The organism is Campylobacter showae, from assembly GCF_004803815.1.
GTDB classification, from domain to species: Bacteria; Campylobacterota; Campylobacteria; order Campylobacterales; family Campylobacteraceae; genus Campylobacter_A; species Campylobacter_A showae.
In genome coordinates this window covers 859,336-917,006 of record NZ_CP012544.1, presented here as the reverse complement: position 1 = coordinate 917,006, position 57,671 = coordinate 859,336, and the positions used below count along the sequence as shown (strand labels likewise).

Here is a 57,671-nt window from a genome sequence, read left to right as displayed (position 1 = left end):
CTCGAGCTTGAGGCGGTCGAGCCTGAGCTTGTAGTCGTGGTGTATTTGCCGTTGCTTAGCGTGGTTAGACCGGGATCAATCGAGCTAATACGGGCGTAAAATTTACGATTTGGCTCGGAGAGGATCGAGTATTCGACTTTCGAGCCGACCTTGATTTTAGTTATGTCGCCCTCGGCGATCTCCATTTTTAGCTGAACTTTGCTTAAATCGGCGATATTTACGATAGTTGGCGTAGTTTGGTTTGAGTTTACGGTTTGTCCCTCCTCTACCTGCACGGAGACCACGACGCCGCCTTTTGGAGCAGTGATTTTAGTGTAGCCAAGGTCGATTTGAGCGGTGTTTAGAGAGATTTTAGCCTGCACGATTTGCGCCTCGATCTCTTTTAGCGAAGCTTCGTTTGCTGCTAGGGTATTTTTAGCGTTTTCAAACTCCTCTTTTGAGGTTGCGTTTTTGGCAAAAAGCTCTTGCTCGCGCTTAAATTTGGTCTTTGATATCTCGAGTGCTACTTTGGCTGAATTTAACTTTGCTTCGTAAATTCCAAGCTGCGCTTTTTTGGTGTCTACGTTATTTTGCTGGGTCGCCGAGTCGATTTCAGCTATCATATCGCCGGCTTTTACGGCATCGCCGAGCTTTACGTAGAGTTTTTTGATCTGACCGCCTACCTGTGCGCCCACGTCGATTAGCTCGGTAGCGTAGATCTCGCCGTTACTTTCGATACTTTTAACCAGCTCGCCGCGAACGGCTTTTGAGGTGATAAACTGATCGCCCTGCGGGACGTTAAAATTTTTATCGTAAAAATAGTAACCTATCCCAGCCAGCACGACTAAAACCGCGATAAATTTGATAAATTTTTTCATTATTTCTCGCTTTTTTAAATTTAACGCGAGATTATATACAAAAACCCGTTAAGGCGATGTTAAGTAATTCAATTAAATTTTATTTTTCTTTAATGCGAGCCGCCGTATAATCGCGTTTTTAAAATTTATAACTCGGATTACGCAAATGTTTACGCAACTATTGTCTATTTTTATCATTATCGCTTCGGGCTACGGGGCGAAAAAATTTAAAGTCTTCGAGCAAAAAAACGCCTCCGTTTTCATAAACTACGCACTTTGCTTCGCTCTTCCGGCGCTGATTTTCGATAAAATTTACCACGTAAACATCGACACCACGCTTATAAACGTCATCACCACGGGTTTTGCTTGTTCGATGCTAGGCGCTGCGGCGATATTTTTGGCGTGCAAATTTTTAAAATTTAACAAAGCCACGACCGTGAGCGCCGTACTGCTAGGGATGTTTGGAAACACCGTATTTATGGGTATGCCTATCATAAAGGGCTTTTTTGGCGAGGACGCGATGAATGAAGTTATCTTTTACGATCAGCTAGCTACCTCGATCCCGATTAGCATTTTTGGCCCTTTTATCCTGGCTTTTGGCGCTCCGGCGAAGGTTTCACTCGTGCAAAACGTGATGAAAGTGATCAAATTTCCACCTTTCGTTGCGCTCATTTTAGGCTTTTTACTCCGTGGCGTTCCGCTTCCAAATGTGCTATTTGACGCGCTTACTCTTTTTGCGCAAAGCGTCGTTCCCGTCGCTCTTTTTGCGATCGGCATCGGGCTTGGATTTCGCAGTATCAAGAGCTGCTACAAATCAACCGCAGTGGTAATCGCGGGCAAGATGCTGCTAGCGCCTTTTATTTTTATATTAGTCACGATAGTTTTTGGCGTAAATTTCGGTCAAATTTGGATGATCGGTATCCTGCAGTGCGCCATGCCGCCGATGGTGCTAGCAAGCGCGATGATCATGAAAGCAGAGCTTGATAGCCAGCTAGCCGTCGCCGCAGTAGCCGTGGGAGTCGCATTTAGCTTCGTTAGCTTGCCGCTTTTATCATACGTCTTTAGCTTGATGGCTTAAATTTCACGCTCGTTTCACGTTTCTTGGCTAAACTTTCATCATAAATTTTCCTAAAGGAGACGCTATGAAAAAGTTAGCTTTAGTTGCGCTTAGCGCGTTGTTCGTTACGAGTTCTATCTTTGCCGCCGAGATGAAAGGCGATATGATGGAGAAAAAAGATACCATGATGGAAAAGAAGGACGCCATGATGGAGAAAAAAGACGATATGATGATAAAAAAGGACGAAATGAAGGGCGACATGAAAGAGATGAAAGACGATATGGGTAAAAAGAAAGACGACATGAAAGATATGAAAAAGGATAAGATGTAATGACGCAAATTTTGCTCGTAGAAGACGATGAGACGCTAGCTGAACTCATCAACGAGTACCTAAGCGAACATGGTTACGACGTGACCGTTCGCGCCGATGCTAAAGCGGCTCTAGATACCGCCTACGAGCGAAATTTCGACATCTTGATCCTCGACGTCAAGCTGCCTAAGGGCGACGGTTTCTCCCTTTTGCGCGAACTTAGGCGGTTTGGCGACGACACGCCCGCTATATTTACCACCTCGCTAAACACGCTACAAGATCTAGAAATCGGCTACAAAAGCGGCTGCGACGACTATCTAAAAAAGCCCTACGAGCTAAAAGAGCTTTTGCTTCGTATTCAAATTTTACTCAAGCGCAAATTTTCTCACGTAAACGACGAATTTATAGAGCTTAATGGCGGATATAAATTTTATCCAAGCTCCAAAACTCTCAGACAAAACGGGCAAATCGTAAACCTCTCAAACAAAGAAAGCGAACTTTTGGCGCTATTTTTGGAGAATAAAAACGCGCTGCTTAGCAAAGAGGCGATATTTGAGAAAATTTGGAACTACGGCGAGGAGCCCAGCGAGCTGAGTCTGCGGGTTTACGTCAAAAACTTACGCCGCATTTTAGGCAAGGACGCGATCATAAATAGGCGCGGCGACGGCTATATCTATGTCTGAGCGCTCCGCCGTTATAGCCAAAATCCTCTCGCTTTATCTCATCACTAGCGCCCTATTTTTGGGGTATTTTTTCACGAACGACTACAATATGAAAAAAGAAGCCCTCGTCTCAAATGAGGTCAAAAACCTAAAAGAGATCAAGATGGGTATCTATATGAAAGCGCGTATGGACGGGCTTGGCGCGGTAAAAAGCTTTACCGCCGAAAAAGACGTCAGAGCCTGCATCGTGGCTAAAAGCGGTCAAATTTTATACGGTGAGGTGGGCTGCGCTAAATTTGACGACGCACAGAGTAGCACGGTCGCAGCAGACGGCAAGGTAACTATATTTGAGGCGCTGCAAAACATGGACGAAGACGGCGCGGATGAGCTAGCGACGGCAAAGATCGCGCTAAGCGGCAAGGACGTCACGAGCGAGCTAAATTTGCTACGGCTACGGACGGTATTAAATTCGCTCATCGTTTTAGGCGTCATCATGATAATCGCCTTTTATCTAGCAAAGACCGCACTAGCACCGCTTCACGCCAAGATCGCCGGGCTAAATCGCTTTATCAAAGACTCCACGCACGAGTTAAACGCGCCGCTTAGCGTGATACTCATGAGCATCGAAACGGCGGATAAAAGCAGCCTAAGCGAGCGAAATCTAAAGCGTATAAACAACATCCAAACCGCGGCTAAAACGCTAAGCCGCACCTACGAGGATCTTACGTATTTATCGTTTGGCGCCGAGCGTTGCGCACCAAAAGAGGAGCTAAATTTGAAAGATATTTTAAACGAACGGCTCGAGTTTTTCGCTCCATTTTTTGCTAAACGAGGGCTTGATTTAAGGCTAAATTTAAAAGACGTTCTTATAAACGCAAACGTCTACGAGCTAAAAAGAGCGGTGGATAATCTACTAAGCAACGCCGCAAAATACGCAAACCAAGGTGGCTACGTCGCGATTAGTTTGCAAGACGGCGAGCTAAAAATCTCAAATACCGGCGAGGGGTTAAGCAAAGAGCAGCAAGATAAAATTTTCGAGCGATACACGCGGTTTAACGAAGACCAAGGCGGATTTGGTATCGGGCTAAATTTAGTCAAAAGAGCCTGCGAAAACAATGCTATCGTCGTAACCTGCGAAAGCGAACCGGGTAAAGAAACGACCTTTACGCTTAGGTGGAAGTCTTAAATTTAGATTTTGCGTCATAAAAGCGACGGTGCTTTTCTCCAAACTGGCAAATTTGGCTCAAATCACAAACACTCTCAGTCAAATTTTGATTAGGATAGTTGTAGAATCGTCAAATTTGGCGGTAAAATCAAGAAAGTGTAAATAAATTTTACTCGTCTCCGATAAGCGAAAGGTTCCTGCATCCTATCTCATCGCCCATCTCGCAGCCCATTTTGTAAAATTTTTTTGCGGTTTTAGAATCGGCGGTTTTGACGCCTAGCGAAAACTGATACATACCGCCGAGATTTGAACAGCTTTGAGCATGATTTAGTTTTAGGCACGATTTCTCATAAAGCCTGCGCGCTGCGGCAAAATCATGCTCCGTGCCGCGCCCGAGGCGGTAAAAGTTAGCCGCATTGTAGCAACCGTATTTGTTGCCGAGCGTGCAGGACTTTGCAAATATCGTCAAGATCTCGCTCTCCTCTTTGCTTTTTAGCTTTTGGTGCAGCGAACCTAGATTTGAACAGGCGATACCCTCGTTATCGTCGCAGGCTTTTTGATAGCAGAGTTTTGCACGCTCGTAGTCTTTACTGTTTTCAAATTTTACGCCCGTATCGTTGCACTCTTTTGGGGTTTTGCCGTCGCAGATGTTTTTTATTTCAGACTGCGTAACGGGCTTTGGCGGTGCGGGGGTTGCCTTTTTCGGCGCGGCGCAACCACTAGCAAACGCCGCAACCAGCGCAAAAACGGCAATGTGCGAGATAGCTTGAAAAAAAGCGCGTTTCAAAATTTAGCCTTAAGAAAATTTTGCCTTAATCTTACCTTACGCTCGCCAAAATAACGCTTAAAATAAACTTTAAAATCCTTGGCAGTAACCAAACGGAGCCAAATTTGTAACAAATTTATCGCTCGTTAAAAGGACATTTTTAGCGTATTAAGGCGAATTTACCCATAGTTTTATATCTAAATTCGGCGCCTATCATAACTCGTAAATTTATGGGTTTAATACCGACAAAAAGCGCCGAATTTATAATCTGGATAACCGCATTAGCAAACCAAGCTACGTGGCAAAAAATCTAAAGGGCTTAAAAACTATACGTAAAACCTAGATTAAACGTTCTCGGGTCGCCGTAAACCATCTTGTTATTGCCGATGCCTTCGAAGTATTTTTTGTTAAACACGTTGTCGATATTTAGCTGAATGTCGAAGTTTTTGCTTATCTTGTAGCCAAACATCAAATTTGCCAGTGTGTAGGCCTTTTGCGTGATTTCGTTTGCGCCGCTACCGACGTAAATCTTACTTTTATACTGCACTCCCGCACCTGCTCTAAAGTCCGCTATAGAGTATTTGGCAAACAGATTTGCCGTAGTGCGCGAGCTTTCGGTGTCAAATTTCTTACCGTCTGCGTCCTTAGCGTTAAAGTGCGTGAGACCAAGACCTAGGCTTAAATTTTGATTTATCTCTCCGTTTACGTCTACTTCAAAGCCCTTACTCGTTACACCTTTTTTAGCTTCGTAAGCATCGGTCGTAGTGCCTGGGATCTTTTGTCCGGTTTTTGCGCCTAGTTTATCTTGTACGACCTTAAATACGCCAAATGAGGCCGAAAGCGCGCCGTCAAAATAATCCCCCTTTATGCCGAGTTCATAGTCTTTGCCTTGGATCGGGTCTAAGTATTTGCCGTTGATATCCTTTACGGTTTGGGGTTTAAAGATGCTTGTATAGCTAGCGTAAAGCGTGTGGTTTTCGCCGATATCGTACGTGATGCCTAGATACGGCGTGATTTCTTGAGTGAAATTTCTATTTCCGTTACCGCCCGTGATGCGGTACTTATAGTAGCTCATTCTGGCTCCCAGCAAAAACTTAAGCTCGTCCGTGATTGAGAATTTATTAGCCAAATATACGGCCTTTTGCACCGTTTTATCGGCGTTGTTTTGATCGGCGTAAGGTAGCTTCGGGTCGTCTAGGTGCAGGTTGTTAAAATCTATCCTAGTGCGCGCCGCATAGGCTAGGCCTGCCGGAGTCGTGCGGCTATTCCAGTAGCTACTGACGTTGTCGGAGCTTTTTTTATAGTTGTTGTACATAGCGCCGAAAACCGCCTCGTGAGGCAAGCTAAACGCTTCGTACGGCAGGTTTACGTAGGCGTCTACGTTGTGGATATTTTCTTCGCGTTTGTTTGCATAGACGCTAAGTCCGCTAACATCGCCCGTACCGTCTAAATTTACCTTGCCGCCGTAGTAGAGTAGATTTGAGTCCGTATTTGCTCGGCGGAAGGAGTAGGAGAGATTTAGGCTGGCTTCGTTTTCAAAATAGTGCCTAAAATCGGCATAAACGTCAAAAGTCTTGATATCCCATCTAGTCCAAGGCTGCGAGAAAATTTCATTTTTACTAAACTCGCGCCTAACGTCGTTCTTGTAAAACGCAGGCATTCCTCCCCAGCGTATGCCATGGCGCTTTAGCTCCTGATAAAAAGCGCCTAGGCTTAGCCACGAGCTATCCATGATATCTGCATCAACAACGCCGTAGATAGCGGTGTTTTTACGGTTATAGTAGTCCATATACGAGCGAGACTTCTCGTGCATAAACGACGCTCTAGCTCGCACGTTACCATCGGCAGTTACGGGAGTCTGCACGTCGCCCGATACGCCGTATCTATCGTAAGAGCCCGCACTTAGTTTGAAATTTCCCGTCAATTCTTTTGAATTTGCTCTTTTTCGGATGAAATCTAAGCTAGCAGCCGGATTGCCTGCACCCGCTAGTAGGCCGTTTGCGCCCTTTACGACCTCGACGCGCTCATACGGCAACATGCTCATATCGTTTGCGCCTAGGCTAAATCCGCCAAAGCTAGGCATCGAATCAAGCAAATAATAATCTATCTTAAAGCCTCTTGCCGTAGGATATACGCGCTCGTCCCACTTGTTAAGCGTGACGCCCGGGATATTTCGCAAAAGCACCTGATAGTCGTTGATATTTTGATCCTTTAGCCTAGCCTCGGTGATGACGGTTAGCGACTGAGGCGTTTGGCGCGAGGTGAGGTCTAGTCTCGTGGTACTTTTTACAAGCTCTTTAGCATTGTATTTTACGTCGTCGCGCCTTTGTTCGCTAGTTACCTCGACGGCACGAAGCGTCTCTTTGCCTGCTGCGTTCTCGCCGTTTTGAGCGGCTAAAATTTGAACGGACGCGAGCAAATTTATAGCCGCAACCGAAAACAAAATCTTATTTCTCATCTTTTTCTCCTTTTAAAATTTGATCTTTTTATCCATAAATAAATCCCCGAAACGCTAAGCGCAAGAGGAGCTAAACCGCACAAAAACCAGATAAATTTGGTCGCTGCATTATAGTCGCCGTAGTGAGCGCGCCTAAACGTCGATAAAAATTTATCCGTTTTGCTTGCTAGCTCGATATCTTTTACATCGATTAAATTTGCGCTATTTTTATCGTAAGTAACGGTGCTTGAGTACTGGTTATGCAGGAAGCTTTGACTCGGTTTTTGCCCGTAAAGCGTGATATTTGCGCCTTCATAAAACGGAAAGCTAACGTAATGCGTCTCAAATCCGGGCACATCCGAAGCCGCTCTTTGCACGAGGGCGTCGATTGAGATATTTTTGTCGTAAATTTGCGGACCGATTACGAATTTAGAATTATCAAAAGGCGGCATAAACATAAACCTAAGCTCCCACCAAGCCCCGCTAAGCGCGACCGCAAAGATAACGGGCGTAGAAAAAACGCCGATAAATTTGTGCGAATCGCTCATAAAAACCGCCATTCTCGCAAACCGAAGGCGTAGCAAATTCGCCCAAAAATTTCGGTAAACGATAAAGCCGCTAATCGAAATAAGAAAAGCAAAAATCGCCGTTAGTCCAAGCAAAATTTGACCGCTTTTTTCAAGAAGCAAATTTTCGTGAAGCTCGGTAATAACCCCGATAAATCCGCTATCGTGCGGCACGAGGTCGCTTTTTATCTCTCCGCTAAATGCATCAAGATACACGCACGCCCACTCTTTTTCGCCCGCTCCGTGCTTTAACAGCCAAATTTTGTCCGTCTTTTGGGGATCTGTGTCGATATTCCAGCCTACTATCTCGTGATGCGGATACTCTTTTTCTATTTTTTCTCTTAGTTCGTCAAATTTTAGCCTCTTTTTATCGTTGCCGTCTGCTACATAGATGACGCCTGGCATTAAAATATTATTTATCTCGTCTTTATAAACTAAAACCGAACCGGTAAAGCAAACGATAACTAGCGGAATGCAAAATATGAGTGAAATATAAGTATGAATTTTATACATCGTCTTTTTGTCAAGTATATTCACGTTTAAAATTCGTCCTTTTAAAATTTACTCTAAATCGGCGCGGATTTTAGCATTTTAAAAATTAATAATTTCTAAAACTATTATCAAATAAATAAGGAATCTATATTTTGCGTTGAATATTTAAAAACAGGGTTTAGCAGAGGCAGACGAATGCAAAACGGCAAATTTGTTACGTTAAATTACCTAAATCAATTTAATGTGGTCTCAAAGCAAAATCGGCTTTTTAGTTTAATCAAAATCAGCGCCCAACGGTCGAGCAAACGCCGAGCGCAAATTTGACGCAGGCTCAGCTGAGAGAAAACTCAAATTTGAGCCCTAGATTTCCTCTCTTTTATAAATTTTACTCACAAATTTATCTATCTTATACACCGCGCCAAAGAGCGCAGGCACGACCAGCAGCGTTAGCAGCGTCGAGCTAATGAGCCCCGAGATCACCGAGATCGCCATAGGAGAGTTGCCCTCGTATCCCGCGCCTCTGCTAAGCGCAAGCGGTAGCATCGCAAATATCATCGCAAAAGTAGTCATCAGTATCGCTCGCAGTCTTTTGACGCCAGCTCGCACGATGGCTTCGTTTAGCTCCACGCCCTCGTTCGCGTAGCGGTTGGCAAAATCCACAACTAAAATCGCGTTTTTGCCCACCATGCCAAAAAGCAAGATCGCGCCGACCATCACAAATAGGCTAAAGGAGTTACCGCTAAGGTACAACCCGACCGCCACGCCGCCAAACGCCAGCGGCATCGAGATCATGATGATGAGCGGCAGCACGAAGCTCTCGTAAAGCGCGGCCAGGATCATATAGATGAGCACGACGCTAAGGCTGATCGTAAATACAAAGGCCGCGTTCGTGTCGTTCATCATCTCGATAAAGCCCGTCATCACGTAATCATAGCCCTCAGGCAAAATTTGACCGATATTTTCATCGATGCCCTTTTGCACGGCGCCTAGCGGGACGTTATCCACGTTTGCGACGATCCTGATCTGACGCTGTTTGTTAAAGCGGTTTATCACGGAAAAGGTCTTGCTCGTCTTAAACTCCGCCACCGCGCTTAGGCTTATACTCTCGCCGTGAGCGTTTTTGATCTTTAGTTTTTGCAGCGCCTGCGCGTCCTTGCGGTACTCGTCGTCAAACCTCAGTATCATATCGTACTGCGCGTCGCCGTTATCAAAGCTACCAAGCCTATTTTGCCCAAAGGACGCATATATCACCTGTGCCACCGCGCTAGGATCGACGCTTAGGCGTTTGGCCTTGTCTTTATTTACGCTGATTTGTAGCTCGTTTATCTTATCCTCGTTATCGCTGCCCACGTCCGTCGTGCCCTCTATCGCGCGCACCATGGCGATGGCTTTTGGCAGGATTTCGTCTAGCTTTTCCAGGCTATCGCCAGTGATCGTTAGCTGCACAGGCTCGCTGTCGCTACCGGTATCGACGTATGGTATCTGCAGGACTTTGACGCTGAGGTCATCAAATTTAAGCTTTTTTCTATACTCGTCCATTATCTGCGTTTGGCGCTCTTTTCGCGACTCAAAGCCCTTTAATCGGACGTAAATTTTAGCCTTGTACGCGTCCTTTGAGTCCGTGTAGCCAGCGATCATATACGAGTACTCGACGTGCGGATCGCTATCTACCTCGCGCACGACCTCGCTAGCTCTAGCGCTCATAGCTTCAACCGAGATGCCCGGGCTTGCTTTTAAAAATATCTCAAACTGCCCTTCGTCCTCGACGGGCAAAAAGTCCATGCCGACCTTGCCGGCTAGGCTCATACAAAGAGCCAGCACGCCTAAAGTGAGGATAACAAACGCGGTTTTAAACCTCAAAATAAGCTTCAAAAGCCGCTCGTAACCGCTCTCGAGCATCTCAAAAAATGGCTCCGTCACGCGGTAAAATTTACTCTTGCCCTCGTTCAAAAATCTCGCCGCCAGGCTAGGTATCAGCATAATGCAAACCAAAAACGACACCACGATACCGCCGCTCACGCTCATACCAAAGGAGTTAAAATATTGCCCTACGATGCCCTCCATAAAGGCAATCGGCACAAACACGCAAAGCAGCACCGCGCTAATGCTAAGCACGCTAAATGCGATCTCGCGCACGCCCTCAAAGCTTGCTTTTAGTGGGTTGCTCTCGCCTTCTTGCATCTTTTTTGAGATATTTTCCACGACCACGATCGCATCGTCGATAAATATACCTATACCAAGCGTGAGAGCCAGCAGCGTGAGGCGGTTTAGATCAAAGCCCAAAACGTCGATGATAAAAAACGTCCCCACGATACTAGCCGGGATCGCGAGCGCGGCGATGACGGTCGCACTAAAGCTTCGCAAAAAGAAAAAAACGATGACGACCGTGAGCGCGACGCCCAGCATCATGTCAAATTTGACCTGATTTATGTGCTTTAGGATGCTTTCGCTCTTTTCATAAACCCGCTCTACTTCGTAGTTCTCGCCTAGTCTTGCCGCTAGATCGTCCGTTTTAGCCTTGAGCGCGTCTATCGTCTCTATCGTGTTTGCGCCGCTTACTTTTATAGCGTCGAGCAGCACTCCGCGCTTGCCGTTATACATCGCTACGGCGTCGGTGTCGTGATGAGATAGCTCCACGCGCGCGACGTCTTTTAAAAACACGTCTTTTTGTAGGCGTATCTCCTCTAGCTCGCGCACGCTTTTAGCGTCAAATTCGCTCTTTAAAAATATCTCGAATTCGCTGTTTTCCAGCTTGCCAAGCGGAGCTTTTAAATTTTGCGATTTGATTATATTTATGACCGAGGCCGCGGTTAGGGCGTATTTATCGAGTTTAAAAGGATCAAGGTAAATTTTAATCTCAGGCTCCAAAAAGCCCTTATCATCGACCTTACCAACGCCTTTTACGCGCTGCAAAAACGGCTTTGCCTCGTCTTTGACCGCTTGCATAAGCGCGGTTAAATTTTCGTCCTTGCGGCTAACGAAAAAGCTCGCCACCTTGCCGCTGTCGCTGTTGATTTTTTCTATCTCGGGCTGGGCATCGAGCTTTGCCTTTGCGACCTTGTCGCGCACGTCGTTCGCGGCGACGTCGATGTTTTTCTTGAGATTAAACTCGACCATGACGATGCTGAGGTTGTTAAATGTATAAGACCTGATCTTTTTGATACCGTCTATCGTCGAGACCTCGTCCTCGATCTTTTTAGTGACCCTGCTCTCGATGAGGCTCATGTCGCCAGGCGCGTAGGTCGTGATCTTGATCAGCGGGATGACGACCTCGGGAAAGAGATTTACCGGCATCCTAAGAAGCGACATCGCGCCGAAGAATACGAGCGCGACGAAAAACATCAGCGTCGTAATCGGGCGATTTATGGCTAGTTTATACATTTTGCGCCTTCGCTAAAACTGCCTTTTGCGTCAAATTTACCCGTCCGCCCTGCTTTGCAAAAAGCGTTTGGCGTTTATCGGCTAGTAAAATTTGCGCCGCGTCAAATTCGGCATTTAAATTTACGCCGCCTTGTTTGTGCGATAAATTTAATCCGTCGCCCGCCTCTTTCGTCAAATTTGCATTTTTCGCGGCGGCGTCAAATTTAACGCCGCACGCCGAATTTGAGTTCAAATTTATCTCGCTTTTCGTTTGCAACGTCAAATTTAAAAACCAAGCTACGCCAAGGCTAGTTTTTTCTGCGTCAAATTTCGCGCACGCAAACTCGCCGTTTTTAAAGCCGTCAAGGCCGTCAAATTTAAGCCCGGACGTTTTATTTTCGTCCTTATTTTTAGGCTCGGCGTCCACTCCCTCCTGCGAGTCTGAGACGATATATCCCTCTCCAAAAAGCCCCGGCGTCAAATTTCGCGCCTGCACTTCGGCGTAAATTTTGCCGTTTTTAGCGTCGATAGTCGGGTAGATGAGGCTGATTTTACCGCGCCTTTCCTCACTTTGGCCGTCTAGTTTATAGATAAATTCGCTACCTATTTTAACGCGGTCTTTGAATTTCTCATCAAAGCTAAGCTTGAGCTTCACGTCCGGGTACGAAAAGATCGACATCAACTTTTGCGCTACGCCGCCCACGCCCTCGCCGACCTCGATGCTCTTGCCTGAGATCGTCCCGTCAAAAGGTGCTAGTAGCCTCGTGTCTTCTAGCCGCTTTTGCGCCAAATTTAGCGCCAGATGCGCTCTGTTTTGGGCTAGCGCTGCATTTTTAAAATCAAACTCCGCATTTTCAAAAGCCTGCTTTGAGCTCACGCTTTGAACGAGTTTAAATTTATCCAGCACGCTTTTTGCGTGGGCTTTTGCCGTCTGCGCACTCTCTAGGTCGTTTTGAGCGAGCTTTACGGCTAGCTTTTCGCTCTCGTTTTCAAGCTCGAGTAGCACGTCGCCGCGCTTTACCGCAGAGCCGACTTCTATATTTACGGTCTTTACGATACCGACGGCCTTTAGCGCGAGCTGCGCGTCTTTTGCTGCCGCGACGTCAAAGCTCGCGTAAATTTTATCCTCTGCACAAAGCGCAACCGCCGCGCTCAGTAAAAATAGTAAAATTTTATTCATTTGCGCTCCGTTTTTTCGATATTTTCGGCGATTTTGCCGCCGCGCTCGTATAGATACTCCGCCTTTTTGATCTCAAATTTACTCTTGCTTAGCTCCAGCGCGCTGCCTGCGCTAAAGCTCTGCGCAGTCGCATTTAAAAACTCTACATATCCAAGCAGCCCGGCTTCATACTTTTTGCTAACGGCATTTAGCGAGGTTTGCGCCGAGTTTAGCGCGCTTTCGCCCGCGGCTATCTTTTGCTCGAGCGTCTTTAGGTCGTTTTTGATATTTACTAAATTTAGCTCGTTTTGCAGGCGCTTTTGATCTAAATTTAGCTTCGCTTGCAGCGCGCTTATGCGCTTTATCTCGCGCCGCTTTTTGTTCGCGCCAAAATCAAACGCCTTCCAGCTAAAGCCCAAAATCAGCTCGTTTGTATTTAAATTTGGCTTAAAAAAGTCGTCGAAATAGGGCTCCAGCGCGCTTCTATACTGCGCCGGCAGCAAATTTCTATCGTAATGCGTGCGCATAAAGGTGTAGGTGTTTTTGATGAAAATTTGCGGGTTCGTCTCGGACGCGGTTATCTTTTCATCCTCCAAGGCCGCGGCGAAATTTAGCCTAAGCGCCTCAAGCTCTGGCTTTGCACTTTTTTGCGGCGTGGAGTCGTCGTCTGTAAACGCGATCCTAGAGCCCGCCACAGGCTTTATATCTCTACCCGTTAGCGCGTAAATTTGATTTTTTATCTCGTTTTGATTTTGCGTGATTTCGAGGCGTTCGGCGAGCGCCATGGCGTATCTAGCGTTTACCGCTTCATACTCGCTCTCGTCGCTAAGCCCCGCGCGGTAGTATTTTTCCAGCCTATTTAGCGCATTTTTTAGGTAGTTTATCTCGCCCTCCTTTGCGGTCGCAAGCTCGCCCAGCGACAAGAAACCAAAATAGAGCTTAGTCGCGTTAAACGCAAGCAGGTTTTGATACTCCTCGTTTTTTAAAATTTCAGCCGCGCTAAGGTGCGAAAGCGAGCTTAGCAGGGCTTCTCTTTTACCGCCGTCATAAACGGCAAGCTCCAAAATCGCCCTTGCCGTGGCGGCTCTTTGCGGGCGCAGGACGTTTATATCGCCGCTTAAAAAGCTGTATCCGCCCTCAACCGTGAGGCTTGGCATATACGCACTCTTTACGGCATCTTTTTGCAGCTGCGCTTTTTGCGGTTCGTAGTTTGAAATTTGAGCCAAATTTGAGCTCTGCGCTGCCAAAATCAGCTCGTGTAAATTTCCATCAAATTTAACCTCCGAACCGCCTAAAAAAACGCAAAAACTCAAAAATATATAAATTTTTTTCATCTGAAGCCTTCCCTATTAGCTCTGGGCGGCGCGGGCTAAATTTGAGCTGATTTGCGCCGTCTGAAGTCTGGCGCCGTAAGTAAAATAAAATGAAAATTTAAGCGGCGCGCTGAGCTTTTTTAAGATTATAGCGACAAAAAACCTAATGAAAGCTTTTAACGAGATTCATGACGAGCAAATTCCACCCGTCGACGAGCACGAAAATAAGTAGCTTAAAAGGCAGTGAAATCATCGTCGGTGGCAGCATCATCATACCCATCGCCATAAGCACGGAGCTAACGACCATATCGATAACTAAAAACGGCAGATAGAGCAAAAACGCTATCTCAAATGCCGTTTTCATCTCGCTGATCATAAACGCGCTCATCACGACCGTGAGCGGGATATCGTCGAAGCTTTGCGGGTTTGGCATGTTTCTGATGCGTAAAAATAGCGCCAGGTCCTTCTCGCGTGTATTTTTTATCATAAACTCGCGAAACGGCTTTACGCCGCGCTCAAAGGCTTCTTGATAGCCGATTTGCTCGCTTAGATACGGCTGCACGCCCGCTTCATAGGCTTGCTTGCCCACAGGCTCCATGATAAAAAACGTAAGCACCATCGCAAGGCTAATAAGCACCGTAGACGGCGGCATCTGCTGTGTACCCATCGCCTGACGCAAAAACGAAAAAACGATAATGAGCCGTAAAAAGCTCGTCATCATAAAAACGAGCGAAGGAGCGAGCGTAAGGACGGTGAGGACCAGTAGGACGTTTAGCGAGCTAACTAGCTGGGTTGGCGTAGTGGGCGCGCTTAGGCTGAGATTTACGGTCGGGATCGTGACGTTATCCTCGCCGATCGCGACCGCCGCAAAGATAAAAAACAGCAAAAACGTCAGTTTTTTCAAATTTACTCCTGCGCGTCCAGTATGCTTTTTTGCGTTTTGGCTTTGTCGTCTAAATTTAACGAAACGAAGTGGATCTCGACCCTGCGGTTTTTCTCCCTGCCCTGCTCGGTGAAATTCGTCACAAACGGCTCAAATTCGGCCTTTGCTGATGCGGTTAGCTTTTTAGGATCGACGCCGTCTTTGATGAGCTCGCTAACTACGCTGATAGCTCTAGCCGACGATAGCTGCCAGTTGTCTTTAAACTCGGTAGACGCCGGCTGCTCGCTGTCGGTATGTCCGATCACGTTTGCTACGACGTCGGGCGGTAGTTTGGCTATCACCATCGCGATACGTTTTAAAAACAGCAGCGCATCGTCGTTTTGCAGCTTGGCGCTATCTTTTGCAAAGAGCAAATTTGCAGGTAGCCTGATCACGAAGCCGCTCTCGCTCTCCTCAAACGTAACCTCAGGCGAGCCGCTAGCGTGCAAAAGCTCGTTAATAGAGCGCAGCGTCTGCTCGAAATTTGACTTCACGCCCGTGCGCTCTTTGTTTGAGGTGGCATGGTCGTCTTGGTTTTGCTCGGCGCTGACGTCCGGTTTCGCGCCGCCCTCAAGCACGCCCAAAGCCCCGCTTAGCGAGCCGATCGCGGCTTCTAGCTTCTTTGCGTCCATCGTACTCATAGAAAGAAGCAGTACGAAAAAGCAAAGCAACAGCGACATCAAGTCGCCAAACGCAGCGAGCCACTCGGGTAAGCATTTGGGGCAGTCGCCCGGATCGATTAACTTTTTAGCCATTTTTACTACTTATCAAACTGACTGACGCGGTCTTTAGGCGGTAAAAACGATAGTAGCTTCATCTCAAGCGTCCTAGGGTTGTCGCCCGCCTGTATCGCCATTATGCCCTCTAGCATCAACACCTTTGCCGTGCCTTCGTCCTTGTCGCGGATACTTAGGATGTTTGCCACGGGCGAGCCAAGGATGTTTCCTATCATCGCACCGTAAAGCGTCGTGATGAGCGCGACCGCCATCGACGGACCGATAGCCGAAGGGTCGGACATGTTCATAAGCATCGCAACCAGACCGATGAGCGTACCGATCATACCCATAGAGCCCGCAAAGCCCGCGATTTGTTCGAAAATTTTGATATTATCGCCGTGTCTGGAGCTGGCCTGCTCCATATCTATCTCAAGCAGCGTTCTGATGGCGTCTGGTTCGTTGCCGTCAACCGCCATAGATAGACCCTTTTTTAGAAACGGATCGGTTTCGTTATTTGCATCACTCTCAAGAGCCAAGATACCGTCGCGGCGAGCTTTTGTGGAGTACTCGACCATTTTTTTTACAATTTCTGGGAGATTGTAGGTTTTTGGTTTTACCGCGATGCCGTAAAACGTGCCTAGCTTTTTTATCTGCTCCATCTTAAAACCGATCATCAGCGCGCAAATCGTACCGCCAAAAACGATCAAAACAGAGGGAATATCGATGTAAGCTCCGATTCCGACGCCCATTTGCATGGAACCTAGCAAAAGCACCATAATAACTATCCAACCGACGAGGCTACCTAAATCCATCTTGCAACTTTCTATTTAAAAATTTTAGTTTGTATTTTAGTTTTTTTTTAGTTGAAAAAACAGTTAAACTTAGATTAGCTTTTTGCAAAAGGCGTTCCAAATCGGCATAAATTTTTTCAAATTTTGCATTTTTGGTCATATTTCGTTTTTTTGGCACTTTTCTTGACCAAATTTAAATGCTAATTTTTTCTAAAAATTTGATTTAAAAAGCAAAGCGAAATTTTAAACAAAAACAAAAGGTAGCGTCTTGCGGCAAGAGCAAATTTGGCAAATTTATCGCTCGCACGCGTAACGTAAAGGGCAAATTTAACTAGGCTTTTTTGGCTTAAACGCCCTTTTTGCCGTCATATAAAAGCCGCTAAAGATAAAAAGCGCCATCAAAAGCGAAACGACCGACCACAAAATTTTACCCGCAAGCCCGAAAAAATACCCCGTGTGCAACTGATAGTTCGTGCTTTTTACCATACCTATGGTTATGCCATCGGTTTGCTTTTGCTCAGCCATCTTGCCCTCTTTTACGTTTACGGCGGTCATTTTCGGACGAGCGGTGCTAGGCGCGTCCGGCTCGTAGTATCTGACGTTTATCTTATCTCCGGCCGCGAGCATCAGGCTAAATTCCTTATACTCTATGCCGCTTGATCTGAATATCTCATAAGCCTTCTGTACATCGCTAAATTTATACTCGGCGTTCTTTTTACCCTCTGCTTTTGCGGGCGCTCCGTCTTTTTGCGCGGTCTCTTTTGGCAAATTTTGCTCGCTAACGAAAAGCTCCATCACCGCGCCGTTATACCAGCGATACGACCACATGAGCCCAGTTAAGCAGACGATGAGATAGATCACCGCGCTTAGGGCGCCCAGACTCGTGTGCAGGTTGTGAAAAAGGGCGTATTTTTTGAGTTTAAAATTTGGCTTTATCGCCTCGGCAAATTTGCGTTTTAGTCTCGGGAAATGTAGCCAAACGCCGCTTATCACGAGCACTATCATCGCGACCGTACTAGCGCCTACGATCTGCTTGCCGACCTCGCCCACGGTTTTGTTGCCAGTTAGCGCAAAGCCCAAATTTCGGTGCAGCGACATTACGGTGCGAACAAAGGCGAATCCATAGTCCTTGCCGATGATCTGCGCGGTATACGGATCGACCAGATAGGCGTCGCTACCACTAGCATAAATTTTGACCGCTTCGTTTTCGCTTTTAGGTAGCACGAGCCTTGCCGGCTGTTTAACGCCCGTTTGCTCGCTAAAGCCTTGCAGGATTTTTTCCGCGCTTAGCATTTCGCCCGTTTTTTCCACTTTGGGAGCGTTTAAATTTATGAGATCATCAAGCTCATGCTGATACGACAAAATCGCGCCCGTAACGCCGATAACGAGTAGCGGAACGGCAAAAATAATCGATAAAATCAGGTGGAGATTAAACAAAAACTGATTTCTTCTTAAAGCCTTTTTTAAAAATGAAAGCAAGTTACATCCTTTAAATTTGATTTTGATTATATTCAAAGGCCGTGATTATATAAGTTAATGCTTAAGAAATTGTTAAGTCCAAAAAAGCATTAATCGCGCATTTAGCAAATTTGAGATAAAATCGCTCAAATTTAAACAAGGAAAAAAGATGAGCGATATCGGCGTAGTGGTGCTTGCCGCGGGGCTTGGCACGAGGATGAAATCAACCAAACCAAAGGTGCTTTTCGAGCTTTGCGGAGAGCCGATGATTATCCATATTTTGCGCAAGGCTTATGAGATCAGTAGCGACGTGAGCGTGGTTTTGAGCTATCAAAAAGAGCTAGTGGGAGCCAAAATCAAAGAAATTTTCCCTCAAACTAAAATTTACGAACAAAATTTAAAAGAGTTCCCGGGCACTGCGGGCGCGCTAAAAAACATCCCTCTAAATAGCGAAAAAACGCTGATTTTGTGCGGAGATATGCCGCTTATAAAAACTAACGACCTAATCCGCCTAAGCGCGGGCAACTCAGACATCGCGCTAAGCGTTTTTGAGGCGACAGACCCCTACGGATACGGCCGCGTCATCATAAATAACGGCAAAGCAGAAGCCATCGTCGAGCAAAAAGACGCGACCGAGACGCAAAAAATGATAAAAAGCGCAAATGCCGGTTGCTACTGCTTTAAAAGCGAAGTTTTACGCGAAATTTTGCCTCTCATCGGCAACAAAAACTCGCAGAAAGAATTTTACCTAACCGACGCGATAAAAATCGCAAACGAGCGCGGCTTAAAGTGCTGGGCCATCAGCGTCGAAGAGCAAAATTTCATGGGTATAAACGATAAATTTCAGCTCAGCATAGCAGAAAATTTGATGCAGGAGGAGATCAAGAAAAATTTGATGAAAGCGGGCGTACTAATGCGTCTGCCTAATAGCATTTACATCGACTCTAGAGCAAAATTTGAAGGCGAATGCGTAATCGAAGAAAACGTAAGCGTCATCGGAGAGTGTCTCATCAAAAACTCCGTCATCAAAAGCGGCTCGGTCGTAGAAAACTCCGTCGTCGAGGACTCGGACGTCGGCCCTCTAGCGCACCTGCGTCCAAAATGCGAGATCAAAAACACTCACATCGGAAATTTCGTCGAGCTAAAAGCAGCCAGGCTAAACGGCGTCAAAGCAGGCCATCTAAGCTATCTTGGCGACTGCGAGATCGACCAGGGCACAAACGTAGGCTGCGGCACCATCACGTGCAACTACGACGGCAAAGCTAAGCACAAAACGATAATCGGCAAAAACGTCTTTATCGGCTCGGACACCCAGCTCATATCTCCCGTAAAAGTCGGCGACGACGTGCTAATCGCCGCAGGAAGCACCGTAACTAGCGACGTACCAAGTGGCGCGCTAGCCATCAGCCGCACGAAACAGGTAAATAAAGAAGGCTTTTTTTATAAATTTTTTAACGGCGCAAAAAGCGGCGACGAAAATGCTAAAAAATAAAAAAATTTTGCTTGCGGTTTGCGGCAGTATCGCGTTTTATAAAGCTTATGAAATTTTATCCGCGCTAAAAAAAGAGGGCGCGGACGTGCGGGTTATGCTTAGCGAAGGAGCGCTCAAATTTTGCTCTGAAGCGGGCTTTGAAGCGCTGTGCGAGCATAAAATTTTAACCTCGCGCACTGAAAACTGGCAGGAAGGACTAAATCACATCGCCTACGCCAAAACCGATCTAATCCTCATCGCGCCCGCAAGCGTAAATACGATAAACAAGCTTGCAAGCGGCATTTGCGATAACGTCTTTATGCAGACTCTGATCGCTAGCCCGGCTCCCCTACTCATCGCGCCTGCAGCCAACGACAAAATGCTAAATCACTTCTCTACGCGCAAAAATTTCGAGTTTTTAGCGGCAAACGGCGCGAGATTTATCGAACCGGTAGAAAAAACCCTAGCCTGCGGCGACGTCGGTAAAGGCGCACTGGCAGACGTTTCTACGATCATCTACGAAACCAAAAGAATGCTAACAGAGCCAAAATTTAAAGGACAAAAGGTGATCGTAACGGGTGGCGCTACGAGCGAAAAGATCGACGACGTAAGAGCCGTGACGAATCTATCTAGCGGCAAGATGGCAAAAGCGCTGGCGGGCGCCTTTTACTACGCGGGCGCGGACGTGACGCTGATAGCTAGCTTTGAGACGGCAAACGCGCCCTATATAACGCTCAAATTTCAAAGCTCGGCGGAGCTAAAAGAGCTGCTACGCGCAAATTTGACGGACGCAAATTTGCTCGCGATGGCGGCTGCGGTTAGCGATTACGCTCCAAAAACAAAATTTGAAGGCAAGCTAAAAAAGCAAAATTTAGGCGAAATCTGGACGCTAGAACTCGCGCAAAACGAGGATGTTTTGGGCTCTCTGGCGGGTTTTAAAAATGTCAAAAAAATCGGTTTTAAAATGGAAATGGACGGCGCAAACGCTATGCAAAATGCAAAAAATATGCTTGAGAAAAAGAGCCTTGACGCCGTTTGCCTAAACGTGCTGGGCGGCGATGTAAATTTTGGCTCTGATAGCACGCAAATCACCTTTATAACGAGCCGTGACGCGCAAAATATCGCGCTAACATCCAAAGAGGACGCGGCGCGCCAAATCGTAAATTTAGCAAGCAAGCTATGATAAATCCCGTCTCACGAGTGCAAAAAATCGCAAGCGGCGACGCGGGCACGGCTCTAAACGCGAGCCTGCCAATCAGCATCAAAGTCGCCGAAAAGACGGGCTACAATCGCTACAATCTCAAAATGGGCAACAAAATCCTAAGCACCAAAAGTATGAAAAGCCTCGACGTGGAGGGCGAATACTGGGGCGAGATCGCGAGCGGCACCGAAAATATCGTGATAAGAAATCTCTTTAAAAAACCAAATTTAGCCTACGCTGCGCCCGACGGACTGGCCCTAATAGAAAGGCTTATAAGCGAGTCCGATCTAAACTGGTTTTATGAATATATATTTAACGGCCTTAGCGCGGCAGACTCGCGGGAATCATTTGAAAGTCTAGCTCAAATGCTGCTTGCGCTACAAAAAAATATCATTAATATTTCGTTTGTTTATAACGGTGCAAAAGGGGTTTTTCAGATGAAATTTGACGGCGCCCGGACGAGTCAAATTTACCTTATTTTTTCAAATTTCGCTCCGATTATTTTTACGCTAAAAGGCGCTCAAATAATTAACGCCCAAACGCCGTTTGACAAGGTCGCTAGGCTTTTGCGAAATGAATTTGACTGCGAAGCGCAAACGACGCAAAACATCGCCGCTTTTTTTGATCTAAGCGGCAAAATAATCGATTTTAAGGGCTAAAATGAACGAGCTAAATCACCTAGCTATCATAATGGACGGCAACGGCAGATGGGCTAAGCGCCGCGGTTTGCTACGTACAAAAGGGCACGAAACGGGCGCGAACGTCGTGGAGCAGATGTGCGAGTTTTGTATCGACGAGGGCGTGGCGGTGCTGAGCCTTTATGCATTTAGCACCGAAAACTGGAAGCGTCCAAAGAGCGAAGTGGCGTTTTTGATGGAGCTTTTGCATAAATTTTTACTCTCAAAACACGATAGTTTTATCAAAAACGGCATCAAATTTAACGTTATCGGCAACGAAAGTCCGCTAAGCGATAAGCTAAAAAACGAGATAGCTGATATCAAAAACGCAACCGCGCAAAACTCTAGGCTAAAGCTAAATTTGGCGCTAAACTATGGCGCTAAAGATGAAATTTTAAGAGCTTTTAGGAGATTTTGCGAAAAAAACGGCGGAGAGTTTGACGCCCAAAACCTAGCCCTAAATTTAAGCGAAGATAGCCTGCAAGCCTGCCTCGATGAGTCCGTGCCCATCGACCTTCTAGTGCGCACGGGTGGCGAGCAAAGACTGTCAAATTTCATGCTTTGGCAAGCTAGCTACGCCGAGTTTGCCTTTACGCCTACGCTTTGGCCAGATTTCACGCGCGAGGAGCTAGCCCAGATAACGGCTAAGTTTAAGAAAAAAGATAGAAGATTTGGCGGACTTTAAAATTTGATGTTTTTGGCTGCCTCTGTCTTTTTAAATTTACGTCATTTTATTTGATTAGTTTGCCGAAAAATGCGTTTAAATTTGACAAATAAAAGCCTTTCCGCAACGCCGTTTTGCATAAATTTTGAACCGAAATCTTTAAATTTAAAATCATTCAAGGCAATATTTCGCTAAAATCGCCTTTAAATTTTGTGTTTTATGCTTTTTTGCGGCGCAAATAACGAGTCAAATTTTAGCTCAAATCGTGCGGCAAATTTGCACAAACATTACTTAAAAACGTCGCCGCTAGCTCAAAAACAACCGCAAGCAGCCAAATGCATTATAAATTAAATTAGGAGAGTTATGATTTTCGCCGTTGTATTTTTTATTTTATTATTTTTTATCTTGGGCGCCGTAGTCGGCAGTTTTAGCAACGTCCTGATCTACCGCATGCCGCGCGGCGAGAGCATAAATTTCCCTGCCTCGCACTGCCAAAGCTGCAAAACTCCGCTAAAGCCGTATCATAACATCCCGATTTTTGCGTGGCTGTTTTTGCGCGGCAAGTGCGCGTTTTGCGGCGAAAAAATCAGCTTTCAGTATACTCTAGTTGAGCTTGCTAGCGGCCTGCTTTGCGTGCTTGCGTATTGCATTGAGACATACGGACTTGAGCCTCTTACGGACAGCTTTTACGCCGCGATTTTTAAGGCGGCGATGCTTGGCGTCTGCTTTATCTTACTACTAGCGCTTAGCCTGATCGATTTTCGTTACAAGGCTGTTCCCGATCCGCTGCTTTTTGCCAGCGTTGCATTTTCGCTGCTTTACGGTTTTAATCCGCCCGACTCTTTTGACTCGGATGGGCTTTTATTTGCATTTGATTCGTTTATAAACGCTGCGATTTTTATGTTTGCCTTTTGGCTGCTGCGCGCTGTCGTTAGCCTGACTCTCAAGCGCGAAGCCATGGGCTCTGCGGACATCTTTATCGCGGGCGTTATGGGCGCGATACTAGGCGTCAAGCTCGGCCTCATGGCGATCTATGTCTCGGCGCTACTGACGCTGCCAGCCTACGTCATAGTGCGAAAGCGCGGATACGAGCTGCCTTTCGTGCCGTTTTTGAGCCTTGCCACGCTCATCGTTTACGCGTTTAAGGAGCAGTTTATCTACATATTGGGACTGATTTATGGATAGGACGGCGCGTTATCTTTTCTCAAACTTCCTAGGTACGTTCGCATCGCTATTTGCGACGCTTTTTCTCATCATGTCGATCGTGTTTTTCATCCAGATTGCCCGTATCACGTCATACATCGAGATTACGTTTATAGAGCTTTTTAAACTCTATATGTTTATGCTGCCTAGAGTGCTGCTTTTTACCGTACCTATCGCGTTTTTTGTATCGCTTGCGCTCATGTTTTTCAGACTTTCTCGCGAAAACGAGAGCATCGTGCTTTTTACGCTCGGATATTCGCCAGTTAGGATCGCTAAATTTTTCCTAATCGTTAGTGGCGCGGTCTCAATCTTTCTCATTGTAACCGCGATAATACTGATCCCCACAGCTGCGGAGCTAAACTCAAATTTCGTCTCGTACAAAAAAACCGTCGCCAAGCTAAATTTGAAAACAACCGAATTCGGGCAAAAATTTTCCGACTGGATGGTCTTTATCCAAAATGAAAAAAGCGACGAGAACGGCACTCTTTACGAGGGCGTGACGCTTTATTCGCCAAAAGAAGGCGCACACCGATTCGTCCTTGCTAAAAACGCTCGCCTAACCAACAATAACGCCGTGCTTGAGTTTACGCTATCAGAGGGTAAAATTTACGATATGAGAGACGCCTCGTGGCATAAAACCGACTTTGGCACGATGAAAATCAGCACTGCCCAAGAGGACAGCGTCGCGCAGACGAAGTCGTTTGTGCAGTATTGGCAGGCAATGAGCGAGGATAAAAAGCGCGCTAAAGACTTTGCGACCTACGTTCTCATCGCGCTTTTTCCGCTAGCGACGACGCTTTTTGCCTTGAGCCTTGGTATCGTGACTTACCGCTACGAAAAAGGCTTTGTGTATTTTGGGATATTTGGCGTGCTGTTTGGATATTTTACGCTCATTATGCTCTTTAGTTCGCGCGTTTTTATCGCGATTGCGGCGATATTTTTGTTATTTTTCATTGCCTCGATTTTTAGCTTTAGGGCTAAAATTTTAAAAAGATACTAAGTGCGTCTTAAACTCGTTTTTAGCTACGACGGGTCGAAATTTCAGGGCTCGCAGACCCAGCCGCACGAAAATGGCGTTGAGGACGCTCTGGGCGTAGCCCTAGCGCATGTAGGGATCTTTAGCAAAATAATCTCCAGCTCGCGCACAGACAAGGGAGTGCACGCAAACAATCAAGTCGCCTGCGTGGAGTGCGGCGAGCATTTTAAGGACTTTGTGCGCCTAAGATCACTCGTCAACCGCCACGCCCATCCGGCCATTCACGTCAAATTTATAAGCCGCGTTAAAGATGGCTTTCATCCGCGATACGACGCCACGGCACGTGCATATCGATACGTGATTAATCACGGCGAGTTTTCGCCTTTTTTGTCGCCTTACGAGACTTTTATACCCAAATTTGACCTAAATTTAGCAAACGAGCTGCTCGCGCTTTTTGTCGGAGAACATGATTTTAGCGCGTTTATGAAGCTTGGCAGCGACGTCAAAAGTCCCGTGCGGCGCGTCTCAAAGGCTTTTTGCTACGAACGCGGCGAGCGAACAATCATCGTTTTTAAAGCAAACGGCTTTTTGCGCGCCCAGGTTCGCCTCATGGTCGCTAGCGTTTTAAAGGCGCTTGAGCTTGCCAAAAGCGGTAAATTTAGACAAACGCAGGTGCAGGAGTTTAAATTTGAGTGCACAGAGGCGGCAAATTTGGACGCAAATTTAAACAAAAACAGCCGCGATAATATCCTAACGAAAAGCCACGAAAGCGTAAATTTGGCCGCCGAACAAGCCGAGTGCGTCGCTTCAAAATTTGACGCCAAAAACTCAAATTTAAACGGAGTCGCAAACAACTGCCGCGACGAAAATTTCCTAAAAGCAAAAGAGCTTTTGCGCCAGGCTATCTACGAGCAAAAGCCGCTCACGCGTATCCCCGCGCCGCCAAACGGTCTTTATCTAAACCGAGTTTTTTACTAATGAGAAATCCAAAAATAAAAGAAGCCATCGCCGCCGTAACGCAAAAGCAAAATGAGTGTAAAAAAATAGTCAAAAAATACGCTACATTTATGACTATAACGACATTTGTCGCACCAATACTAATTTTTATTATTATGGAGCGACGCTTTGAAATATTCTTTCTTTCATTTGCAGTCATCCCAATATACGTCACGCCGAGGATTCCAAAAGTAGAAAAAACGCTGGAAGAGTATAGAAGCTTCTACAAAAATGTTTTTGTTAGCACGGTAATTGCCGATATAGATAGCAATTTTACATACGAGCCTCAAAAAGGCATCACCGCAAACGAATTTTATAAAAGCGGAATATACAGGCGCGTAAATTTTTACGGCGAAGACCAAATAAGCGGTACTTACGCTAATGTCAAATTTCAATTAAGCGAGGCTATAAAAGTAGAAAAAACATATGACTCAAACGGCTCAAAAAACCCTTATCTGGCGCTTTTGAGAGTAAGCAAAGTCATATACGACGAATACATGGACTTTAACGGTACAGTACTAGTCTGCGAGTTTTATAAAAATTTCAAAGGACAAACGATACTAGCCGACAAAAAGGTGCTAAATACGAAAATATCTGGCGAAAAAGAGATACTTGACGATACAGAGTTTAACGGCGAATTTCGCGTATTTACCGACGACAAAATAGAAGCGCGCTATCTTTTAAGCCCCGGTTTTATGCAACGCCTGCGCGAGGTTAAGCAGGGTTTTGACAGTGCCGTATCGCTAAGCGCGGCATTTATGGACGATAAATTTTATCTCTTTTTAAACGGTGCAAAAAACCGTTTTGAAAGTTCGCTATTGGACCCGCCGCTAAGCCTTTCTGATGCGCAGGCCATAAAAGACGAGGTCTTGCGGCTGCTGCGCATAATCGACGAGCTAAATTTGAGCCTTGACATTTATAAATAATTTTGCTTCGGCAGTAAATTTTGCCGACTACGAGCCTAAAATTTGACCGTAAATTCGGTCGGAAATTTAAATATAGATTTTAGCTAAACGCGTAAAACTTCGCAACGCCGCGCAAAGTCGGTCGCTCATAGCAGGCGCATATTTTCAAATTTAACGGCGCTAATCTAAAAATAAATACAGCCGACACTCGCCTGTAAATTTGAGCAAATTATAAAATATCCCTCTGCCCTTTTGCGTTCATTGGGCTTAGCACACCCATTTGCTCCATCTGTTCGATGATTGTGGCAGCGCGGTTATAGCCGATTTTTAGGCGGCGTTGCAGGTAGCTGATCGAGGTTTTTTGCTCGCTTAGCACGATCTCTTTGGCCTCTTCGTAGAGCTCGTCTAGTTCGCCCGCTACGGCGCCGGAGCCTGTAGCCCCACCGCCGCTAGCGCCCTCCTCGGCTAGAAATCTCTCGTCGTATACCACCTCTTGCTGAGCCTTTAGGAAATTTACGATAGTGTCGATCTCTTTTTCGCTAGCAAACGGCGCGTGCAGCCTGATGACGCCTGGGCTTCCGGGAGGGGTAAACAGCATATCGCCGCGTCCTAGCAAGCTCTCCGCGCCCATTTGATCCAGAATCACCTTGCTATCTATGCGCTGACCGACGCGGTAGCTGATGCGGCTAGGCAAATTTGCCTTTATGAGCCCCGTCACGACGTCTACACTCGGGCGCTGGGTGGCTACGATGAGATGTATGCCGCTAGCGCGCGCCATCTGCGCCAGGCGCCCGATGTATAGCTCCACGTCCTTGCCGCTAGTCATCATGAGATCGGCTAGCTCGTCTATGATCACGACGATATACGGGAACTGCTCGCCGCCCTCCTCTTTCATCTTTTCGTTGTAGCTTTCGATGTTTTTGGTGCGCGTGTGGCTCATGATCTTGTAGCGGCGCTCCATCTCAGCAACCATGTTTGATAGCGCGGTTATAGCCTGCTTGGCCTGCGTGATGACGGGCGTGAGTAGGTGCGGGATGTCGTTATAGATACTAAACTCCAGCATCTTGGGATCTATCATCATCAGGCGCAGCGTCTGCGGACTGTTGCGATATAGCAGGCTTAGTAGCATTGCATTTATACCTACGCTCTTGCCAGATCCCGTCGTGCCCGCGATTAGCAGGTGAGGCAGCTTTTTTAGATCGGTGATAAAAGGCGCACCGACGATATCCTTGCCTAGCGCGATAGTCAGCGGACTGCTCGAGTTTTTGAAAACTTCGCTATCTAAAATTTCCTTTAGATAGACGGTTTCGATGTTTTTGTTAGGCACCTCGATACCTACGACGTCTTTGCCCGGTATCGGAGCCTGGATGCGGATAGTCTGCGCGCGCAGAGCCATCGCGAGGTCGTCTTGCAGGGTTAAAATTTTACTCACCTTGATGTGCGGCGCCTGACGAAACTCAAACGTCGTGACGATCGGACCCGTATAGGTGCGCACGACATCGCCGTCTATTTTAAATTTGCGCAGTTTATCGAGCAGATCGGAGATCTTTTGATCGATCTCAGCCTCATTTACGCTGTTTGATCTCTTAGGCGGATCGGCTAAAAATTTAAGCGGCGGCAACGCAAAATCCTTAGGTTTTTCGACCTTGCCTTTTTCCATTTGTTCAAGCAGTTTTTTATTTTCGGCGACTTCGTTTAAAATTTCGACGCCGTTTATAGTAGTACTTTTTTCTTCTAAATTTGACTCGCTTTCATCCTGCGCATCGTCTTCGTCGTCCGGCTCGTCTTTATCCTCTAGCTTTTCGCCGTTTTCCTCGCTCAAATTTGACTCGCTTTGAGCTTTAGGCTTTTTGATTTGTCTAGGTTTTTTTTGCGATTTTTGCTTAATCTCGGCTGGGCTTTCAAATTTATCTTCATTGGCGCTAGGTTCTACAAAAGCCTTTTTTAGGATAGCTATGATGTTATCTTGCGCGATGAGACCAAAACTCAACACAAAAAGCATCAAAATAAATACCCACATACCTATCACGCCGGCCACGTCTTTTAGCGCATCATTTATGCTGTTTGCAACCAGTCCGCCGTAGTTAGCGTCCGCACCTGATTGAAACATCAAAAACGCTAAAAATAGCAGCGTCGCTCCAAGTGTCGTCTGGGCAAATTCGGCGTTAAAGCCGTTAAAATATTTGTAAATATAATACGCAAAAAATATAAAAACAAAAGGGTAAACGTAAGCGATAAAGCCGAAAAGCTTGAAGTTCCAAAGTCCTATCGCGTTGCCAAAGCTACCGACGAAATTTGCCGCAGGCGCGATGGTAGCGATCCCGAAAAATATCAAAAAACAAACGACTACGACTAAAACCGATTCTCTTAAAATGGCGCGTCCTTTTAAATTTAGTAAATTTAAATTTGCGGGAGAGCTAAATTTGGGCCGAATTTATCAAAATTTGACTCCATTTTCGCTCCGCCCGCTTTGATAACGAAACTTTAATAAAACCGTAGATTATAGCGAGTTTTTACATATAGTTTAATAAAGAAAGCTGGTTTATCTTAGCCACAGACTGCAACATCGCCTGATACGACATCATTTTTTGCATGAGATTCATATAGGTCTCGCCATAGTCGGCGTTTGTGATATCGGCCTTGACGGTTTTTACGTTTACCTCCATGACGCTAGCGTGCGTGTTGGTCTGTATTAGCGTATTTGTTTGGTTGCCCACTTTAGTATGGATTTTGTTTACGTGATCGGCGATGTGATCTAGTCTCTCGATCGCGCCCTGGATACCGGAGTTTCGCGGATGCTCACTCTCACTATCGGCGCGGTATTGACCGCTTCTTACGGCCTCTATCATCCTATCCAGGTCATCAAAAATATCCACGCTCGGGCTATCTATTTCGATACCGTTGTTTGCCGAAAAGTTCCATAGTGAACCGTCTCCTTGCGTGGTTGCAGGCGTCGTGCCGGTGCTATCTCCGTAAAATTGATCAGAATTTACCTCGTCGTAAATTCCGACTTTTATCGGCGTGACGGCGTTTTGCTTGTCGGTTACTTTTATGCGGCCGCGGTGATCCATATTTGCCTCTACGCTACCTTGCGATTTTGCTATAGCTTGTTTGTAGGCGACATAATCAGCCTGGGCACTACCGCCGGCGCCCGCAGGAACATTGTCACTAGCTACCATACCGATAATGTCGTTTAGCTGCCTAAAAGTCATATTTTTTGACTGCGTTTCTCTACCCTCGGTGGTCGGCGGGTTTGTGGTGTCGTTGTAAAAACTATCCCAAACCTCGGTAGTGTATGTGGTGCCATCCGGTCTTGTTATGCTTACCTGAGCATTGCCTGATGTTGCAGGCGGTACGGCGCTACCGAAAATCACGTCCACTTTATAATCTCCGCCACTTTTAGATTTGATCTGCATTTTTAAGGCTTGATCATTCATGTCGTATTTGTCTCTTTCGCCGGGATATAGCTCTTTTGAGCCCACGACTTGGCTTAGCGTCGTGTTATCGTCGGCAAATTTACCGCTACCGCGCTCTACTTGCGATACGGTGCCTATTAGGTTTCTGCCCTCTTGTTTAAAGTTTATCTTGTCGTAGTCGTAGGCATTTGTAGTGGCTCCGTCTAGGTCTTCGTATTTACTTTTAACAAATTCCGTGATTTCATAGTCGTCTGGGTTTGCCTGCACCATGGCTTCGAGCGGGTTTGCGCCGCTAGTTAGGCTATCTACAGTGTCAAACGCACTAGAAGCTCCAGCTATACCGCCAGCTAGAGCATCCGCGTTTGCCACTTTTTTCGTCGCCGCTATCATGTGAAAATCAATAACCTGATTGCCCTTGCTTAGGTCTTTTACGTTGATTTGACCCTGGTTATTTATCGTTACTTCGACGACTTTATTAGTCGGAGTGTTGCCGTATTCGGTGCCTATTTTTTCTAGCAGGTTGTTTATCGAAGCGTCCGAAGTCATCTTAAATTTACTCGTAAAGCTAGTGCCGTTTGGCTTTTTACCCTGCAAGAAAAAGGTCGTATCCTGAAACTGCCTAACGCCGGTTCCGGTAAAGTCTTGATTGGTTAGAGTTTTTTCGTCTTTTACATATTTAAAACCGATTAAATCGCGCATTTTATGCTCGCTATCGATATAAACGGTTTTATTTTTATCGTCTAAATTTTGCGCTTTTAGCATTGTGTTGGAGGTGACTTTTTTATTATAGTCGCCGTCCTTGCCCAAAAATAGCTCATAGCCGTTTTGGTTGTAGGTCAAATTTACCTGAGCTCCGCCTACAGCTTTCATAGTTTGCGCATTGCCGAAATACTCATTCGTATCGCCGTTTATAGGTTTTGTGTTTATAGCGCTTCCGGCAAATAAAAACTGTCCGTTTATCGAGGTGTTTGCGATGTTTACTAGATGATTTTTGATGCCCTGAAGATCGTTTGCGATGGCTTCCCGCGATGTTTGCGAGTGGATTTCGTTTGCACCCTGAACTAGCTTCGTTTTAAAAGTTTCAAGCTGCTGCTTAAATTCACCCAAAGCCTTATCGGTATTTTTTGAAAAGTGTTGCGCCTTTGACGTCGCCGTTTGCACCTGCTCAAGCGTCGCAACCTCGTAATCAAGCCTCATGCCGTCATTGTAAACACTACTGTCTTCGAAAGAATTTTGGATTTTTAAACCGCTTGAAATTTGCGTATTTAGCTTGTAAAGCGCTTTCATATTGGTCTGATAGTCGTAGTTATTCGTAAATTTCATCAGCTGATTCGTCATTCTCATCGCATTTTTCCTTAAATTTAATTGATCTCTTGTAAGCAAATAAAGTTCCATTCGTTATATCGTCAAATTTCAAAATTTATTTAGTTTTAGATATGATTTTGCCAAATTTAAGGAGAATAAATGAAAATACTCTTTTCGCCGAGCGAAGCAAAAACCGCCGTGAGTCCAAACAAATTTATAGATAGAAACGACTTTATTTTTCCTGATTTATATGAAAAGCGGTGCGAAATTTTAAAAATTTACGATGATTTTTTGCAAACGGCAACTTTGGAGCAAATTTCAAAACTTTTCGGCGTTAAAAATTTGACCGATGAGCCGAGTTTGCGTGAAAGCTTATTTAAAAAAGGCACGGTAAAAGCCATCCTGCGATATAACGGAGTAGCCTACAAGTACCTTGACTACCGCGGCCTTGATAGCACGGCACAGGAGTTTATAGATAAAAATACGCTGATTTTTTCAAATTTATTCGGTCCAGTGACGCCAGCGGATGCACTACCCGAATACAAACTAAGGCAAGGCGAGCGCATAAACGGGCTAAATTTAGAGGAATTTTATAGGCAAAATTTTAGCGACGAGATAGATGAGTGGCTGGGTGATGACGACATTTTAGACCTTAGAGCCGAGTTTTACGAGAAATTTTACCGCATACAAAAACCGTTTGCGACCTTTAAATTTCTAAAAAGCGGCAAAGTCGTCAGTCACTACGCCAAAGCATACCGCGGGATAGTTTTGAGGCAAGTAGCGCAAAATGGGGTAAAAAACTTCAGCGAACTTTGCAAAACCGATATAGAAAATTTGCGCCTTATAGACGTCAAAAAAACTGGACTAAAAAGCGAGTTTTTGGCGCAAATAGTCTAAAATTCGAGCTTTTTCGTCAAATTCGCGTAAAAATCGTTAAATTTTCGGCTAAAAACTATTGTATTTTTTATAAAAACGTTGTAAAATGCCCGCATATCACTTCTTATTAAGGATGGTTCTATGAAAAAAGCTGATTTTATTCAAGCTGTTGCCGACAAGGCCGGTCTTTCTAAAAAAGATTCTCTAAAGGTAGTTGATGCCGCACTAGAGACTATTGAAGAGGTTCTTAAAAACGGCGATAGCATTAGCTTTATAGGCTTTGGTACATTCGCTACTGCCGAAAGAGCCGCTAGAAAAGCAAGAGTACCGGGAACTACAAAAGTTATAGATGTTCCTGCTAGCAAAGCGGTTAAATTTAAAGTAGGCAAAAAATTAAAAGAAGCAGTAGTAGCAGGCGCAGGCAAAAAAGGCAAAAAGAAATAATCACCCTTTCATGAAAGCTCAAGATTGGGCTTTCATGTTTTTTAATCTCTTTTTTATATCTTTCAAGGTAAAATCTCACTTCTTTAATTAGCCCGAGTGGTGAAACCGGTAGACGCGCCAGACTCAAAATCTGGTAAGGGCAACCTTGTGTCGGTTCGAGTCCGACCTCGGGCACCATCGATTATGTCGTTATTACAAAGCTTTTATAAAAATCCAAAATATACAAAATTCTAATCAAGGGTACACATTTTTTTACTTTTATATTTTTCTATATTAATTCAGCAACTAGATATTGTATAATTATTCATTGCATTATTTAAGGATATATCATGGGCATAGAAGACTGCAGTTATATAAAACAATTAGATTATTGGAATATTTTAAACCAAGTAGCTTTATTCTATCAATATCCAGTTTTGATCAATAATAGCAATAACAACAATATGGCCTATAATAATCACATTTTAAAGGATACAAACAACATATTTTTGTGCTTGGCAGACGATGGTCACTATTTTTGGATTAATCAAAATGGTAATATAATTTATAACCACCAGAATAAGTCCAATCAAATACTTTTTCAAAAGCTAGAATTTTTTTAAACAAACTGTCTGGAAAAAAAATAAAAATATTTAAAATAAGCATTGAACTAAGCATATGGATTTCAAAGTGCGAAGAAAAATATAACAAAATACAAGATTCCTTAAAAAAGTTCGTATTTAAATCGAGAAATGATGTTGTTTGTGTAGCACTAGATACTTTACCTATTGTACTTGGTGATGTTTTTGATATTCATAAAGAAAGATTTGCAACATATGATGGTAGAAAAACATTTTACATAAATAAATTTTACCGGTGTAGTCATATTCTAAATAATATTTTTATCTTAAACAAACCTAATATTTATTCTATCACAATGCAATATATATATCATATATCTGGGTACAATAAGGACAAATTTAACTATATTATGTGTTGGCTAGCCAATATGTTTAAATATATTGCGAATGATAGCAATATAGGATTTGACCAAAAATTATTAAAAAGCATATTGGTTCTTGTTGGCGAAGAAAAAACATGTAAAGAGATTTTTTTAATAATATAGTAAAGCCACTTTTTGGAGAAAATTATTGCTTAAAAATAGACAATGAATTGATATCGCACAAAAATTTTAAAAAAGAACAATCTAATAAAATTTTCTACAATTCTGACAATATTTCAAGCGATTCCATTAAAGATATAGAAAAGAAAGGGCTTATTCAGAATATTCTTGAAAAACAAGATAAAAACATAGTGGGCACTGTTGTAACAACAGATACAAAATATATCCCTTATGATTTGTCTAATATTGAATATACGGTTTTCGAATTGCCAGATAATATAGAAAAGATTTATATGCCAGAGGCATATAAATACAATGATCTAAAAGATTATTTAGATAAAGATTTGCCAAATTTTTCCAGCATTCTAAAATACTATACCTCTAGTAAAGAAATATTATATATAAAAGATATGGATATAACAAAAAAAGCTACATTGGAAGACTGCATTATAGAATTTGCTAGCAAGCTTGCCAGTAGTCAAAATATGCTAAACCAAATAGATAAAGTAAAATGGAATAACACGGATGAAACTTTTGAGAATATAAAAAAACTATATGATAAACATAAAAAAGTAGAACGAAAATACATATACGAAGTCTTTAAACAAAAATACGACTATGATATTAGCGCTACTACTTTATATAAAAAACTAAAAAAGCTTGATGGAAATTTATTCAAAACAGTACTGGCTCCAGGCGGAGCAAAATGCTTCTATTTCCCAGACAAAAATTAGATAAATATTTTTAAAGTATTAATATTATACTTAATTAATATTATGTTTCTTTTAGTGTTTCTATTGTATTTCTAGATATAGATAAAAAATAAATTTAATATTTCTATTCTAAAGTTAGAAACATTAAAAGATAATATAGAAATACTTTTAAAATACCTAAAAAAACGTATTTTATAGCACTTTTGTTTCTATATTATTAAAATATTATATTTTAAAATTAATACATAAATTCCTAAAAATAAAATACTTTTTACTTATATACATATATAATTATATAGAAACTATTTCTACATTATACAATGATAAAAATAAATATATGCTATCTAAAAAATAGTTGCATAAATTTTAGATTTCGTATGCGCTTTTAGTACTTTCTTTTTTCAGCAGCTCAATCCATTGACAAAATACAACCCAAGGATTTTGAAAATGGAAATTTATGCAAATTATGATTCGCTCCTTCCAAAAGGATTGCTGTTTAGCATAAAGGATATAGAGGAGATGAACTTGATAAAATCTGATATGCTAAAGAAGTTGATTTACAATAGAGAAATAGAGGTGGTAAAGATCGGCACCAAGAATTTTATTAGTAGGCAAGTCTTGATTTTATTCTTAGAAAGCAACACTCTGCCTGCCCTAAACTAACAAAACCGCTACAAATTAAGCAATATCACCCTTTTTATTTTACGCACTTACAAAATGCCCCCTACTTCAACAAGGCACAAAGATCTCCACCTATGGCTAATCTGCCATGGGTGGAGATAGGATCAAAATGAAAAAATTTCAATTATATATTATTTATATAAGCATATAGAAATATATCGCTACTTCACTTTTCAAGGAGCTAATATGGTAAATCGTTGCTTTTTACCAAATAAGAGGCCGTCTTGGATCAAAAGACTAATCCATAAACTATTACGTCTAAAACGCAAAAGGAATAGATATGAGTTCTAGCGTAGTCAGTATAGGCGATAGTTCACCGACGGCAGAAACAGGTTTTGGATATTTTCCAATCAACTGCGTAATTTTTAAATTATACTTTTAGGAGGCGTAAAATGGGAGTTTTTTTAGAGATAGTGATGGCTGTCGCTAAAATAATTAAGGATAGTATAGACGAATAACCTTGCTATTCATAACCGAAATAATAGTCGAAAGGAGAAACAAAAAATGACTACATCAAATGAACCGCTCACTAATGAGCAATTAGAGCAACTGGCTCCATCTTTGTTTGCGGACGAACCGTATTTTGAAGCAAGCGACAAGTATCACTTTATATCTACGATCGACGTAATAAACGAGATCAGGGATTACGCTTGGTATCCTGTAGGCGTAAGCGAAGCAAGCGTGAGAGACGAAAAGAAAGAAGGATTTCAAAAGCATTACGTAAGGTTTCGTCATCTAGACGATTTTTTAAACCCGGGAGAGAATGTAGTAGAGCTTTTGCTGTTTAATTCGCATGATAGAAGCAAATGCTTTAGTATAAGCGCGGGCGTATTTAGATTCGTTTGCGCTAACGGCCTAGTGGTATCAGACGAAGTATTCGAGTCTTACCAAATAAAACACTTGGGCGACAAAGAAAACGACGTATCGATCGCTATAAACAAAATAGCCAAAGCCAAATACGATATTTTGAACAAAATAAAGCTATTTAGCAAAATACCGCTAACCCAAGACGATAAAGCAAGCTTTGCCAAGGCTGCGATCCCGTTAAGATTTGAAAAGCATTTGAAGGTGGATTATAGAGATTTATTGGTTCCGCACAGAATAGAAGACGAGAAGGACGACCTATATACTACCTTTAACACCATCCAGGAACATTTGATTAGGGGCAACATTAGCGGAATTAACGCCGAAACGAATAGACGATTTACTAGTAGGATTATAAAATCGATTTCTACCGATACAGACATAAACAAGAAGCTTTGGAATATGGCAGAAAGCATCGCCAAGATTAAAGCTACTCAAAGCAAATTGATAGCATAAGGCAGAAAAATGAAACTTATAAACTACAAGCTACAATCCGAGATAGAACGCTTAAACGAAAATAAGCCTACACAAAATTTTGAAGAGTATCTTAAAGGCATCCTAGAAAACAATAGTACGAGCTACTTTCAAAAATGCGACTACTTAGGGTTATCTCTAGACGAGATTAAAAATAAGATATACATTTTATCTCAAGACATACAAGAGCTTCAAACTCTGAAACGAAACTTAATGCAAGCATTAGATATCGCAAAAAAGATAGCAGCGGAAGTTTTCTTAGAAAACGGTATCGACAGAATAGATGGTAACGTAATCTCATCTTTAACTCTGATTAAAGAAAACATAAAGACAAAAGACGAAATCAAGATTAAAGACGAGGCTGCGTTAATGAGCCTAGGCTACGTAAAATTTAGACTTGATATGGAGGCCATAGTAGAAGGACTAAAAGATGGTAGACGGGACGAAATAAAGGATTTTGCGGAAATTTCGGTCGTTACCACCGTTTGTCCAGCCAAAATCAAGGTTAATAAAAAGAGAGACGTTAAACCTAACAATATCAATATGCTCCCAGCAGACGACGAGCTTCCAAAAGCCGTTTAAAAGGATATTAGATGTTTAACGAAAAGCAAATTAAAATCCTGCAAGAAGAACTAGATAGCAGTAGGATAAAAACAAGAGAAAAAGCTGGTATTAAATTATCCTACTTGGAAGGTTTTGACGTTATAGAAGCGGCCAATAACATTTTTGGATTCGGGAGTTGGAGTTACAATATCGTTTCGTTAGGGCAAGTATCGCAAGAGACGAACAATAATCAAAATGCCGTCATTTGTTATAAAGCCGTAGTCAAAGTCGATGTTTTTAGCTTGGATCACTCCAAATGCATTACTCGTCAAGATGTAGGATTTGGCACAGGAGTAGCCAAAAGTCTAGCAGACGCTCACGAAAACGGTGCAAAAGAGGCCGTAACCGATGCACTAAAAAGGAGTTTGCGGACATTTGGAAATCAATTCGGCAATTCTCTATACGACAAAAGCCGTAACTACGTTCCGCAAAATGCACAGCAAAACAATTTGTCAAAAGCTACCGTCAGCCTACACAAGCAAGAACAAAAACCTAACTTCTATACCAGACAGAACAACCTCAGCCAAACCGACGAGCAAACGACCTTACAAAATTTAGGTTTAGACATCGTCCAACGAAATGGATTTTTGCTAGTTACTGGGAAAGACGTATTTTCAAAGAAGGATACGATTAAATCTCTTGGCTTTAGATGGGACAACGACAGCAAGCAATGGTATAAAGCCATTAGCCCTAACGTTGCATAATAAATATACGCTCAAAGTCCGATATGGGCTTTGAGCGTATATTAATATTTTACTTTTTTTTGTTTTGCCATAAGTACGTATATTAACTGATAATTTAAGACGTATAGAATATCAAGCCCTTAGCCAATCGGCTATATTGATTTCTATAGGCTTTGATTTTAGCATAATAAGTATTATTAATTAAATTAAAATTATTAATAGATACAAAAATAGCTAAATATACGATCTGTAGTTATCTAAAATATCAAAGGAGTTAAATATGACAAAGAAACACTGTGGCAGAACAGAACAGAGAAGGCAAGAAAGCCTAAATGAATATGTAGATGGAATTATGCAAACTAATTCCAGGGTAGACGTGATAAGAGTTGATTTGTATTATAGACAAGAAAATAGAGACGACGTTACATTGGAAAGCTTTCACAATGATATCAACCACTTGTACACCAATAAACGAGGCAATACGCTATTTAAAAATTCAAAAGGCTATATTATCAAAATGGAGCAAGGAGATAGTGGATATAACCACTTACACGCTCACGTCGTTATCTTTATGGATAGGCAAAATACTAGAGAGCAAACAACACCAAAGACAGCCGAACGTCTTTGCGACTATTGGAATAATAATATTACAAAAGGCAAAGGGTGTTCTCATAATTGCAATTTAGGAAAATATAAGAATAATGGGCTGGGCAGAATTTGCTACAATGATAAAATAAAAATACAGACTTTAAAAGATAATGTGTTGTCTTATCTATGCAAGGGAGAGCAAAATATAGCCGGCAAAGATGGAAAAAGCTTTAGGGCTTTGAGGCGTGGCCTTATGCCAAAGCAAAACAATAAAGGTAGACCCAGAAAACACAGTAAAATAAACAGTAGTTATTAAGTAAAAATATACATATTATACCACATTTTAATACAAGGCCACGTATTCATTACAGTTATAGCACTATAAATATTCTATGGTAAACAAAAAATGCTTTTGTAAAATCAGTGTGTAGAAATTTTATCATAGACTATAGACAAAGTTGAAACATCGCTTTGTATATAGAGCAAAGTGTGATATAATTACTTTAAACGTAACAATAATGAAAGGTTGTCCAAAAAATGCAAATTAAAAACGTTTTATTGGCTGGGTGCTTAATCTCTGCCTTAAGTGCCAATGATCCTGCGCAGAATATTGGAGCATTTGTTTTTAAAAATGGTTCCGAGCAAAGTACTGCACAAGATTTCAACCTTAAAGAAGATAAAAATATAATTTATGTAAAAGATATTAGTGGCATAGGTGAAAGTCTAGAGATAGCAAAAAAAGATGCTATACAAAATGCTATGAGATTCGGAGTAGGTGAATTATTGGTTTCAAAAGAAGAGTTGAATAATGATGAGCTCAGGCAAGAAATCACAAATTATTCTAATGCCTATATACTGGACTACAAGCAGACACATGAGGCAAATGAGAACGGAGTTTATAAGGTAAAAGCCGATGTGATGCTAGAAAAGAATAAAGTTTTAGGAACATTAAGTAAGCTAAATATAAATGTATTAGATTTAAGTTCTGGTATTTTAAAAAATTATGCTGAAGATAAAGCCGAGAAAAAAGATAATGCTGAAAAACTAATCAAAAATGAGATAGTTGAACCATTTCAAAATGGGTACGCATATAATCTTGAAATTTTAGATATGCAGCCATTAAATAGAAGTGATTTAATAAAAGCCAGAAGTGAAAAAGGTCGCAATTTTAAAGATTTGTCGTTATATAAAGAAGCTAAAATCATTGACGAGTTGTATATGGTTAAAGTAAAAATTAAATTAAATAATGATTATGTAAAAAAAGCAGAAAAAATAATAAGTCAGTTTTCTGAAAAGTCAAGCAATAATGCAAATAATCAAAAACAAACAAATTTTATAGTAGATAATCGTTCATATTTTATTTCAGATGATTATATTCGCAAAGAAATATTTAATAATGTTTTAGACAATATTGGTATTTATGGTTTTTCTTTTAGACTAATTGACAAAAATAATGAATTATGGAATAAGAAATGTGTTACCACTAAAATTCCATTTCATTCTTATGATAATGCATATTCATATTATAGTCATTATTTTGAAAATCCAGAGAGGCAGTTCATATCCAAGGAGCTGTTTTACTTCTTTGAACTCAAAAAAATAAAAAAAATTACAGAAAATGATAAAAATGATAACATAGAATATTATTACAAAGATTTTGATTATATAGGAAATAGTATTGTGAATTTATCAAATATCGTTAATCCAAAACAAAAATTTAAACTAAAAAACGGTTTAATTGATTATGAATTTTTAAATTTCAATACCAAAGAACAGATATTTTACATAGTAATACAGTTAGATAAACAAGACATAGCAAATATAAATAAGATTGAATTTAATTTTCTTTATACAGAAAATAATGAATGCAATAATTAAGGAGCAATTATGAAAAGATTTTTATCAATTTGTGCCATTGTCGCAATGGCAAATGCTGGTGTAGACTCAGTTGGTATTGATGAAAGTGGGAATATTAAACTACGAGCCACTGGTGAAGACGTAATGAAAATAGGAGATGCAAGAGATAAGCAATCTTGCCTAAAAAGAGCTGAACTAAAAGCCAAGGCTGATATAGCTAAATTTTTCAAAGAACAAATTACCTCAAAAGAAGTTCTTGATGACTTATCTCAACAAACAGAAAAAGCACAGATTGGTAATGGCAACGAATCAGAAACCATCAATAGAGATGTAGTTATAAAAGAGGCCACTCAAATACAAAATAACGCCGAAGCGGCACTGCGCGGCGTTGTGGTAATAGAAAAAATAGCTTCAGTTGAAACAAAAGAATGCAGTGTAACTGTGGGCTTTAATAGCAAAACTTTAAAAGTAGCAGAGTCAGCAACAAGAGCCATGCAACAATCAATGGCGGGCGATGCCGAAGCTATTAACTCGAATAACATATCTAGTAAGACTAACAATAATTCATCTGGTGGCGGAATAGAAAAGGCTCAAAGTTCATCCAAGAGATCACCTATGTATGATCAATTTTAAAAGTATCTTATTATGCCCACTAGACACCTTTGCAAACAAAGGTGTCTAGTAAAAAAACTATTTTGGTCAAATTTTTTAATTAAATTGACTTATACCTGAATTTCGTGTATAATTTCTACAATTATGATAAAGAGTTTTGCAGACAAAGAGACCGAGCTTATATACAATGAGACTTTTTCAAAAAAGTTTCCGCCCGATGTGCAGCAAAAGGCTTTGCGCAAACTCTTGATGATAAACAATGCGGATAATTTAAACGATTTGCGCTCTCCGCCGTCCAATCGCCTAGAAAAACTAATAGGCGATAGAAAAGACGAGTATAGTATAAGAATAAACGACAAATGGCGCATTTGTTTTAAGCTAGAAAACAAAAACGATTTTTGCGACGTGCAAATAGTGGATTATCATTAAGGAGTAGTTATGGATAGAATACCTCTTCCTACGATAGGAGAAATTTTAGCTAGCGAATTTATGGAACCTTACGGCCTATCGGCATATAGACTAGCCAAAGATATAGATTTGCCGGTTTCTCGCATACAAGATATTTTACATGGAAGACGCAGAGTATCTATAGATACGGCCTTGAGGCTCTCAAGATACTTCTCGATGTCCGACGGATTTTTTATTAATTTACAAAGCGATATAGAGCTAAGAGAAAGCAAAAATAGGCAAAAAGCCGAGCTGGAAGCCATAAAACCGATAAGCGTTATTAGCGCGTAAATATTTTATCAGTGGCAATAGATTTTATTTTTTTACTCTTTTAAAAAAATCATCTAGGCTTTCGGCAGCCACTTCTCTTCTGGCCTTTGAATATCTTTTTGTAACATTTGTAGAAGTATGGCCTAGTATAGAAGCTATCTGCTCTAACGTTTTACCCTCCGAAACCAAAACTCCGCCTATCAAGTGCCTTAAATCGTGAATTCTAATTTTTATCCCAAGCTTTGCTAATATCTTTTCCCAATGAGGTCTGATCGTATTTTTATCTATTTTTTTACTCTTATCTGTTATGGCGTGAAATATATAGCCACTTTCTTGCCTATCTATATTTTTAAGGGTTTATAAAAGCTCATTGCTTAATTTATAGGTCATAGGCTTTCTAACTTTATTATTTTCGTATCTAATATTATATATGCCATTTGGTATATTTATGTCTCTCCATTCTAAACTCAAAACCTCATTTAGTCTTCTGCCATGCGAAAGCCACACAAATATACTTCTAAACGGTTCTACCGGATAACCATATAGCGCATCGTATAGTTCCCTTATTTTTTCGTCATCTAGCTCAATATTTACCTGGTTGTCAAATTTAGGTATTTGAATCAAGCTAGCTGGGTTAGTTTTAACCATGCCCTCCAAAACATACAGGTTAAACATAGACCTAAGAGCTTCTTTAACAGATTTTGAGGTTCTAGGGCTCATACCTAAATCTAGCATTTTATTTACTATGCTTTGCAGCATTTCGGTGGTAATGTGGGTTATAGGCGTTTTGGCTAGCTTAGAATCAGACAGTATCCATTTATTTGTAAATAGATTATAGGAAGCAAGCGTATTTGAGGATAGTTGATTTTTCTTCATATCCATATATCTGTCCCACGCCTGACTTAATGTCGGTATTTTTATTTTTATCTCTTTATGCTTACCCTCTTTGAGCTTGCTCAAAAGCCCTTCTCTTTTTGACGCCACCTCCTTAATTGCTTGCAAGAAAGTGATTTTTTTATTAAAGGAATATGTTTTCTTGGTTTGAGTTCTCATGCCGCTAATATTTATAATAGTAATTCTTAATATCAGTTTATAGTCTCTACTAATGTAAGTTGGAGCTTTTACGATCTCTTTTCCAGCGAACAAATCGTCATTATTTACAAAATATATGTTTTTACAATCCGCATTATCAAGATTGACTTTAATCAACTTATCTGCCACAGCAAAATCCTATATCTATATGCTCAAATTTTTGTTAGGGTACACATTAGGGTACACATTTTTATAGCAAATTGTATAAAATTGTCGCTTATAAGGAAATTATAAATATACTAAAATAGCGTAAAATAGGGTATTTATAGAAAGTTATAATAATCTATAGTTTAGTAAATACCCAGACTCAAAATCTGGTAAGGGCAACCTTGTGTCGGTTCGAGTCCGACCTCGGGCACCATATAAACTTACAAATATCCAAAAATACACTATTCTCGACATATATAATGTTTAAAAAGTAAAATAGAATATTCCAAACCAACTACCAGCTGGTAAAGTGTAATTTTTGTGCTTTTAGTAAAGCATAACACATATGCTATTTTGTTTTAACTACCGTAAAACCATTTTAGGTATGTTCTATTACCGTCAAAATTGTTTACATAACTTTAGGTTTATTCCAAAGGTTATAGTTGCATTTTCTGCCATCCCGCTACGCTCCTTTAGAAATCTTTTCGCTACGCGAAAAACGCCCTGCTGATTTTGTCATCCCGCTACGCTCCTTTTAACTTCGCGGACGAGTGAAGCCCGCCCTTGCGACGAGGGATTTCGTCCCCTCGACCCATCTAAAGCACACGTCGGCGCGTCGGCCTACGCGTATAGTGCAGTTTTTAATCATTTTTCAGCCTTTTTTATCTTTATATTATTAAAATTGAGATGCAAATTTATACAACGGAGACGCTAGAATGAACGATCTATTTATCGGCGTCGTATTTTATTTTGCTTTTATGTTTTTCGGGCTTCTTTTTCTTGCTATTTGCGCTTTTTGGTATATTTCTATCCCGCCATTTTGTATTTACGTGTATTTTAAATATTTCAGAAAAGAGGGAAAATTTGAGGCTAGAGTTTTTTAGAGCCTTAAAACTCTTTTGCAAGCCTCAAGCCATTTCATAATAATCTCCAAACTCGTTAAATTCTATTTTTTAAATTAAAGAATATGGATTTACGGTTGCAAATCAAACCACTAAGCAACCGCTACGACAGCAAGCCTAAACGTCGCGCTAGTTTTAAATTTAGCCTAATTTGGCTTCAAATTTAGGTTATTTTGCCGCTATGCTTACTCGCTCGTAGTGTGCGATGATTTTATTGTGAATGAGTAGCGAGATATAAATTACCGCACCGCCAAGGCATAGTCTTAGTATGTCCGCGTCTTTATGCCAAAATACTAAATTTACGATGATGGCTGCAGGTATGAGAGTGTTATTCATGATGGCTAGAGTGCCGCTATCTACCTCGCATGCGCCTTTGTTCCACAAAAAGTATCCTAGACCGCTAGCTCCTATGCCAAGCCACAACAGCACGGCGCCTTGGGTTAGGTCGAGGTTGATCTTTTCAGGATTGCCAAACATAGCAAATGCTACGCCTGCGCAAATCATACCTAAACGTTATACCCCAAGCCAAATTTAGAAGCGGCATCACCGCTTCTAGCGTTTATAAGCTTATCTCTTTTATATCGGCGATCTTAAGAAATTCCGTGTAAATTTGCCCAACGAGCGCAAGGCGGTTTTTACGCACGAGCTCGTCCTCGGCGTTTATCATTACGTTGTCGAAAAACTCGTCTATCGCGACTTTTAGACCGAAAAGATTTTTTAGGCGTTCGCTATATGAGCCGCCGGCTTTTACCGCGGCCTTAAACGCATCATTTAGCTTTTTCTCGCTCTCATTTTCAAATTTCGCTTCATCAACCGAGCCGAAATTTTCATCCTTTATGATATTTGCCAGGCGCTTAAAGGTGCTGAAATTTTGCCTAAAGTCATCTGCCGCGCAGATAGCGCCTAGAGCGTCGATCGCCTCGCACTGCGCGAGTACGTCGCCCTTTTTGCTAGCCAGGCAAGCCTTTACGACGGACGGGTTCACGTCAAAAAATGTATAAAGCCTATCAAATATAAATCCTATCAGCGCCTCGACGTCAAATTTGGCGTAGCCCTCCGCCGTCTCGCGCAAAAACGCCGCGATATCAAGGTTTAGATTTTCGTTTTGGATTATCTTTATAACGCCGTTAGCCGCGCGGCGCAGCGCATACGGGTCCTTGTTGCCGCTTGGGATCTTACCCGCGCTAAAGAGCCCGATTAACGTCTCGAGCTTGATCGCGAGCGCGACGACGGAGCTAAATATAGTGCTAGGTAGCGCGCTAGCCTCACCGCTCGGCAAGTACTGCTCCTTGATCGCGGTTACGACGTTTTCGTTTTCGCCCTTAGCCGCCGCGTAGTAGCCACCCATCACGCCTTGAAGCTCGGTAAATTCATACACCATCTGCGTGGTTAGATCGGCCTTGCTCAGCATCACGGCGCGCTCCAGCAGCGCCTCGTAGCCCTCTCCCGCGCACGCTTTTAGACGATCGGCGCAGATTTTAGCCAGCCGTTTTGCAACGCCTAGCTCGCGTACGCTTTTGTCGTATGTGCTGCCAAGCTCTTTTAGATAGGTGATATTTTTTAGCTTTTCTGGGCCAAACTCATGCGCCAGGTCGCTACGCCAGAAAAACATCGCGTCGCTAAGTCTCGCGCGCAGTACCTTTTCGTTGCCTTTCACGATGAGCGCGGGCTCGGGCGAGATGGCGTTGCTAACTACTACGAAGCGGTTAGCGAGCTTGCCGCCCTCAAAAACCGGGAAATACCTCTGATTTTCCTTCATCGAGGTGATGATAACCTCGCTAGGTACCTCCAAAAACTCCCGCTCAAAGCCGCCTAGCAGCGCGGTCGGATACTCGGTGATCGCTACGACTTCGTCTAGCAGCGCCTCGTCCGCCTCGACCGTTACGCCGTTTTTGGCTTCGATTTGTTTAAATTCGCTCAAAATTTTCTCTCGGCGCGCATTTTGATCGAGGATTACGCCGATTTTAGGCATCGCAGCGAAATAATCTTTCGCATTTTTGACGGTAAATTTATCGTAGCTTACGCTTCTGTGCATGAAAATACTGTCGCCGCTTTCCACGTCAAATTTGTTAAATTTAACGACCTCGTCTCCAAGCAAGCACAAAAACGAGCGTACCGGGCGGATAAACTCAAATTTACCCTCGCCCCAGCGCATAGATTTGCCAAAATTTAAGCCGAGCAAAAACTTCTCTATCATATCTCCCAGAAGCTCCGCGCTTGGCTTACCCGCGACGGGCTTTTTGTAGTAGAGCACCTCTTTGCCGCCGACGGTTTCAAATTTTAGCTCGGACTCTGCGATACCGCATTTTTTAGCAAAGCTTAGCGCGGCCGGCGTCCATGCGCCGTCTTTTTGCGCGACTTGCCTTGGCGCACCGATAAACTCGCTATATCCGTCCTCCTGACGTACCGCAAATTTCGGGTGGTAAAACGCGATCCTGCGCGGCGTGTAGTAAAACTCGCACTCACTATCCAGGCCGTTTTGCGCTAGCGTCTCGCGCCATTTCGCCGCGACGTTGCCGCACTCTTTTAAAAACGGGATCGCCGGCAGCTCCTCGACGCCGATTTCCACGATCAGTTCTTTTGTTTCGCTCATTTTTTATCCTTTTTTAAATTTTGTCTTCTTTTGCTTCTCTCAAGCGTCTGCGTGACGAATCCGCGCATCAAAAATATCATAAAAAGCACGAATGCACCCAGCATCACCGCGTCAATTATCTTCATTTTCTATCCAAATTTGGGGTTCGTTTTTGTGACTCACGACGCGAACGGAGGCGAAAATCGCCTCTTTTTCGTTGCGCGGTTTGCCCTTAGCGCCGTAAATTTTGATATCTCCGTAAGGCGTGTAGAGTCTGCCGTTTCGCACTTCGCCACCGATACGGCTAAACACGTCGCCCGGGCGCGCTTGTTTTAGGCTTTTAGCTTCCAGCATTTGCTCACGCGGATCTTGCGTTTCGTCATAAATTTTTACCGCATAATGCGAGCTGATCTCAAGATTTCCCTTAAACTCGTCTAGGCGGTTTACCACTACGTCGATGATCTGGCCGGGCTTTGCGTCGTTTTTTGGCTCATAAACGTAAATGCCGCGCTTATCTTGCGCCAGCGTAAAACCCTTTTTATCTTTTTGAACGACCGTAGCGCGTTTTAGCAAAACGGGTAAATTTGGCTTTTTTGATAGCTCGCCGACCCGCGCCTCGGCTATATGTTGCAGCGTATTTTTAGCGTTTTTATCAAAATTTAGCCTAAAAACCAGCGCGAAATGATCCGAAATTTGCGCTCCGTCTCGCTCAATCTTAAAGCTGTTTAAAACGTAATTTTGGCTAAGCGCGTCTTTTGAGAGCAGGACGTGATCGAGCGCGTTTAGGCTCGTGTGCGAGTAGCGCTCGTGCTTTGGCAAAAACACCCAAAGATTGGCTAAATTTTTACTAGTCGCAAGATCGCCAAGCAGCTCTTTATCTCCGTAAGGCGTATTAAAATCGCCTAAAACTACAACCTTTTCGGCATCTATAAGAGTCGATTTTAGCGTGATAAAGGCGGTTTTTCGCTGCTTTAGAGGGTTTTTTCTAGCGGGAAAATGCAAATTTAAAAGGCTAAATTTTTGCCCATCCACTTCAAAATCAAGCTTTAAAATGTCTCTTGTTTTAACGTTTGGTACGCTAAAGATCTGCGTTTTTTCAGGCTTTATGCGAGACAGCACGGCTAGGCCTACGGGGCCGTTTTTATCCTTTGAAAAGGCAAAATATTTATAACCCGCATCCTTCATCAGCTCTTTTAAAATCATTTCGTTTTCGATCTCTTGAAGCGCGATGATATCGGCGTTTAGCTCTTTTATCTTTGCGCTTACGGCTTTAAATTTGGCGCTCGCTTTTTTCTCGTTCCACTCCGATTTGCCGACGACAAAATCATTATACTCGCTGCCGTCGTTTTTGGCGTCAAATAAATTTTGCGCGTTAAAAGTAGCGATCTTTAACTCGGCGCCCGCCGCAAAAACGGCGAAAAATAGAGCCGCAAAAAAGAGCGCAAAGAGCCTATTTACCGTAAATTTCATAGCGCGCTTCCAAGTCCTGACTGGGCGAAATTTTGCCTGATAGCCTCATACGCGATGATGCCCGCGCTCGTGGCTAAATTTAAGCTTCTACCATGCTCGCCCATCGGGATTTTGATCGCATTTGCGAAATTTCGCTCCATCAGCTCCATAGGCAGGCCCGTACTTTCGCCGCCGAAAAACAAAAAGTCGCCCTTTTTAAACTCCGCTTCAAAGTAAAATTTATGCGCCTTCGTCGTCGCGTAAAAAAATCTATCCTCGAACTGGGCGTTTGCGTGCAAAAACTCATCCAAACTCTCCCAAATCACGGGATTTAGCCGCGCCCAATAATCAAGCCCCGCGCGCCTAACGGCCTTTTCGCTGATATCAAAAACGGTCGGTTTGATTATATGCAGCTTAAGGTTTGCATTTACGCACATGCGGCCGATCGAGCCCGTATTTTGGGGGATTTGAGGATGAACAAGGACGATATTAAACATTTAAAAAGCCGCCTTAGCCTGCGTTTTAACAGCTGCGCAAGCATTTGCAGAGCTGTTCAAATTTAGGCTTTTTGCAAAACTTATATTAAAAAGAATATCTTTATTTTGAAAATTTATATTTGAAGTTTTTTCCACTTTCGCCTCTTTAAAATAGGGCTTGATTTTAGCCAATTTGCGCTTTTAACTAGGTTAATTTTTAGGCACAGCTTGACTTTTCGTTTAAAAATTTATCTATCGCTATATCCTGCCTACGCCTTATCTCAGCGCCTATTGCAGCTCCTTTAAAGCCCAGTTTTAAAATCTCAGCCGTGTCAATAGTGGGTTCAAATTTAGCCTCATAAACGCCTAAATTTTTAGCTCTTTTTATGAGGCTTGGCGAGTTTAGCCCGAGCCAGCTTTTTAGCAGTTTATCAAGGGCGATTTTTAGCAAATCTTTATCGCTCGGACGACACGCAAAAAACGGTTCTTTAACGCAAGCTTCAAAGCTTTTAGGAAGCCCTAAGTCGTAAAAATTTTTAATGCCAAAAAAGCCGTTTAAAAGATATAAAAACTCGCGCTCGTCTTTTTTGCCGTTTTGTTTGGGTAGAAATTTGACCGCGCTTTTTAGTTTTGCGGCAAATTTTTCCGCCTCGGCTCGGCTCAAATTTAGCCCGAAAATTTTACCAAGAAGACCTAGTTTATAAAGATACAAAAAGCCAACCTCTTGAAATTTGGCGCCAAAAAGCTTCATTAGCTCGCCGTTTATGCGCTCTCGGCTAAGATCGCTGATACTTAGGCGTTTCATCAGCCCCAAACTCTCCCGCGCGATACGAAAATTTAGCCGCGCGCTAAACTGCACTGCTCGCAGTATGCGCAGGCTATCTTCGGCGAATTTTTCATCGTCGATATGGCGCAAGATACCGCGCTTTAGGTCTCTCTCTCCGCCGTAAAAGTCTAAAAACGAGCCGTCAAAGATATTTATCATCATCGCATTTACGGTAAAGTCTCGGCGCAAAGACGCCGCACGCTCGTCATCTGAGTAGGCCACCTCAAAGGCCTTGTGTCCCTCGCCGGTTTTATTTTCGGTTCGCGGCAAAGAAAGGTCGAAATTTTTAAATTTATAAACGAAGTAGTTTTTGCCCACGCCGCAAGCGCCGATTTGTGCCATCAGCGCGTCAAATTTAGCAGGCTCGATACCGTAAATTTCAACGTCAAAGTCAGAGATTTTTTTACCAAGCATCGCGTCGCGAACGCAGCCGCCCACGATATACGCGCGCTTAGTGTAGGGTGCTAGAAAATCTCGCAGCCATTTTAGATTTTTATTTTTGCAGATTTTCGAGCCGATTTTCGACATTTGCCAGTACGAATTCTAAAAATTTAAGCGTGAGCGAGAGCCTGTCTTTCAGATTTTCCTCACTAGTCGCGTTTAGCCCTTCAAAAAGCACCAAAACGCGCTCTTTTAAGTTTTTTAGAAATATCTCCTCACCCGTGAAATTTGCAACCTCGACTTCAAAGGCTTTTTGAGGCGTAGCGGTCAGGGCGATCTCCTCTACGCCGTCAAATTCGGGCGCGACGTTTTGCGAGTTTGCCGCGTTTTCTAAAACAGCTTCAAACTCGCTAGCCTCGTCCACGCTTATCTCGCTAACTAAATTTGCAAGACCAGCGGCGTTGGTTAAATTTACATCGCCGCTTGATACGGGCGTATTTGTTAAATTTATCCCGTCTTTAGTTTCGCAAGCCTCTTGCGATACGTCCTGTTTTTCGCGCGCGGCGTCCATTCGCTCTAGCTCCATCGCCACCTCGTCTATCGCCATTTTCGCTATTTCTTCTAGTTTCATAGTTTTATCAGCCACCTTTTAAATTCGGTTATTTCTTCGTCGGTTTTCATTTTAATAAAAAAATCTTTCATCTGCTCGTTTACGCCCGTTTTTTTTCTACTAAGGCCGCTTAGGCGCCTTATCGCGGCGATCGCGGCGGCGTTTGCAGGCTCGCGCTTTAGAATATTTCTATAAACTATCAGCGCGTCGTCTTTTAGTCCTTGAGCCTCGTAGATTAGGGCCTCGGTAATCGTATCTTTCATCTTTATGCTTTTTTTACGAGTGAGGCTACGATACTGCCCATTTCGCTCGTAGTGCAAATTTCTTTAGCGTCAAATTGCGCTATATCCTTCGTCCTGTATCCTTGCGCGAGTGCGGCTTTTACGGCGTTTTCGATCGCTTGCGCGGCCGCGTTTTCGCCAAATGAATACCTAAGCATCATCGCCGCGCTTAGTATCGTAGCGACCGGGTTTGCGATGCCCTGCCCCGCGATATCAGGCGCACTGCCGTGGATAGGCTCGTAGATGCCCACCTTGCCCCCGATGCTGGCGCTTGGCAGGAGCCCTATCGAGCCGCACACCATGCTAGCCTCGTCGCTTAGGATATCGCCAAAGAGATTTTCCGTCAAAATCACGTCAAATTTACTAGGTGCGCGCACCAGCTGCATTGCCGCGTTATCGACGTACATAAACTCCAAATTTACCTCCGGATAGCTCTTTGCGACCTCACTCGTGACCTCGCGCCAGAGCTGACTAGTCTCTAGCACGTTTGCCTTATCGACCATGCAGACGCGTTTTTTGCGCTTCATCGCGGTTTCAAATCCGACCTTTGCGATGCGCTCGATCTCCTCGCTCGTGTAGGTCATCGTGTTGTAGGCGCTGTTTTCTTTTTTCTCGCGTGGCTGACCGAAATATATCCCGCCCGTTAGCTCGCGAACCACGATAAAATCGACGCCCTGAAGGACAGATGGCTTTAGCGTGCTAGCGTCCACCAGCTCGTCAAATATCATCGCAGGGCGCAAATTTGCATACGCGCCAAGCCCTTTTCGCAGCTTCAAAAGCCCGCTTTCAGGGCGTAGATGACGCGGCAAGCCGTCCCATTTAGGCCCGCCTATGGCGCCAAAAAGCACCGCGTCCGAGTTTAGCGCGCCGCTTAACGTCTCGCTAGGCAAAGGCTCGCCGAACACGTCGATCGCGGCGCCGCCCATCAGATAAAAGTTATAGCTAAGCTCAAAACCAAACTCCGCGCTAGCCGCATCCAGCGCCTTTATCGCCTCATCCACTATCTCAGGGCCGATGCCGTCGCCCTTTATCACCGCTATGTTATAAATTTTAGCCATTTTATATCCTTGTTTTTGCGTATTCTATGAGGCCGCCGCTTTTTAAAAGCTCTTGCATAAACGGCGGTATCGGGCTAAATTTATACTCTTTGCCGCTCGTTAAATTTACGACCGCGCCGTTATCTACGTCGATTTTTAGCTCGTCGCCGGCGTTTATCTCGCCCGTTTCTTTGATTTCCAGTATCAAAAGCCCAGTGTTAAAGCTATTTCTATAAAAAATCCTAGCAAAGCTCTTGGCTATCACGGCTCCTATGCCTGCAGCCTTAAGCGCCAAAGGAGCGTGCTCGCGCGAGCTGCCGCAGCCGAAATTTTCGCCCGCTACGATGACGTCGCCCGCGGAGATTTTTTTGCTAAACTCGGGATCGGCGTCCTCCATGATATGAGTGGCCAAGATTTTCTCGTCGGAGGTATTTAGATAGCGCGCGGCTATGATGATGTCGGTGTCGATATTGTCGCCGAATTTCCAGACTTTTGCTTGTTTCATGATTCGCCTTAAGATTAAATTTGGGCGATTTTATCTAAAAGAAACTAAATAAACAATCAAAGCGCGATAGCTAGCGGTCGGTGCGTGTAAATTTGAGGTTAAATTTAAACAGTTCGGCTCTCGAGTTAAATTTTATATAAAAACAAGCTCGCCGAAGCGGGAAATTCAACAAGCTGCGCAAATTTGAGCGGTTAGAAAAGGTGAGTTTCAGAGCGGCGGGATTGCGGTTAAATTTGATCAAAAAATGGACGAGCCATTGCTGAGATACTCGTCCGTAGATTTTTGTTTTTACGTTTTGTTACGTTAATCGTTAAAATAAAACCACCGCTGCGGTTAGACAGCCCCAAAGCACGGCTCCGATAGCCATAGTTACGTGAGTTACTGCAGAATCTTTCATATTTTTCTCCTTTATTTTTGGAGAATTATAATGACCTTTTGTGTCCTCAATGTGTCCTTTGTATGACTTTTTAAAATTTCGCGTTAAATTTACGCTTATTTCGTCAAATTTACAGCAAACTAGGTTGCGTCGCTCGCATCAAATTTAAAATTTCGTCAAATTTCGCGCCCGCAAATGAAATTTGTCGCGCAATCAGCCGAGCCTGAGAGTCAAATTAGCCCGCCGCAAAAGCGCAAATTTTCTCAAATTTAACCGCGCTTTGCCTCAAATTTTACGCGCGTTTGGGATCATTACGCTTACGCTCGTACCGCGTCCAGGCTCGCTTTCGTAGCTTATCTCGCCGCCTAAAAGATGAACGATACGCCGCACGATAGATAGCCCCAGGCCGCTACCTTTGCCCTTGTGCGACTCCTCGCATTGATAAAATTTATCGTAGATTTTTTCTAGCTTTTTTGCCTCTATGCCAGCCCCCTCGTCGCTAATGCGCACGACAAGCCCGTCGCCCTCTTCGCAGCAGCTCACGCCGACGTCCGCGGCCGAGTACTTTAGCGCGTTATCCATCAAATTTATCCAAATTTGCGCTAGCATCGAGGCGTTGCTGCGTACGCTTACGGCGGGTAGATCCAGATCAAACTCCCGCCCGTCGTACTTTTGCATCAGCATCGCCGCGGCCTTTCGTAGCTGCTCGTCTACTCGCACGTTTTCGTCTAAATTTACGCCCGCTTGGCTATCTAGCCGCGAGAGCAGCAGCATGTCCTCGCACAGCCTACTTAGCGAGTTTGCCTGCTCTTTTATGAGCCCCAGATACTCGTTTCTGCGCGTCTCGTCCGTCTCGTCCTGCGCGATCTCACAGTAGCCGCTGATGACGCTTAGTGGCGTTTTTAGCTCGTGCGAGACGCTTGAAATGAAGTCCTTTTGCATGTAGTCCATTTTTTCCAGCGCCGCCGCGGTCAAATTTATATTTGCCGCCAGCTCGTCTAGCTCGTGCAGATATTCGCTATCTGCGCCGCGCTTGCAGTTTTTGCGCGCGACCCTAACGGCAAAGTCGCCTCTAGCGATCTTGCCGGCTGCCAGTCTAAAGCTCTCGACATATCTCAAAAAATAAGCCGATACCGCGTAAAATATCGCTCCGCCCGCGCCCATCACGATAGCGCAAAAGCTGATAATGCCCCAAAACATCCCAAGCTTCATCTCAAATATCCGCTCGTAAGCCAGGATCGCCGCCGACGCCGCGACGCAAAGCACGCAAAAGACGAAGATAAACATCGCCGCCGTGTAGGTTTTTAAACTGATTAGGTATTTTTTCTTATTTTGCGTAATATTCATATTTTATTTCCGTTTTTTTATATAGACCGATCTCTTTTATGTCGCCGTTTTCGTAGTATTTGTCCGCGGGCTTAAATTTGACCGAGGTTTTATGTGTCAAATTTCCCCGCTCGTCCCTGCTTATATCCTTAAACTGCAAGATTTGCCCGATTTTTGCCTCAGATCCGAAGTAATTCACCGACGTATACTCCATCTCGTCGCCGTTTGCGGCGTAGTAATAAACCCATTTCGAGCCCGGGGCTTGCGTGATTTTTTCATATTCGCCGTTTGGCTTGTGTTCGTAATTTATCTCTATACCGTGCCGCGGCTCCAGATTATTTTCTATCCGCGCTAAAACGCCCTTTTCGTCGTAGACGTAGCTATCGTCTATCACTAGCGTCCCGCCGGAATACACAGCCCGAGCGATCATTTTGCCGTCCTTGCCGTAAGTAGTTTTCTCCGTGCGCGGGTAAAATTTATCCCCCACATGCTGCTCTTTAGCCGTTGCGACTAAATTTTCGCCGTCAAATTCGTATTCGTAGAGATAAACGGCGCTATCTTGGTATTTTTTGCGTATTAGCCCGTCTTTGCCGTATTCAAACAAAACCGAGCTGTTTGGTACGCCGTTTATGTGCTCGGTTTCTTGCAGTATATAGCCGTTTTCGTTAAACTCCGTTAGCTTCACGCGCGTATTTTCTAGCGTGCCGGAGCCATCTACGGAGTATTCGTACTCCGTAGCCGTCATGCTTTTGACCTCGCCTTTTAGATCCTTTTTGCTCCAGTCGCTTTCGGGTAAAACGGCCGAGTTTAGATAGCAAACCGCCGATGCCGCCGCAAAAATAGCTTTTAAAATTTTCACTTTATCTCCCCGCCCCTCACTCGTAAATTTCGCCCTTATAGCCGATGCCGCGCACCGTAGCTATCTCAAAGTCCGTGCAGCCTTCTAGCTTGCGGCGTAGTTTTTTTACGTGCGTATCGACCGCGCGCTCGTCGCTATCCGTGTCGTAGCCCCAGATTTCTTGCATGATTTCTAGTCGAGTGAAAATTTTGCCCGGGTTTGAGAGCAGTAAAAAGAGCAGATAAAACTCCTTTGGCGCGAGCTCTACGGCCTCGCCGCCGATTTTTAGGCTAAGGGCCATATAGTCGAGCTCTGAGTTTTTAAACCTCAGCCGCTTGCCGCTAGCGATCTTGGCTCGGCGCAAAAGCGCGTTTATGCGTAAAATCAACTCCTTTAAATTTAAAGGCTTACTCATATAGTCGTCCGCCCCCGTGACAAAGCCCTTCTCCATGCCCTCCATGCCGCTTTTTGCCGTTATCATGAGCACCGGCAGCGACTCGTCTAGCAGCTTGATTTGTTTGGTTAGCTCGTATCCGCTAAGCCCCGGCATCATGATATCGGTGATCACAAGGTCGGCACGCTCGCTCTCTAGCAGCTTTATAGCCTGCTCTCCGTCAAAAGCCGCAAGCGGCAAAAAGCCCTCCTGAGCTAGCTTTAGGCAGATTATTTTATTTAAATTTTCGTCATCCTCGGCGACTAAAATTTTAAACATTTGCTTTCCTTAAATTTGCCCCGAATTTAACGGGCAAGGCGATAAATTTTATCCTATTTTATCAAATTTAACTAGAAATCGGCGGGTAAATTTAGCGAAGCATCATCAAAATGCCGATAGCGCAGATGATGGCGGCGGTAAAAATCTCCAAAAGTCGCAGGTGGGTTTGTAAAAATTTCTTTAGTATCGCGCCGCCAAGAGCATAGATACTTAGCGAGCAAAACTCGATAAAAACGAGCGTAACTGTGATAGAAAGTATACGAGACAGGCTAAAAGGATCGTTCGCGTCCAAAAAAGTCGGCAGCAAAGCCGATAGAAAAATCCACGCCTTAGGATTTGAGATGCAGACCACGGCGCCGTTTAAAAACATCTGCTTTTTACTCGGAAGCTGCGAGACCTTCGTGATGCTAAGCTGCCCCTTGCTAAAAAACAGCATAGCGCCCAGATACAGCAGATAAAGCCCCGCGATGACGTTTAAAACCTTAAACGCGAAACTATAATGCGCCAAAACGGCGCCCACTCCCAGCATACAGCAAATACCCACGAAGGCCAGAGAGGCGAGCTGCCCCGACATCATCGGCAGCGCGCGCACGTAGCCTAGGCTCATGCCGATACTCATCGCGTAGGTCATGTTGATGCCCGGCATCAGGCTGATGGGGAAAAACGTAACGGCAAAAAGCAGGTGGTTCATAAAGCGCCTTAAATTTTGAAGAAATAGTAAATCAAATTTTATAAATTTAAGATAAAAAACGGCGACCAAACGGCGGAAAATTGACAAAATTTGCTTAAGGCGTAGTTTGCATTTTTGGGTCGCGGCGCGAAATTTGCTTTTTATGTGCAGGCAGGGAAATTTAGCGGATTTGGCCGCGGCTTTTGTTTACATTTTTTTGGGCGTAGAACGTAAATTTAGCAAGCCGATCTTTGAGCGCACAAATTTAAACCCGCAAATTTTGACTTTATACATGCGGGTTTAAATTTATCCCGCAAAACGGCTCTAAAATTAGCCGACCGTTTAGCGGGTTTTGCCGTAAAATTTAGAAATCTAAGCTATTACGATCAGTACGCCAAGCCCATTGTCGGCGGCATTTTGATAAAAGCTCAAAAGCCCGTTAAAATGCTCTTTTAGCTCGGCTTTGATATCCTCAAATTCGCTCTCGTACTCCCATATCTCAGGGTATGTGCCAGCCTCGCCGAAGTCTGCAAAATTTACGTTTGCCAAAAGCGCGCCAATGTCAGTACTCTGCATCGCTTTAGCTACGGCTTTTACGTCGTCTGCGTCCACGTACGATACAGCTTCACTCCCCTCCTCGCCCGCCATGCCGCGTCCAAATATCGCCCAACTAAGCGGGTTTGGCGTCGCGAAAATCTCGCCCGCACTCATCGCCTCAAACATGTTTTTACCAGTTAGAGTTTTGTGCATCGCGTCCCACATTTTATCCAGGTCGTATTCGCCCATCGTCTCGACATCGTCACCGCCGCCGTTTTTGATCGCCTCTATATCGCCCTGCGTATAGGCATAATAGTGCGCGCTCATTCCCATTTTCGCTCCTTAAATTAAAATAATCGATTATATCCAACGATAGCTAAAATTTACGCTTGTAAATCGCGCTTTTAGCTGGGTTTCCGCCGTTTAGCACGGTAAATTTAAACGCAAATTTAAGATAAATTCATCGCAGTAAAAGCCACTAAAAAAGTAAATTTATAAAAGAGACCGCGGATCGTAAATTTAGCAAATCCGCCGTAATAAAAAACAAAGCGGAAGTATCGCGAAACTAGGTAAGATGGATTTTGCTTTGCGAATGAGATGGCAAGTTGCCCGCTTTGAATAACCTTGCCTCAATATAAAATAAGGCGGATATATCGTGAGGTGATTTTAAATGTTGTGCATAATTTTTCGATTGAGACTAGCCGTGTAGGCTGTCGATTGAGAAAAATTAAAGCTCATTTAAAAGCACCCACGAGATATCTGCTCAAACTCAAATTTTAGTGAGTTAGGAAAAGCTCCTGGATCTTAGCCTTATCGGTTGTTTGCGTAAGCGCAAGCATCAAAAGCACTCTAGCTTTTTGCGCGTTTAGGTTGTCGCTAGCTAAAAAGCCGTATTTGCCGTCGTCTACCTCACCGTTTAGCGTGGTCTCGCCGCTACCTACGCGGGAGTCGCGCACGACTACTACGCCGGCTTTAACCGCTTCGCCTAGAGCCTCGAGCGCGCTTGGGAATGGATTTCCGTTACCCATGCCTGCATTTATGATGCCTTTAGCTCCGTTTTTGACGGCTAAATTTACAAAGTCCGGGTTGTCGTTTGAGTGGCTGTAGATGATATCTACTCTTGGAAGCTCTTTGATCTTTGTGATGTCAAATGCTGAATTTACGGTGTGTTTGCGTGTAGGATTCATGTAAAATTTGACGTTGCCGTAAAACACGGTGCCGATCTTGCCACTGTTTGGAGATTTAAATGTATCGACCGCGGTAGTGTTGGTTTTAGTTACTTCTCTAGCCGCGTGGATCTCGTCGTTCATCACGACCATTACGCCCTTGCCTACAGCTTCTTTATTCATCGCAACGTTTACGGCGTTAAAGATATTTAGCGGGCCGTCCGCGCTTAGCGAGCCGCTATTTCTCATCGCGCCGACCATTACGATAGGTTTATCGCTTTTTACGACTAAATTTAGAAAATACGCAGTCTCCTCCATCGTATCAGTTCCGTGCGTGATGACTACGCCGTCGGCCTTGCCGCTAGTTAGCAGTTCGTTTACTCTGTTTGCTAGCTTAAACCAAACTTCATTGTTCATCTCTTGAGAGCCGATGTTTGAGATCTGCTCGCCTTTGATGGTTGCTATCTTGTTGATATCAGGTACCGCAGCGATCAGTTTATCGACCGTAACGGTTCCTGAGGTATAGCTCGTATCAAGAGCCCCCGAGCCGCTGCCGGCTATCGTGCCGCCAGTTGCCAAAATGTAAATAGTAGGCTTCGCAAAAGCCAAAGTCGCTCCTAAAAGCATGAAAATCACCGCCTTTACTGCAAAACGCATGTTTGCTCCTTGTATTGAGATGTTACGAGGATTTTAGCGTTTATTGCTTAAATTTATTATTAATTCTTAATTT

The 57,671-nt window shown here is 43.5% G+C and carries 55 protein-coding genes, 1 tRNA gene and 2 pseudogenes (1 of these 58 running past the window's edge); 26 read left to right on the top strand and 32 right to left on the bottom strand.

What is annotated here, in order from left to right; all coding sequences use genetic code 11:
* Positions 1-857, bottom strand: the 5' portion of a protein-coding gene (locus CSHOW_RS04535; RefSeq protein WP_002948001.1) for an efflux RND transporter periplasmic adaptor subunit. Its footprint begins 355 nt before the window's first position; the window shows 857 of its 1,212 coding nt (coding positions 1-857); the start codon lies at positions 855-857; its stop codon lies beyond the left edge, outside the window.
* Positions 858-1,002: 145 nt separating this feature from the next.
* Between CSHOW_RS04535 and CSHOW_RS04530 the strand changes: the two genes are divergently transcribed.
* The 4 genes from CSHOW_RS04530 to CSHOW_RS04515 all read left to right on the top strand — a co-directional run bounded on the left by CSHOW_RS04530 (position 1,003) and on the right by CSHOW_RS04515 (position 4,051).
* Positions 1,003-1,914, top strand: coding sequence for an AEC family transporter (locus tag CSHOW_RS04530; RefSeq protein WP_002948002.1), 912 nt, complete (start codon positions 1,003-1,005; stop codon positions 1,912-1,914).
* A gap of 64 nt (positions 1,915-1,978) precedes the next feature.
* Positions 1,979-2,224, top strand: coding sequence for a hypothetical protein (locus CSHOW_RS04525; RefSeq protein WP_002948003.1), 246 nt, complete (start codon positions 1,979-1,981; stop codon positions 2,222-2,224).
* On the top strand, positions 2,224-2,886 hold the full coding sequence (locus CSHOW_RS04520) for a response regulator transcription factor (RefSeq protein ID WP_002948004.1): 663 nt from the start codon (positions 2,224-2,226) through the stop codon (positions 2,884-2,886). The genes CSHOW_RS04525 and CSHOW_RS04520 overlap by 1 nt, the downstream gene beginning before the upstream one ends.
* Positions 2,879-4,051: a sensor histidine kinase gene (locus CSHOW_RS04515; RefSeq protein WP_002948005.1), complete on the top strand. Its 1,173-nt coding sequence runs from the start codon at positions 2,879-2,881 to the stop codon at positions 4,049-4,051. The genes CSHOW_RS04520 and CSHOW_RS04515 overlap by 8 nt, the downstream gene beginning before the upstream one ends.
* A gap of 148 nt (positions 4,052-4,199) precedes the next feature.
* On the opposite strand, the gene CSHOW_RS04510 is transcribed toward CSHOW_RS04515, so the two are convergent.
* From CSHOW_RS04510 to CSHOW_RS04465, 10 genes are all read right to left on the bottom strand, one after another.
* Positions 4,200-4,817: a tetratricopeptide repeat protein gene (locus CSHOW_RS04510; protein ID WP_002948007.1), complete on the bottom strand. Its 618-nt coding sequence runs from the start codon at positions 4,815-4,817 to the stop codon at positions 4,200-4,202.
* A gap of 298 nt (positions 4,818-5,115) precedes the next feature.
* Positions 5,116-7,254, bottom strand: coding sequence for a TonB-dependent siderophore receptor (locus tag CSHOW_RS04505; RefSeq protein WP_002948011.1), 2,139 nt, complete (start codon positions 7,252-7,254; stop codon positions 5,116-5,118).
* Positions 7,251-8,336, bottom strand: a complete 1,086-nt coding sequence (locus tag CSHOW_RS04500; RefSeq protein WP_002948013.1) for a PepSY-associated TM helix domain-containing protein — start codon at positions 8,334-8,336, stop codon at positions 7,251-7,253. Before CSHOW_RS04500 ends, CSHOW_RS04505 begins: the two co-directional genes overlap by 4 nt.
* 315 nt (positions 8,337-8,651) lie before the next feature.
* Positions 8,652-11,672, bottom strand: coding sequence for an efflux RND transporter permease subunit (locus tag CSHOW_RS04495; RefSeq protein ID WP_002948017.1), 3,021 nt, complete (start codon positions 11,670-11,672; stop codon positions 8,652-8,654).
* Positions 11,665-12,831: an efflux RND transporter periplasmic adaptor subunit gene (locus tag CSHOW_RS04490; RefSeq protein WP_002948019.1), complete on the bottom strand. Its 1,167-nt coding sequence runs from the start codon at positions 12,829-12,831 to the stop codon at positions 11,665-11,667. Before CSHOW_RS04490 ends, CSHOW_RS04495 begins: the two co-directional genes overlap by 8 nt.
* Positions 12,828-14,144 carry a TolC family protein gene (locus tag CSHOW_RS04485; protein ID WP_002948023.1) on the bottom strand — a complete coding sequence of 439 codons (1,317 nt, stop codon included), beginning with the start codon at positions 14,142-14,144 and terminating at the stop codon, positions 12,828-12,830. The genes CSHOW_RS04490 and CSHOW_RS04485 overlap by 4 nt, the downstream gene beginning before the upstream one ends.
* Before the next feature lie 142 nt (positions 14,145-14,286).
* The gene (fliP, locus tag CSHOW_RS04480; RefSeq protein WP_376826371.1) at positions 14,287-15,018 is read right to left on the bottom strand and encodes a flagellar type III secretion system pore protein FliP; all 732 of its coding nucleotides are present in this window, start codon (positions 15,016-15,018) and stop codon (positions 14,287-14,289) included.
* Between the two features lie 11 nt (positions 15,019-15,029).
* Positions 15,030-15,800, bottom strand: a complete 771-nt coding sequence (locus CSHOW_RS04475) for an OmpA/MotB family protein (RefSeq protein WP_002948035.1) — start codon at positions 15,798-15,800, stop codon at positions 15,030-15,032.
* 5 nt (positions 15,801-15,805) lie between these two features.
* A complete protein-coding gene (locus CSHOW_RS04470) occupies positions 15,806-16,573 on the bottom strand; it encodes a motility protein A (RefSeq protein ID WP_002950161.1) in 768 nt (255 codons plus the stop codon).
* A 306-nt stretch (positions 16,574-16,879) separates the two neighbouring features.
* A complete protein-coding gene (locus CSHOW_RS04465) occupies positions 16,880-18,031 on the bottom strand; it encodes a PepSY-associated TM helix domain-containing protein (protein WP_002948042.1) in 1,152 nt (383 codons plus the stop codon).
* Positions 18,032-18,179: 148 nt separating this feature from the next.
* Here CSHOW_RS04465 and glmU point away from each other — a divergent pair, with 148 nt between their 5' ends.
* The 8 genes from glmU (at position 18,180) to CSHOW_RS04425 (ending at position 26,124) form a co-directional block, all read left to right on the top strand.
* Positions 18,180-19,502: a bifunctional UDP-N-acetylglucosamine diphosphorylase/glucosamine-1-phosphate N-acetyltransferase GlmU gene (gene glmU, locus CSHOW_RS04460; RefSeq protein WP_002948044.1), complete on the top strand. Its 1,323-nt coding sequence runs from the start codon at positions 18,180-18,182 to the stop codon at positions 19,500-19,502.
* Positions 19,489-20,664, top strand: a complete 1,176-nt coding sequence (gene coaBC, locus CSHOW_RS04455) for a bifunctional phosphopantothenoylcysteine decarboxylase/phosphopantothenate--cysteine ligase CoaBC (RefSeq protein WP_002948047.1) — start codon at positions 19,489-19,491, stop codon at positions 20,662-20,664. The genes glmU and coaBC overlap by 14 nt, the downstream gene beginning before the upstream one ends.
* A 17-nt stretch (positions 20,665-20,681) precedes the next feature.
* Positions 20,682-21,341: a hypothetical protein gene (locus CSHOW_RS04450; protein ID WP_171992807.1), complete on the top strand. Its 660-nt coding sequence runs from the start codon at positions 20,682-20,684 to the stop codon at positions 21,339-21,341.
* Between the two features lies 1 nt (position 21,342).
* The gene (gene uppS, locus CSHOW_RS04445; protein ID WP_002948052.1) at positions 21,343-22,044 is read left to right on the top strand and encodes a polyprenyl diphosphate synthase; all 702 of its coding nucleotides are present in this window, start codon (positions 21,343-21,345) and stop codon (positions 22,042-22,044) included.
* A 342-nt stretch (positions 22,045-22,386) separates the two neighbouring features.
* Positions 22,387-23,208, top strand: a complete 822-nt coding sequence (locus CSHOW_RS04440; protein ID WP_002948060.1) for a prepilin peptidase — start codon at positions 22,387-22,389, stop codon at positions 23,206-23,208.
* Positions 23,201-24,226 (top strand): LptF/LptG family permease, encoded by a 1,026-nt coding sequence (locus CSHOW_RS04435; RefSeq protein ID WP_002948061.1) that lies wholly within the window; start codon positions 23,201-23,203, stop codon positions 24,224-24,226. Before CSHOW_RS04440 ends, CSHOW_RS04435 begins: the two co-directional genes overlap by 8 nt.
* Positions 24,227-25,180, top strand: a complete 954-nt coding sequence (truA, locus tag CSHOW_RS04430; protein ID WP_002948062.1) for a tRNA pseudouridine(38-40) synthase TruA — start codon at positions 24,227-24,229, stop codon at positions 25,178-25,180. It abuts the gene before it with no gap.
* The gene (locus CSHOW_RS04425) at positions 25,180-26,124 is read left to right on the top strand and encodes a DUF3137 domain-containing protein (RefSeq protein ID WP_002948063.1); all 945 of its coding nucleotides are present in this window, start codon (positions 25,180-25,182) and stop codon (positions 26,122-26,124) included. Before truA ends, CSHOW_RS04425 begins: the two co-directional genes overlap by 1 nt.
* A gap of 208 nt (positions 26,125-26,332) precedes the next feature.
* Here the strand turns inward: CSHOW_RS04425 and CSHOW_RS04420 are convergent.
* Positions 26,333-27,796, bottom strand: a pseudogene (locus CSHOW_RS04420) (DNA translocase FtsK); the annotation flags it as partial.
* An 820-nt stretch (positions 27,797-28,616) separates the two neighbouring features.
* On the bottom strand, positions 28,617-30,857 hold the full coding sequence (locus tag CSHOW_RS04415) for a flagellin N-terminal helical domain-containing protein (RefSeq protein ID WP_232501998.1): 2,241 nt from the start codon (positions 30,855-30,857) through the stop codon (positions 28,617-28,619).
* Positions 30,858-30,983: 126 nt separating this feature from the next.
* Between CSHOW_RS04415 and CSHOW_RS04410 the strand changes: the two genes are divergently transcribed.
* The 13 genes from CSHOW_RS04410 (at position 30,984) to CSHOW_RS04350 (ending at position 41,059) form a co-directional block, all read left to right on the top strand.
* Positions 30,984-31,721, top strand: a complete 738-nt coding sequence (locus CSHOW_RS04410; RefSeq protein ID WP_002948069.1) for a YaaA family protein — start codon at positions 30,984-30,986, stop codon at positions 31,719-31,721.
* A 120-nt stretch (positions 31,722-31,841) separates the two neighbouring features.
* Positions 31,842-32,144 carry an HU family DNA-binding protein gene (locus tag CSHOW_RS04405; protein ID WP_002948071.1) on the top strand — a complete coding sequence of 101 codons (303 nt, stop codon included), beginning with the start codon at positions 31,842-31,844 and terminating at the stop codon, positions 32,142-32,144.
* A gap of 90 nt (positions 32,145-32,234) precedes the next feature.
* Positions 32,235-32,321: transfer RNA gene (locus CSHOW_RS04400), tRNA-Leu, on the top strand.
* Between the two features lie 152 nt (positions 32,322-32,473).
* A complete protein-coding gene (locus tag CSHOW_RS04395) occupies positions 32,474-32,746 on the top strand; it encodes a hypothetical protein (protein WP_039895158.1) in 273 nt (90 codons plus the stop codon).
* 550 nt (positions 32,747-33,296) lie between these two features.
* Positions 33,297-33,980 (top strand): hypothetical protein, encoded by a 684-nt coding sequence (locus CSHOW_RS04390; RefSeq protein ID WP_157753467.1) that lies wholly within the window; start codon positions 33,297-33,299, stop codon positions 33,978-33,980.
* 1,164 nt (positions 33,981-35,144) lie between these two features.
* Positions 35,145-35,960 carry a DUF932 domain-containing protein gene (locus CSHOW_RS04385; RefSeq protein ID WP_002948075.1) on the top strand — a complete coding sequence of 272 codons (816 nt, stop codon included), beginning with the start codon at positions 35,145-35,147 and terminating at the stop codon, positions 35,958-35,960.
* Between the two features lie 9 nt (positions 35,961-35,969).
* The gene (locus tag CSHOW_RS04380; protein ID WP_002948076.1) at positions 35,970-36,560 is read left to right on the top strand and encodes a hypothetical protein; all 591 of its coding nucleotides are present in this window, start codon (positions 35,970-35,972) and stop codon (positions 36,558-36,560) included.
* Between the two features lie 11 nt (positions 36,561-36,571).
* On the top strand, positions 36,572-37,285 hold the full coding sequence (locus CSHOW_RS04375; protein WP_002948077.1) for a Rad52/Rad22 family DNA repair protein: 714 nt from the start codon (positions 36,572-36,574) through the stop codon (positions 37,283-37,285).
* A gap of 259 nt (positions 37,286-37,544) precedes the next feature.
* Entirely contained in the window at positions 37,545-38,168 is a 624-nt protein-coding gene (locus CSHOW_RS04370) for a YagK/YfjJ domain-containing protein (protein ID WP_002948078.1), read from the top strand.
* Positions 38,169-38,389: 221 nt separating this feature from the next.
* Positions 38,390-39,730: a hypothetical protein gene (locus CSHOW_RS04365; RefSeq protein WP_002948087.1), complete on the top strand. Its 1,341-nt coding sequence runs from the start codon at positions 38,390-38,392 to the stop codon at positions 39,728-39,730.
* A 9-nt stretch (positions 39,731-39,739) separates the two neighbouring features.
* A complete protein-coding gene (locus CSHOW_RS04360; RefSeq protein ID WP_039895160.1) occupies positions 39,740-40,342 on the top strand; it encodes a hypothetical protein in 603 nt (200 codons plus the stop codon).
* 123 nt (positions 40,343-40,465) lie between these two features.
* Positions 40,466-40,750: a type II toxin-antitoxin system RelE/ParE family toxin gene (locus tag CSHOW_RS04355; protein ID WP_002948088.1), complete on the top strand. Its 285-nt coding sequence runs from the start codon at positions 40,466-40,468 to the stop codon at positions 40,748-40,750.
* 9 nt (positions 40,751-40,759) lie between these two features.
* Positions 40,760-41,059, top strand: coding sequence for a HigA family addiction module antitoxin (locus tag CSHOW_RS04350; protein ID WP_002948089.1), 300 nt, complete (start codon positions 40,760-40,762; stop codon positions 41,057-41,059).
* Positions 41,060-41,083: 24 nt separating this feature from the next.
* On the opposite strand, the gene CSHOW_RS10410 is transcribed toward CSHOW_RS04350, so the two are convergent.
* The 17 genes and pseudogenes from CSHOW_RS10410 to CSHOW_RS04280 form a co-directional block, all read right to left on the bottom strand.
* Positions 41,084-41,383, bottom strand: a complete 300-nt coding sequence (locus CSHOW_RS10410) for a tyrosine-type recombinase/integrase (protein WP_257792049.1) — start codon at positions 41,381-41,383, stop codon at positions 41,084-41,086.
* A 12-nt stretch (positions 41,384-41,395) separates the two neighbouring features.
* A complete protein-coding gene (locus tag CSHOW_RS04345; protein WP_002948091.1) occupies positions 41,396-42,259 on the bottom strand; it encodes a site-specific integrase in 864 nt (287 codons plus the stop codon).
* 1,088 nt (positions 42,260-43,347) lie between these two features.
* Positions 43,348-43,671, bottom strand: a pseudogene (locus tag CSHOW_RS04340) (hypothetical protein); the annotation flags it as partial.
* Positions 43,672-43,738: 67 nt separating this feature from the next.
* A complete protein-coding gene (gene glyS / locus CSHOW_RS04335; protein ID WP_002948094.1) occupies positions 43,739-45,772 on the bottom strand; it encodes a glycine--tRNA ligase subunit beta in 2,034 nt (677 codons plus the stop codon).
* Positions 45,769-45,897, bottom strand: coding sequence for a hypothetical protein (locus CSHOW_RS10540; RefSeq protein ID WP_002948095.1), 129 nt, complete (start codon positions 45,895-45,897; stop codon positions 45,769-45,771). Before CSHOW_RS10540 ends, glyS begins: the two co-directional genes overlap by 4 nt.
* Positions 45,884-47,221 (bottom strand): endonuclease/exonuclease/phosphatase family protein, encoded by a 1,338-nt coding sequence (locus CSHOW_RS04330; RefSeq protein ID WP_002948096.1) that lies wholly within the window; start codon positions 47,219-47,221, stop codon positions 45,884-45,886. The genes CSHOW_RS10540 and CSHOW_RS04330 overlap by 14 nt, the downstream gene beginning before the upstream one ends.
* Complete coding sequence (locus CSHOW_RS04325; protein ID WP_002945383.1) at positions 47,218-47,697, bottom strand: tRNA (cytidine(34)-2'-O)-methyltransferase; 480 nt, start codon at positions 47,695-47,697, stop codon at positions 47,218-47,220. The genes CSHOW_RS04330 and CSHOW_RS04325 overlap by 4 nt, the downstream gene beginning before the upstream one ends.
* The gene (locus tag CSHOW_RS10535; RefSeq protein ID WP_257792044.1) at positions 47,698-47,832 is read right to left on the bottom strand and encodes a hypothetical protein; all 135 of its coding nucleotides are present in this window, start codon (positions 47,830-47,832) and stop codon (positions 47,698-47,700) included.
* A gap of 61 nt (positions 47,833-47,893) precedes the next feature.
* Positions 47,894-49,030: a tRNA nucleotidyltransferase/poly(A) polymerase family protein gene (locus tag CSHOW_RS04320; RefSeq protein WP_002948098.1), complete on the bottom strand. Its 1,137-nt coding sequence runs from the start codon at positions 49,028-49,030 to the stop codon at positions 47,894-47,896.
* Positions 48,996-49,514 carry a CiaD-like domain-containing protein gene (locus CSHOW_RS04315; RefSeq protein ID WP_002948099.1) on the bottom strand — a complete coding sequence of 173 codons (519 nt, stop codon included), beginning with the start codon at positions 49,512-49,514 and terminating at the stop codon, positions 48,996-48,998. The genes CSHOW_RS04320 and CSHOW_RS04315 overlap by 35 nt, the downstream gene beginning before the upstream one ends.
* The gene (locus tag CSHOW_RS04310; RefSeq protein ID WP_002948106.1) at positions 49,511-49,756 is read right to left on the bottom strand and encodes a hypothetical protein; all 246 of its coding nucleotides are present in this window, start codon (positions 49,754-49,756) and stop codon (positions 49,511-49,513) included. Before CSHOW_RS04310 ends, CSHOW_RS04315 begins: the two co-directional genes overlap by 4 nt.
* Before the next feature lie 2 nt (positions 49,757-49,758).
* A complete protein-coding gene (gene leuB, locus CSHOW_RS04305) occupies positions 49,759-50,832 on the bottom strand; it encodes a 3-isopropylmalate dehydrogenase (RefSeq protein WP_002948110.1) in 1,074 nt (357 codons plus the stop codon).
* Position 50,833: 1 nt separating this feature from the next.
* Complete coding sequence (locus CSHOW_RS04300) at positions 50,834-51,316, bottom strand: 3-isopropylmalate dehydratase small subunit (protein WP_002948112.1); 483 nt, start codon at positions 51,314-51,316, stop codon at positions 50,834-50,836.
* A gap of 661 nt (positions 51,317-51,977) precedes the next feature.
* The gene (locus tag CSHOW_RS04295) at positions 51,978-53,039 is read right to left on the bottom strand and encodes a sensor histidine kinase (RefSeq protein ID WP_002948115.1); all 1,062 of its coding nucleotides are present in this window, start codon (positions 53,037-53,039) and stop codon (positions 51,978-51,980) included.
* Entirely contained in the window at positions 53,020-53,877 is an 858-nt protein-coding gene (locus CSHOW_RS04290) for a hypothetical protein (protein ID WP_002948116.1), read from the bottom strand. Before CSHOW_RS04290 ends, CSHOW_RS04295 begins: the two co-directional genes overlap by 20 nt.
* A 16-nt stretch (positions 53,878-53,893) precedes the next feature.
* On the bottom strand, positions 53,894-54,568 hold the full coding sequence (locus tag CSHOW_RS04285) for a response regulator transcription factor (protein WP_002948118.1): 675 nt from the start codon (positions 54,566-54,568) through the stop codon (positions 53,894-53,896).
* A 91-nt stretch (positions 54,569-54,659) separates the two neighbouring features.
* Positions 54,660-55,259, bottom strand: a complete 600-nt coding sequence (locus CSHOW_RS04280) for a LysE family translocator (RefSeq protein ID WP_039895178.1) — start codon at positions 55,257-55,259, stop codon at positions 54,660-54,662.
* A gap of 106 nt (positions 55,260-55,365) precedes the next feature.
* Between CSHOW_RS04280 and CSHOW_RS04275 the strand changes: the two genes are divergently transcribed.
* Entirely contained in the window at positions 55,366-55,542 is a 177-nt protein-coding gene (locus CSHOW_RS04275) for a hypothetical protein (protein WP_002948124.1), read from the top strand.
* A 68-nt stretch (positions 55,543-55,610) separates the two neighbouring features.
* On the opposite strand, the gene CSHOW_RS04270 is transcribed toward CSHOW_RS04275, so the two are convergent.
* On the bottom strand, positions 55,611-56,108 hold the full coding sequence (locus CSHOW_RS04270; protein ID WP_002948126.1) for a YfbM family protein: 498 nt from the start codon (positions 56,106-56,108) through the stop codon (positions 55,611-55,613).
* Positions 56,109-56,551: 443 nt separating this feature from the next.
* Complete coding sequence (locus CSHOW_RS04265) at positions 56,552-57,598, bottom strand: type II asparaginase (protein WP_002948128.1); 1,047 nt, start codon at positions 57,596-57,598, stop codon at positions 56,552-56,554.
* Between the last annotated feature and the right edge of the window lie 73 nt (positions 57,599-57,671).

Excerpts from the sequence above, each read along its gene's own strand:
- CSHOW_RS04475 (WP_002948035.1), bottom strand. The coding sequence starts at position 15,800 with ATGGCTAAAAAGTTAATCGATCCGGGCGACTGCCCCAAATGCTTACCC.
- CSHOW_RS04280 (WP_039895178.1), bottom strand. The coding sequence starts at position 55,259 with ATGAACCACCTGCTTTTTGCCGTTACGTTTTTCCCCATCAGCCTGATG.
- CSHOW_RS04530 (WP_002948002.1), top strand. The coding sequence starts at position 1,003 with ATGTTTACGCAACTATTGTCTATTTTTATCATTATCGCTTCGGGCTAC.
- CSHOW_RS04395 (WP_039895158.1), top strand. The coding sequence starts at position 32,474 with ATGGGCATAGAAGACTGCAGTTATATAAAACAATTAGATTATTGGAAT.
- CSHOW_RS04385 (WP_002948075.1), top strand. The coding sequence starts at position 35,145 with ATGACTACATCAAATGAACCGCTCACTAATGAGCAATTAGAGCAACTG.
- CSHOW_RS04415 (WP_232501998.1), bottom strand. The coding sequence starts at position 30,857 with ATGACGAATCAGCTGATGAAATTTACGAATAACTACGACTATCAGACC.
- CSHOW_RS04405 (WP_002948071.1), top strand. The coding sequence starts at position 31,842 with ATGAAAAAAGCTGATTTTATTCAAGCTGTTGCCGACAAGGCCGGTCTT.
- CSHOW_RS04320 (WP_002948098.1), bottom strand. The coding sequence starts at position 49,030 with ATGTCGAAAATCGGCTCGAAAATCTGCAAAAATAAAAATCTAAAATGG.
- CSHOW_RS04525 (WP_002948003.1), top strand. The coding sequence starts at position 1,979 with ATGAAAAAGTTAGCTTTAGTTGCGCTTAGCGCGTTGTTCGTTACGAGT.
- CSHOW_RS04485 (WP_002948023.1), bottom strand. The coding sequence starts at position 14,144 with ATGAAAAAAATTTATATATTTTTGAGTTTTTGCGTTTTTTTAGGCGGT.
- CSHOW_RS04410 (WP_002948069.1), top strand. The coding sequence starts at position 30,984 with ATGAAAATACTCTTTTCGCCGAGCGAAGCAAAAACCGCCGTGAGTCCA.
- CSHOW_RS04330 (WP_002948096.1), bottom strand. The coding sequence starts at position 47,221 with ATGAAATTTACGGTAAATAGGCTCTTTGCGCTCTTTTTTGCGGCTCTA.
- uppS (WP_002948052.1), top strand. The coding sequence starts at position 21,343 with ATGAACGAGCTAAATCACCTAGCTATCATAATGGACGGCAACGGCAGA.
- CSHOW_RS04520 (WP_002948004.1), top strand. The coding sequence starts at position 2,224 with ATGACGCAAATTTTGCTCGTAGAAGACGATGAGACGCTAGCTGAACTC.
- CSHOW_RS04315 (WP_002948099.1), bottom strand. The coding sequence starts at position 49,514 with ATGAAACTAGAAGAAATAGCGAAAATGGCGATAGACGAGGTGGCGATG.
- CSHOW_RS04380 (WP_002948076.1), top strand. The coding sequence starts at position 35,970 with ATGAAACTTATAAACTACAAGCTACAATCCGAGATAGAACGCTTAAAC.
- CSHOW_RS04375 (WP_002948077.1), top strand. The coding sequence starts at position 36,572 with ATGTTTAACGAAAAGCAAATTAAAATCCTGCAAGAAGAACTAGATAGC.
- CSHOW_RS10540 (WP_002948095.1), bottom strand. The coding sequence starts at position 45,897 with ATGAAGATAATTGACGCGGTGATGCTGGGTGCATTCGTGCTTTTTATG.
- glmU (WP_002948044.1), top strand. The coding sequence starts at position 18,180 with ATGAGCGATATCGGCGTAGTGGTGCTTGCCGCGGGGCTTGGCACGAGG.
- CSHOW_RS04300 (WP_002948112.1), bottom strand. The coding sequence starts at position 51,316 with ATGAAACAAGCAAAAGTCTGGAAATTCGGCGACAATATCGACACCGAC.
- CSHOW_RS04515 (WP_002948005.1), top strand. The coding sequence starts at position 2,879 with ATGTCTGAGCGCTCCGCCGTTATAGCCAAAATCCTCTCGCTTTATCTC.
- CSHOW_RS04435 (WP_002948061.1), top strand. The coding sequence starts at position 23,201 with ATGGATAGGACGGCGCGTTATCTTTTCTCAAACTTCCTAGGTACGTTC.
- coaBC (WP_002948047.1), top strand. The coding sequence starts at position 19,489 with ATGCTAAAAAATAAAAAAATTTTGCTTGCGGTTTGCGGCAGTATCGCG.
- CSHOW_RS04365 (WP_002948087.1), top strand. The coding sequence starts at position 38,390 with ATGCAAATTAAAAACGTTTTATTGGCTGGGTGCTTAATCTCTGCCTTA.
- CSHOW_RS04440 (WP_002948060.1), top strand. The coding sequence starts at position 22,387 with ATGATTTTCGCCGTTGTATTTTTTATTTTATTATTTTTTATCTTGGGC.
- CSHOW_RS04355 (WP_002948088.1), top strand. The coding sequence starts at position 40,466 with ATGATAAAGAGTTTTGCAGACAAAGAGACCGAGCTTATATACAATGAG.
- CSHOW_RS04270 (WP_002948126.1), bottom strand. The coding sequence starts at position 56,108 with ATGGGAATGAGCGCGCACTATTATGCCTATACGCAGGGCGATATAGAG.
- CSHOW_RS04370 (WP_002948078.1), top strand. The coding sequence starts at position 37,545 with ATGACAAAGAAACACTGTGGCAGAACAGAACAGAGAAGGCAAGAAAGC.
- CSHOW_RS04490 (WP_002948019.1), bottom strand. The coding sequence starts at position 12,831 with ATGAATAAAATTTTACTATTTTTACTGAGCGCGGCGGTTGCGCTTTGT.
- CSHOW_RS04425 (WP_002948063.1), top strand. The coding sequence starts at position 25,180 with ATGAGAAATCCAAAAATAAAAGAAGCCATCGCCGCCGTAACGCAAAAG.
- CSHOW_RS04495 (WP_002948017.1), bottom strand. The coding sequence starts at position 11,672 with ATGTATAAACTAGCCATAAATCGCCCGATTACGACGCTGATGTTTTTC.
- leuB (WP_002948110.1), bottom strand. The coding sequence starts at position 50,832 with ATGGCTAAAATTTATAACATAGCGGTGATAAAGGGCGACGGCATCGGC.
- CSHOW_RS04285 (WP_002948118.1), bottom strand. The coding sequence starts at position 54,568 with ATGTTTAAAATTTTAGTCGCCGAGGATGACGAAAATTTAAATAAAATA.
- CSHOW_RS04350 (WP_002948089.1), top strand. The coding sequence starts at position 40,760 with ATGGATAGAATACCTCTTCCTACGATAGGAGAAATTTTAGCTAGCGAA.
- CSHOW_RS04470 (WP_002950161.1), bottom strand. The coding sequence starts at position 16,573 with ATGGATTTAGGTAGCCTCGTCGGTTGGATAGTTATTATGGTGCTTTTG.
- CSHOW_RS04265 (WP_002948128.1), bottom strand. The coding sequence starts at position 57,598 with ATGCGTTTTGCAGTAAAGGCGGTGATTTTCATGCTTTTAGGAGCGACT.
- CSHOW_RS04295 (WP_002948115.1), bottom strand. The coding sequence starts at position 53,039 with ATGAATATTACGCAAAATAAGAAAAAATACCTAATCAGTTTAAAAACC.
- CSHOW_RS04360 (WP_039895160.1), top strand. The coding sequence starts at position 39,740 with ATGAAAAGATTTTTATCAATTTGTGCCATTGTCGCAATGGCAAATGCT.
- glyS (WP_002948094.1), bottom strand. The coding sequence starts at position 45,772 with ATGAGCGAAACAAAAGAACTGATCGTGGAAATCGGCGTCGAGGAGCTG.
- CSHOW_RS04505 (WP_002948011.1), bottom strand. The coding sequence starts at position 7,254 with ATGAGAAATAAGATTTTGTTTTCGGTTGCGGCTATAAATTTGCTCGCG.
- CSHOW_RS04310 (WP_002948106.1), bottom strand. The coding sequence starts at position 49,756 with ATGAAAGATACGATTACCGAGGCCCTAATCTACGAGGCTCAAGGACTA.
- CSHOW_RS04325 (WP_002945383.1), bottom strand. The coding sequence starts at position 47,697 with ATGTTTAATATCGTCCTTGTTCATCCTCAAATCCCCCAAAATACGGGC.